The sequence below is a fragment of the Bradyrhizobium sp. CCBAU 51627 genome (genome assembly GCF_028128765.1).
Classification (GTDB): Bacteria; Pseudomonadota; Alphaproteobacteria; order Rhizobiales; family Xanthobacteraceae; genus Bradyrhizobium.
Genome location: NZ_LBJG01000003.1, coordinates 1 through 55,630, shown reverse-complemented (window position 1 = coordinate 55,630; position 55,630 = coordinate 1). Strand labels below are relative to the sequence as shown.

Sequence of the window (55,630 nt, the reverse complement as noted above, 5' to 3'; positions counted from 1 at the left end):
CGCGTGTGGGGTCAGGAAAAATCAACCTTAAAAATTAGGGTTAAGTGGCGCTTAAGCATTTGCTGCCATCGTCCGGCTCGTGAGTTTCCAGAACGTGAGGCGCTCGTATTTTGCCTCACCGGCCATAAGGACGATGCCAATGCGTAGCGTTAAGTCTCTCCTTGCCGCGGGTGCGGCATCCCTGATCTCGTCGATGGCGTTCGCCGCCGATATGCCGATCGCGGCGCCGCCACCCATGTACGCGCCGCCCGCTCCGCCCGCGGACTTCGGCGGCTGGTATCTGCGCGGCGACGTCGGCATGACGAATCAGAGCGCGAAGAGCATTGAGGGCGCTGTCGGGCCCGGGTTTACGAAGACGACCGAGGGACTCGGCTTCGACTCCTCGCCGCTGTTCGACCTCGGCGCCGGCTATCGCTTCAATAACTGGTTCCGCGCCGACGTGACCGGCCAATACCGGGGCAAGGCCACCCTGCATGGAGCCGACAACGTCATCGGGCCCGGTTTCGTGGGCTCCAACAATTACAGTGGCAGCAAGTCCGAGTGGGTCGTCATGGCCAACGCCTATGTCGATCTCGGCACGTGGTGGTGCATCACTCCGTTCATCGGTGCCGGTGTCGGCGGCTCCTACAACAAGATCAGCGGCTTCCGCGACGACGGCGTGTCGTACACCGCCGGAAATACGCCGCCCCTCGCCAACAGCGTCGCCTACTACGCCGACAACGGGAAGTGGAACTTCGCCTGGGCCGCTCACGCCGGTCTCGCTTACAAGGTCAATCCCGGGTTCACGGTCGAACTGGCCTACAGCTACATGAATCTCGGTGATGCGGCGCCCGGCAACTTCCGCCTGTTCGACAACAGCGCTTCCGGCCCGACCTCGATCAAGCTTAAGGATCTTACCTCGCACGACCTCAAGCTCGGCGTGCGCTGGGATCTCAACAGCCCGCCGGTCTACGCGCCGCCGCCGCTCGTCACCAAGGGCTGATCGCAAGCCTCATCGCTTAACGTCTCTTAACGGCGCGGGATCATCCCGCGCCGTTTTGCTTTGCATTTTTTTCATGGCGGGCGGCGACGAGAACGTCAGACGCAACCATTGGTTAAGGTTAACGGGCCATGATCAGGCTCGAGAGTTCGAGTTCGATGGAGCGTTGCAATGCGTAGGCTTTGGTTGGTGGCGGCGGTGTTCGGATCGATGTCCGCCGCACACGCGGCCGACATGCCGGATCTGCCCGTCCTGCGCGGCGGCTTCACCGACGGCCTGTCCAGGACCTCCCACAATTGGGACGGCGCCTATTTCGGCGTCCATGGCGGATACACGACCGATACGACCGACTTCAGCCAGAGCGTGGTCGGTCTGACCAACTTCATCTTCCGCGACAGCGTGCTTCAGCAGCCGACGGCAAGCTGGTCGCTCATGAACAAGACCACCACGCAGAGCACGAATTTTGGCGCCTTCGTCGGCCGCAACTGGCAATGGTACGATGCCATTCTCGGTCTCGAGGGCACTTATAGTTATTTCAACAACCTCTACACGCAGACCAGCGGCTCCAACCAACTCGACATCATCAATCCCGCCGGGGACGTTCACCCCGACAACGTGACTGATCATTGGAACGTAAAGTTGACCGGTACCGCCGCGGCACAAGTCAAGGACATGATCTCGCTCCGCGGCCGGGTGGGCTGGGATGGCGGCGATTTCATGCCATATGCATTCGCCGGCGCTGCCGTCGGCCGTATGGACGTATCGCGTACCGTGACAAGCGACGTGTCGTTGACCCAGGTGACGACGACGACGGTCGGTGGCGTCACGACGATCGTGACCAACGGACCGAACCCCGTTCCTGCGCAATCTCAGACGCAGAGCCAGCACCGGACCAATGCCTTTGCAGTGGGGTGGACCGCCGGCCTCGGCGTCGAATATTGCATATGGGAAGGCTTGTTTGCGCGCGTGGAATACGAATACGTGAAGTTCTCGCCCGTCATGAATACCTCGGTGACGCTGAACAATGCGCGTGTCGGGCTAGGCTACAAGTTCTGATGCCGCTTCGCTGCGCCGCAGTTGACAGGTTCGCCGTGCCCTGATGCTCTGTCGCCCGACAAGGGGCGGCGACGATGCAGATTTACGGCGACAGCAATTCGGGCAATTGTCTGAAGGTGAAGTGGGTCTGCGACCACCTCGCCTTGCCCTATCGCTGGATCGAGACCGACACCCGCAAGGGCGAGACGCGCACGCCGCAATTTCTGAGGATGAACGGCGCCGGCCAGGTGCCGACCATTGCTTTCGACGACGGCCGCACTTTGGCGCAGTCCAATGCCATCATCCGCTATCTCGCCCGTGACAGCGCGCTGATCCCGCACGACGCCTTTGCGGCTGCCAAGATGGATGAGTGGCTGTTCTGGGAGCAGTACAGCCACGAGCCCTATATCGCGGTATGCCGCTTTCTCATCGTCTATCTCGGCAAGGATGTCTCCGAGCTCGATCCTGACAAGGTCAAGCGCGGCTATGCGGCGCTCGACCGCATGGAGCAGCATCTTGCGACCAGTCGCTTCTTTGCAGGTGAGGCGGTTTCCCTCGCCGACGTCTCGCTGCTCGCCTATACCCGCGTTGCGCATGAAGGCGGCTTCGATCTCGGCCGCTATCCGGCCGTTCGCCGCTGGGTCGGCGAAGCCGAGGTCTTTCTCGGTCTGCCGCCGGCGCGCTGAGTCTGGAGTTTCCGAATGAACGTCAAATCCGTCTCCATTCGTCCCGCACGCCGCGAGGATGTGCCAGCGATCGTGGCGATGCTCGCCGACGATCATCTCGGCCGCGGGCGCGAGCGGATCGAGGATCCGCTTCCCGCCGTCTATTACCGGGCGTTCGAGCGGGTCGAGCGCGATCCCAATCTCGCGCTCGTGGTTGCCGAGAGCGAGGGCAGGGTGGTCGGCTGCCTGCAACTCGCGGTGCTGGCAGGCATCAGCTCGCAAGGCGGCATCCGTGGCCTGCTCGAGGACGTCCGCGTCGCCTCTGATTGTCGCAGCCGCGGCATCGGCGAGCAATTGGTGCAATGGGCCGTGACGGAAGCAAAAGCGCGCGGCTGCAACCTGGTCGAACTGCTGACGCATCAGACGAGAACGGATGCGCAGCGCTTTTATAAGCGGCTCGGATTCACAGCGAGTCATGTCGGGATGACTGTCCGCTTTTGAGGCAGCGCGGCGCGGCTGTTGCGCGATCAGCAAATTCGGATCGCGCATTCGTTCAACTTAAGAGCTGATAAACTACCCGTTCGTCGTTCACGTGGAACTAGGAACGAACGGTGCTACGCAGCGTCAGACACCCGGCTCGGGCGGTTCGGGGATTTTCGATGACAAGCTATTCCATGATCAAGGTCGGCAACGACTACGTTGTGCAGGCCAATGACAAGTGCATTTTGAAAGTCGGCAGCCGCCGCCGTGCCGCGCAATTGATCAGCGAGGCCACCGACTTGCTGAACGCACTCGCCGCGGTGGAAGCCCCGGATATCGCGCCGGAATTGCCTTCACTCCACCGTGAGCCGCCGGAAGTTTCTTGACTGGTCTGCCCGATTCCCGTATCAGCCGCGGCGGGACACCTCCCCCCAACGGGAGGCTTACTATCTGGAAGGGTAGATCATGACTGTAGCGAAGCCCGCTTCGCGGCCGACCGTGCCGCATTTCTCCTCCGGCCCCTGCGCCAAGCGCCCCGGCTGGAACGCCCAAAATCTCAAGGACGCAGCGCTCGGCCGTTCGCATCGCGCGAAGGTCGGCAAGACCAAGCTCAAGCTCGCGATCGATCTGACGCGCGAAGTGCTTGAAGTGCCCGCCGATTACCGCATCGGCATCGTGCCGGCCTCCGATACCGGCGCGGTCGAGATGGCGCTGTGGTCGCTGCTCGGCGCACGGCCGGTCACCACGCTCGCCTGGGAATCCTTTGGCGAAGGCTGGGTCAGCGACATCGTCAAGGAATTGAAGCTCAAGGACGTCACCAAGCTCAATGCGGCTTACGGTGAAATCCCCGATCTCTCCAAGGTCGATCCCAAGAGCGACGTCGTCTTCACATGGAACGGCACCACCTCCGGCGTGCGTGTTCCGAACGCCGACTGGATCAGCGCGACCCGTGAAGGTCTCACGATTTGCGACGCGACGTCTGCGGCCTTCGCGCAGCCGCTCGATTTTGCAAAACTCGACGTCGTCACCTTCTCCTGGCAGAAGGCGCTCGGCGGCGAGGCCGCGCACGGCATGCTGATCCTGTCGCCGCGCGCGGTGGAACGGCTCGAGACCTACAAGCCGGCCTGGCCGCTGCCGAAGATCTTCCGCATGACCAAGGGTGGCAAGCTCAACGAAGGCATCTTCGTCGGCGAAACCATCAACACGCCGTCGATGCTCTGCGTCGAGGATTATCTCGACGCGTTGAACTGGGCCAAGTCGATCGGCGGCCTCAAGGCTCTGATCGCGCGTGCCGACGCCAATACCAAGGTGCTGGCCGACTGGAAGGCGAAGACGCCCTGGATCGACTTCCTGGCCAAGGATGCCGCGATCCGCTCCAACACCTCGGTGTGCCTGAAGTTCACCGATCCCGCCATCACCTCGCTTTCGGACGACGCGCAGGCCGATTTCTCCAAGAGGCTGGTTGCTCTCGTCGAGAAGGAAGGCGCCGGCTACGACTTCGCCTACTACCGCGATGCGCCGGCGGGCCTGCGCATCTGGTGCGGCGCCACGGTGGAAGCAAAGGACGTCGAACTGCTGACGCAGTGGATCGACTGGGCATTTGCCGAGACCAAGGCCGCGCTCGCCAAGGCGGCCTGAGTTCTTACTCTCCCCTGGTAGGGGAGGGTCGACGCGCCGGCGAGCATGATCCGGAAAAGTGGTCTCCGGTTTTCCGACCAGATCATGCTCAAACAAGACGGTGCGGCGGGGTGGGGTGATCTCTCCACACGGCGCACCGGCGATTTTCTTTCCGCGGCTTCACCCCATCCCGGCGCTTCGCGCCGACCCTCCCCCTCCAGGGGAGGGTGTGAAGGACACATCCCCATGACCAAACCCAAAGTTCTCATTTCCGACGCACTCTCGCCCGCTGCCGTGCAGATCTTCAAGGATCGCGGCGTCGAAGTCGACTTCCAGCCCAATCTCGGCAAGGACAAGGACAAGCTCGCCGAGATCATCGGCAATTACGATGGCCTTGCGATCCGCTCCGCGACCAAGGCGACCGCCAAGATCCTGGAGAAGGCCACCAACCTCAAGGTGATCGGCCGCGCCGGCATCGGCGTCGACAATGTCGAGATTCCCGCGGCAACCGCCAAGGGCATCATCGTGATGAATACGCCGTTCGGCAATTCGATCACCACCGCCGAGCATGCGATCACGCTCATGCTGGCGCTGGCCCGCGAGATTCCGCAGGCCGACGCCTCGACCCAGGCCGGCAAGTGGGAGAAGAACCGCTTCATGGGCGTCGAGATCACCGGCAAGGTGCTCGGCGTCATCGGTTGCGGCAACATCGGCTCGATCGTCGCCGACCGCGCGCTTGGCCTGCGCATGAAGGTGATCGCGTTCGACCCGTTCCTGTCGCCGGAGCGCGCCAAGGACATCGGCGTCGAGAAGGTCGAGCTCGACGACCTGCTCAAGCGCGCCGATTTCATCACGCTGCATACGCCTCTGACCGAGAAGACCAGGAACATCATCGACGCGGCCGCGATCGCCAAGATGAAGAAGGGCGTGCGCCTGATCAATTGCGCGCGCGGCGGTCTCGTCGACGAGCAGGCCGTGGTCGATGCGCTCAATTCCAAGCACATCGCGGGCGCGGCCTTCGACGTGTTCGTCGAGGAGCCCGCGACATCGAACGTGCTGTTCGGCCATCCCAACGTGATCTGCACGCCGCATCTCGGCGCTTCCACCACGGAAGCGCAGGAGAACGTCGCGCTCCAGGTCGCCGAGCAGATGTCGGATTACCTCATCTCCGGCGCGATCTCCAACGCGATCAACTTCCCGTCCATCACCGCGGAAGAAGCGCCGAAGCTGAAACCGTTCATTGCGCTTGCCGAGAAGCTCGGCTCGTTCGCCGGCCAGCTCACCGAGACCGGCATCTCGAAGGTCACGATCACCTATGAGGGCCAGGTCGCCGAAATGAAGATCAAGGCCCTGACTTCCGCGGTGCTGTCTGGCCTGTTGCGGCCGATGCTGGGTGAGGTCAACGTCGTGTCCGCGCCCGTCGTCGCCAAGGAGCGCGGCATGGTAGTGGACGAGGTGACGCGCGCCGCGCAGAGTGACTATGAGAGCCTGATCACCGTCACGGTCACCACCGAACGCCAGGAGCGCTCGGTCTCCGGCACCGTCTATCACGACGGCAAGCCGCGGCTGGTCGACGTCAAGGGCATTCGCGTCGATGCCGAGTTCGGCAAGTCGATGATCTACGTCACCAACGAGGACAAGCCGGGCTTCATCGGCAAGTTCGCAAGCCTGCTCGGCGACGCCAAGCTCAATATCGCCACCTTCCATCTCGGCCGCGTCGCGCCCGGCAGCGATGCCATTGCGCTGGTCGAGGTCGACGGTGCGGTGCCGGCGGACCTGCTCGCCAAGGTGGCGACCCTGCCGCAGGTCAAGCAGGTCAAGGCGCTGACGTTCTGATCCTGCCACGGCGTCATGGCCGGGCTCGTCCCGGCCATCCACGCGCGCCCGCGTGTAGGCGGACGCGGATGCCCGGGACAAGCCGGGCATGACGAGTGGGTAGGCTTGTGACGTCCAAAGAAATTCCGACCCGCGGAACAACGCCGTCTCCTTCATCGGAGGCGGCGTTTTATTTTGCCGAGGTCTCCAAACTTTGTGTACCAATGGCGGCTAGGACGCCTCCGTACCAAGATTTGAAAGGGAGAAAACAATGCGTGAAGCTGTCATCGTTTCCTATGCGCGCACCGGCCTCGCGAAATCCGGCCGCGGCGGGTTCAACATCACGCCGCCGATGTCGCTCGCGGCGCACGCCATTCATCATGCGGTGGAGCGCGCCGGCGTCGAGAAGGATTATGTCGAGGACTGCTATCTCGGCAATTGCGCCCATGGCGCGCCGAACATCGGTCGCCAGGCGGCGCTGCTCGCCGGCCTGCCGAAATCGACCGCTGGCGTCTCGGTGAACCGCTTCTGCTCCTCGGGGCTGCAGACCATCGCCATGGCCGCGAACTCGATCCGCTCCGACGGCGCCGACTGCATCGTCGCGGGCGGCGTCGAGAGCATCTCGATTCCCGGCGGTCCTCTGCCCAAGGAAGCTGTCGATCCGGAGTTGCTGAAGACCGCGCCCGACATCTTCATGGCCATGATCGATACCGCCGACATTGTCGCGGAGCGCTACAAGCTCAGCCGCGAATACCAGGACGAATATTCGCTGGAATCGCAGCGCCGCATGGCGGCCGCGCAACAGGCCGGCAAGTTCAAGGACGAGATCGTCCCGATGAAGACCAGGATGAAGGTCGTCGACAAGGCGACCAAGGCCGAGAGCATCGTCGACTACGTCGTCGATCGCGACGAATGCAACCGGCCCGAGACCACGCTGGAAGGCTTGGCAAAACTCGAGCCGGTGAGGGGCCCGGGCAAATACGTCACCGCCGGCAATGCCAGCCAGCTCTCCGACGGCGCTGCCGCCGTGGTGCTGATGGAAGCCAAGGACGCCGAGAAGCGTGGCCTCAAGCCGCTCGGCCGCTTCGTCGCCTGGGCTGCCGCGGGCTGCGAGCCGGACGAGATGGGCATCGGCCCGATCTTCGCCGTGCCGAAGCTGCTGAAGCGTCATGGCCTGAAGATCGACGACATCGATCTCTGGGAGCTCAACGAGGCCTTCGCCAGCCAGTGCCTCTATTCGCGCGACAAGCTCGGCATCGACCCCGAGAAGTACAACGTCAATGGCGGTTCGATCGCGATCGGCCATCCCTTCGGCATGACCGGCGCGCGCCTCACCGGCCACCTGCTCCAGGAAGGTGCGCGGCGCAAGGCGAAGTGGGGCGTCGTGACCATGTGCATCGGCGGCGGTCAGGGCGGCGCCGGCCTGTTCGAGATCTACAGCTGAGGCGATCCGCGGTCTGACTTGCGAAGGGCATGGCGCAAGCCGTGCCCTTTTTGTTGGGGGACACGTCGCTCTCTCAATCCTTCGCTCCGTTGTTACGGGGAGAGATTGAGGCCCCTCACGCGCTCGCCGTGACCGCCGCGAACGTCACCTCGATCAGCGTGCCCTGGCCGGCGCTCTTGATGTTGAACCTGGCGCGGTTGGCTTCGACCAGCGCTTTCGTCAGCGACAGGCTGAGCGCCGAACTGTCCGCGGCGTCGCCCGGCGGCGGGGTGCGGAACGGCTCCATCGCGGCGGCGACTTCCGTTTCGCTGAGGCCGTGGCCGGTGTCGCGGATCCGCAAGGCCACCTCGCCGCGATCGTTGAGCGCGGTCGAGACGATGACCTGGCCGCCGGCGCTGGCGAGGCGGATCGAGTTCGAGATCAAATTCATCGTCACCTGCCGCAGCGCGCGCGCGTCCGCCGTCACCTGCGGCAGCGCATGCGCGAGCGAGGTGCGGATGATGATGCGCTCGCGATTGGCCTGCGGCTGCATCACCGCGACGCAGGCCTCGACGAGGTCGTTGAGATTCAAATTCGCAAAATTCAGATCGAGCTTGCCGGTTTCGATCCGCGACAGCTCCAGGAGATCGTCAATGATGGTGATCACGCGCTCGCCGGAGGCGCGGATGTCCTTCATGTATTCGCTGTAGCGCTCGTTGCCGAGCGCGCCGAAGCGTTCGGAGATCATCACCTCGGCAAAGCCAATGATGGCGTTGAGCGGCGTGCGGATCTCGTGGCTGATCCGCGCCAGCATGTCGGCTTTCGCGTTGGCTGCGCCGTCGACCAGGCGCCGCGCCTGCGTCAGCTCGCTCTCGCCCTTCTTCGTGTGCGAGAGGTCGCGGAACACGGCGAAGAAGTTCGGACCGTCCGGCCGCGTGCGGCCCATGATCATGGCGAGCGGCAGCACGCCGCCCTTCTTCTCGCGGCCGAGCACCTCGCGGCCGTGGTCGAGCAGGCTCGCGATGTCCTGGCTCCTGATGCTTTCGAGATAGTCCATGACGATCTGCTGGCTCTCGGGCGCGAACAGCGTCAGCAGATTCTGCTGCAGCAGCGCCTCGCCGTCATAGCCGAACAGTGCCTCGGCGCTGCGGTTGCAGGCGTGGATGTTGCCTTCGGCATCGAACATCACGATGCCCTCGGCGGTGGTGTCGAGGATCGCGGCGAGATCTTCCGCATCGGCATCGCCGGCTTCCGGCTCGGGCGCGAAGATGACGGGCTCGTCGACATCGGTCTCGGCGGCGACGGGCGGCGCGGCCACGGGCGCAACGACGACAGGCGCTACTTGCGGCAGCGCGCAGATCAGTGCATGGGCGCTCTCGCCGTTCCAGTCGATCGTGTGCAGGTGCGCGTCCGTCGTCGCCGGCGGCGCTTCCCCGTTGGCAAGGGCCGTGCTGATCGTCACCGGCGTGCCCGATTGCGAGGTGCTGCTGGCCGCGGAGACGCCCGGCTCGACATAGAGCGCATCGAGTCCGCCGGCTTCTTCCAGCGCGGCGAGGTCGGCATAGCCCATGCGCGCGAGGAAGGCGGGGTTGGCGTAGAGCAGGCGATCGAGCCGGTAGATCAGCAGGCCCGTCGGCATCAGATCGAGCAGCGTGCGGTCGCGTGCGCTGTTGCCGCGCGCGGGCGGCGCCGGCTCGTCCAGCCATTCGGCCGCTGCGGGCGGCGCCTCAAGCTCCGATATCTCGGGCTCTGTGATGACCGCTTCGTGCAGCATCGGCGATTCGGATGCGATCTCGTCCGCCGGCGGCTCGGCCGCGGCCATTTGCTCGCGCTCGCGTTCGAGCCGCTCGGACAATTGCCGCGCCAGCTCGTTGAACGCGCTGTTCTCGACCGGCGTCAGCGTCGGTGGCCTCTGGTCACCTTGTGACCTGGGGTCACCGGGGGCGCGGAAGGGCACGACATTCGGAGGCGTTTCCACTGGCGTTTCCGGATCGGTTGGGTGTGAATTCGCTTCGGTTGCTGGTGCGGGCGGTTCGGGTTCGGTTGCCGTTGGCGGTTCAGGCTCGGACGGCGGCGAGGGCTCGACCGGCGGCGCTTCGGGTTCGGGACCTGGCTCGACCGCCTCCGCGGAAAAGCCGTGCTGCGCGGTCGGCTCGGCGAGCATTTCGTACCGGCGGAGCGCATCGAGCCGGTTGAGCGCATCGAGATCGCGGCAAACGCCAAAGCCCTTGAAGCCGGCAAAGTTGCGCTCGGCGTCGTAGACCGGCAGGCCGGCAAGCTCGACTGGCAGATGCTCGCCGCCGTCGGCCGGCCAGTTCACGGTGATGCCGGCCCAGGTGTCGTGGCTGGCGAGTGCCTGCGCGACGCGCCCGTCGGGATCGAGCGAAAATTCCTCGGATATCTCGCGCCAGGGCCGGCCGAAGCGGGCCGCGGTGTGCGCGCCGATCAGGCGGATGAACTCGTCCGAGCCGAGCACAAAGCGTCCCTCCGCGTCCACCTGCCAGAGGAAGCGCAGCGGATGCAGGCGCGGTGTCTCCGCGTGGGGCTGCGGCTCGACCATGGTTGAGGTGATCGGCGCAGCTTGCGGCGGCACGATGGCTGCGGCCGGGTTTTCGACCGGCGTTTCCACTGCGGCTTCGGCGGCCGGTTCGGCTGTCGGCACAGGCGTCTCGGTCGGCGCCGGCGTCTCGGACGTTTCGGTCGGCGGCGGCGTCTCGGGGGTTTCGGCAAACGGATCGAACAGCGCGATGCCGGCATCATGCGCGCTCGCCGATGGCATCGCCTGTGGCGCCGGCTCGAGCGGTGCCTCAGGCGCAGCCTCCGGCACGCTTTCCGCTTCAGGCGCCGCCTGCGCCGCCGCGGGCTCGATCAGCGCGACCAGACCGACATCGCTGCCGACGCCGACCCGTTGCAGCACCATCTTGCCGATGCCGATAGGCATCTCGACGCGGCCTTTTGCCAGCGCATCGCTGCGCGCCTGTTCGAGCCCGGCATCACCGAGATCGCGAAAGCCGAGCAGGGAGCGCGCCGCCTCGCTGGCGCCGGCGAACATGCCGTCGGGTGCGAACGCCGCCATCGGCACCGCCGCACCGTCGACCAGGCGATGCAGCCGCTCGACCAGCGGCATGCTGCGCGCGGTCGCAGCCATCGCGGTGACGAGCACGCCTTCGCTGCCGTCGGCAAACGAGATTCGCGCGCAGGCGCAGGTCATCAGCGCACCGAGCCCTGCGCCGAAGCCGCGCAGCCGCTCCAGCCTGACCGCGCCGCTCGCCGACAGCCGCCGACCGAGCTGCGCGACCTGGCGGCGATGGCCGTCGGCCGGTCCGAACGTCTTTTGCGCGAGCGCTGCCGCGTTGGCCGCGCCGAAGAATTTTGCGCCGACCGGATTGGCCCACAGCACCCTCGCGCCGTCGGGCGACCAGAGCCAGGCGGGGAGAGGTGAGGTCGCATGCACGGACAGCCTGGGATCGCCGACGCCTCGCAACTGGAAATCCGAATTGGTCATCGGCAGGCTTTAGGTCTCGCTGTCACGCTTCACATCGGGCTTGCCTGGAATGGCAGCCTTAAGAAAGGGTTAGTATCGCCCGTGGGCGCGGGCAGGTCCACGGCCCCGGCCCATGAGGGTGTCCTAATGCCGCGATAACCTTAATGTGGCTGAACCCGCAAGCCGCCCGGTCGTTGCATCCGCAGGAATCCGCTGGGCGCGCCGGGCGTCATACCGCCAATACCGTCGTCGGCTAGTCTTCTGCGCGGGCCTGGGAACGGTCGAAATGACCGGCAAAACAACAGGACAGGCAAGGAAGAAGAAGGAGTGACAGCCCATGACCGATCAGTCCCACGACCGTTTCGAGCTTTCCCCTGAGATGCGGAACATGGCGGAATCGAGCTTCAAACAGGCGCGCGATGCCTTCGACAAACTGCTCGCCAACGCCGAGGCCGCCGCCGGCTCGCTCGAAGAGCGCGGCGCCTCCCTGCGTGCCGGCGCCAAGGACATCGGCGCCAGGGCGATCGCCTTTGCCGAGAGCAACGTGCAGGCCTCGCTCGACTACGCCCAGTCGCTGCTTCACGCCAAGGACCTGACCGAGGTGATGCGGCTGCACAGCGAATACGTCCAGGCCCAGATGCGCGCGCTCACCGAGCAGGCCAGCGAAATGGGCCAGCTCGTCAGCCGCACAGCGATCGACGCGACCAAGGCGAAGCATTAGCCCGGCCATCTTTTGAGGCACGATAGTCACCCGGAAAAAGGTGCGTTCCCTCCCCCCTTGTGGGGGAGGGCCAGGGAGAGGGGTAGCCCAGCAAACGGTGTCGCTTGCAGATGCACGGATCGCAGCAGCCCAACCGAAAGAATCCCCGCGTGGGCACCCCTCCCTGACCTCGAGAGCGAGCTTCGCTCGCCTCGGACCCCACAAGGGTGGAGGACAGAGTGGGGTGCTTTGGCTTGCGATGCGCGATCGCGCACCTGAAATGCCCCTCAACCCCTGGTTCCCTGGCCGGGGAACCTCATCCTCTCCGAGATTAAATTATCGCAACGCACCGCAGACTCGCATTGCGCTGCACAATGTTGACATGTTAGGCAGCGACAATGCTGGGCGCTGGACGAGACATCTCGTTTGTTTTGCGTATCCAGTCTTTCGTACCCGCCACCTCGTAACAAGAAATGGCCCCAGGTTGGGCCGGCGGGCGCGCCAGAAGGCTCACTCCATTTTTTCATTATCGTGAGGGACCAACCATGACAGGTGCGACTGATCCGTTTTCTGCCTCGATCATCCCGTTCGAGGTTCCCGAGCAGATGCGTGCGTTCGCCGAGAAGGGCGTGTCGCAGGCCCGCGAGACCTACGCCAAGTTCAAGGACGCCGCCGAAACCCACAACGGCACCGTCGAGGCCGTGTTCGCGTCGGCCAGCAAGGGCGTGAGCGACTACACCGCCAAGCTGATGGAGTTCGCCAAGGCCAACACCACGGCTCATCTCGACTTCGCCCAGGAGCTGCTCGGCACCAAATCGCCGGCCGACGCCTTCCAGCTCTGGACCGGCCACGCCAAGACCCAGCTCGAGACCTTCCAGGCCCAGGCCAAGGAGCTCGTCGAGCTGACCCAGCGCATCGCCACCGAGACCGCCGAGCCGATCAAGGCCGGCGCCTCGAAGCTCTATCCGCCCGCCGCCTGATCAAAACGGCGGATCGACCAAATCAAGAACCCGGGCCCAACGGCCCGGGTTTTTTCTTCACCTCTCCCGCTCGGCGGGAGAGGCCGGGAGAGGGCTCCCTTCTCTAGGGGACTCTCGCAGCATGCGGGCGAATTTGAGCGCAACAGCCCCAGGGCCGCGACGCTGAAACGTGATTTACCCAGGTTTTTCGCCCCTCTGCGGCCTTGCCAAAAACCCCCGTTGCACCTAGTTTCCGCCCCGTCCAGCCCCCTCGGCATCAGGCCCTTATCAGGGCGCCCAAGGCGCGGCTCGCAAGGATGCAGTTGTAGCTCAGTTGGTTAGAGCGCCTGTCTGTGGAACAGGAGGTCGGTGGTTCGAGCCCACCCAACTGTACCAGCGTTTCTCTGTTCGACCGCTGACTGGCTAAACCGCACGCCAGTGATCTGGCTTTTTCTTATCGTTCAGATGTCGAACCCTTGCGACGCGGGGCGAGTGACCATTCTTCTTTGCCCAATCGATCGCCTCCTTCTGCGTCTTGAACGAACCGAGGGCGTGATCCGCGTGGTCTTGCGTCGCTTTGATGAGCGGCATGCAGGCCCCGAAGATCACTTCGATCCGCCTCATAAAGCACGGGCTGTGCCTGACTGCGGCAGCTTCGAGGTGCGGTACGGCGATGGTCGGCCGAGCCGCTATTTTTACTGGGACGACCTGCCGAGCCGGCGCCTGCGGCCGGAGGTGCTGACGCGCGATGTGGCGCTGGAGCGGCGCGAGAGATTGCGCGGGCGGCTTGGGATGGGCTTGAGGCTGTACCGGAAGCGGCTCGCGAGATGGGCAAGGGAGTTTGATCAAATGCCATGGTCAGCGAATGATGCCGAAAGGCACACGCACAAGGCGACAACGTGGGAATTGAAGGAGCTTTGGGCAAAGATCGCCAACGATTGCCTGGAGCGAACCGGAGACGAAGGTCGCGCTATCCGAGAAGCGAACGCTGTAATCGCACGGCAGCTGAAAGCCGACCGCTAGCGGCCGGCATCACTTTGGCTGGTCGGCTGATTTGGTTTCGACTCAGCGCATCGATACCCGCCATGAAGCACGCCGCTGCCCGCCCCCTCGCCGATCCTGCCACCGTCGCCCGCAAGCTGGTCGAGATCGCCGCCGGCATCGAGCCAGTGCAGGACGGATACGAGCGCGACGGATGCGTGCACTGAGAGATCAGGCGAAGGCGTTGCAGCGCCCGTTAGCGGATGAATCGCTCAGGATCGTGATGCGCGGGTCGAGAAGGAAGAACACGCGGTGGCGTGGGACGACGCTACGGCACGCTGCAAAAGCTTGGTCACACTCTCAAAAGTAAAAGCCCCTGCATATGGCAGAGGCTTTTTTCGTCACTACCGCTGCTGACCGGGAGCGACACTCGACGCGCCTTGATTGGCGCCGCGAGTCTGCGGTGTCGGAAATGCCGTTTGCATCGCATGTCCCGGACTAAAGCCCGATGCACCATGATGCCCGCCACGCGTCTGCGGGCTTGGATAAGCCGCTTGCATCGCATGCCCCGGGGTGGTCGATACCCCATGGCCCGTAGCGGCTGCGCCGCCATGTCCCGCACTTGCGCCGCCATGGCCCGATCCCGCACCGGCGCCAACTCCTGCTCCGCCTACTCCCGCGCCTCCTCCGGCACCTGCTCCTCCGCCGCCTCCAGCACCTGCTCCCGCACCGCCGCCGCCGCCACCGCCACCACCACCGCCACCACCGCCTCCGCCCCCACCACCTCCGCCAGCGAACGACGGACCGGACGCTGCGATCAACAACGCTGGGATGGCGGCTACTGCAATAAGCTTGGCTAACTTCGTCACGATGATCTCCTCTTCATCTCTAATTCCGCGCCCAAGCAACCCGGTCCGTTCGTTCAAAATCGGGCGCACGAAGGGCGGACATGCGGCCGGATTGGGTCGAGATCGCCAGCGGTATCCGCATCTTCATCGAGCTGGTCAATGCGCAATTCCTCAAGATGGGCGGCAGCGGCGAGCGCGCAGGCATCGCGCTCGCCCGCGAGCGCGGCTGGATCGAGCTGCACGAGTCGGGGACGTTCCAGCGGGCTGAAAGGGGCAGATCTGCTGGCGGAATAGCATTCGGAAGGCTCATGCCTTCATAGGCCGCCCCTTACCACTGGGGTTCTGTGGTGGCACCCTGCCACTGGCAGCAGGGGAGCTGTGTCATGCATAGGTACATCGCTCGCAGCAACATCGATCACTACCTCGGTATTCTGAATGGCAGCGATCTCGCGTCGGAAAATCGAAGCCGCATCGTTCAAGCTGCTGATCGAGGAAGAAGACAAGCTAACCCATGATCAGCTCGAATTTGCAGAAAACGCGCGCCGCAGCGAGTCGGGATCGCATCCATCGGCAACGAAACTTGCGCGACAGTTTTGTTGAAGGATCATCAGAACGTGTGCACGCGACTCGCCTGCTGGCAAATTTTGAAGCCCTCCACCAGTTGCTAGACGACTCCTCCCACCAGATGGGGCAGCGGGTAAACTCCTCCACGCTCTAACGAGCCCTGAACGTCGGCTACGCTGACCGCGCTCGCCCGGGCTGCACGCGCTTCCAGTGGCACCGCACATTCGTGCTCCTTCAATCCTCACACCGCCCAATGAACATCCGGAACATCGGGTCGTCCTCGATCCGCTTCAGTCGAGCCGCGACGCGCCGCAAGTTCTGCGCGGAGTCGAGCCGCGACAACGTCGTCGATGGATGAGTCAATTGTTTGGCGCGCGCCTCAAGCTCCTCGGCGCGGGCGAACAGTTCTCGCGCGGTAAGCATAGACGGCAAGCGTCGATACTAGACGGTGCTCCTATAAATTTTGTCCGTGCGCATCCATCCGGCGTTCACACCACCGCCCTTCGCTCCAACTTTCTCCAGAGCGCTTGCGCCTGCGGATGCCATTGCCCGCCGCCCGTGTCCGGCGGATAGACGCTCTCGCCATCGTCCGGATCGATGATTGTAGGCCACTGCCACGGCTTGAGCTGCAGCTGATCGTGCAACTCGTTGTGCAGTTGCTGCTAGAGTTCGCCATCGCAGCCCTGCATCTGCTTGAACAGTTTGACCGCGCGCGGCGTGATCTGCCAGCGCGGCGGACGGTTGATCGGCGTACGGTTGGTAACCATGGTCCACCCGTGAGGAAGGCACGGACGCAGTGTCGGCTTTCTGGAGTTTAGCAGAATTGTTATGCTCAATCAGGGTATTGCTGCTTGTGACCCGCTGCGGACTTGTGTGGAGCCCTTAGGCGCGCGATCGGCGGCTCGCCGAGCACTCGATCACCATTCTGGGCCGCCCAATGTTGCTTTGGCCGCTCGTTGTTTGGGACCGAGGTCGAGTATTTCTCGGTAAGTACAGCGCGGGCAGCAGAGAGTGTCGAGGCAGTAGCGGCGGCTCCAATGAGCCAGAGGTCCAGAAGAGCGAGCGGTCACGCGCGGCAGCGCGGGACAAGACACGAAACATTCCGCAATGCCGTTCTGCCCAATGACGGCTGCAGGCGGTGAACTCAACTCGGAAAGCACGCCTGTGCCGTCAGAGTCATTGGCGAGAGATTGAGCACTTGCGGAAATTGAAATGCATAACTTGCGCTGACTTGATTGCCGCAGGCGGGGGTCGAATAGGTGAATGTTTGAGCCGGCAGAGTAAGGCCGAACGCCTGTTGAGCGGCATAACTCGTAACGGCGTTTCCGCTCGGGCAAAGCGTCGGGTTGACGGTAGCACAGCGCGCCGCCATTTCGGTCCCATGTTGAAGACCAAGCTGAGTCCAAAACAATAATCCGAACTCGATGATCCCAAATAGAAACAGAAAAAAGACGGGAGCAGTCAGAGCAAATTCCAGCGCAGATGTCGCTCGATTGTCTGCCCATATCGCTGCGATTCTCACTGTAGCCTCGTCGTGGATTGTGCACTGTAGGTGTAGGTAGCCGCGACAATCTGGTAGTTGATCAGCGTATAGTACGTCGCTTGTGCCGAAACGGTCGCATATGTTCCGGCCTGCGCGCCGCTTGCGCAGATTGTGCCGGCGCTCACGATGCTCACCCCCGCGCTTGTCGGGCAGCCGTAAAATTGAACCGGCCCAGGTGAGGCCGTGATGGCTGTAGAATTCGTTGCGCTCGTCACCGCGCTGGAAATGCCATTCGCATCGAAGCCGTGAATGATTGCGTATTGCGCGCCTGCTTGCGCCGCGTCCTCAACCTGCATCTTGCGATAGACCGCAAGCCCAATGTCAGTCACCGAAACGACCATGAGAGACAGTAATGGGACCATGATCCCGAATTCGATGGCCGCGACGCCACGGCAATCACGCGCAGCAGCGCTGATAGCTCCGGCTAGTACATCGAGCCGTCCGCTGCGACTCTTGAGAAATAGGGTTTCAATTAGCATCGTAGCTGACCTCATTCGATGAGCTGCGCCGTTTGCGAGCCTATCGTCGCGGTGCCGAGCGCAGAGCAATTGACCTGAAGATTCGATGTGCCACTGAACGTCATCGTGTCCGCAATGATCTTGGTGCAGGAAGTGCTCGCACCGTTGCCGCCACTGAAGCTGAGATTGGCCTTTGGCAGGTAGATCGCGCCGCCGAAATTTTGGGTGCCGCCGCCGGTCAGGTTGAAAGCGGTACCGACAGGCATGTTACGGTCGCCATACATGACGATGCCTCGCGTGGAGCCGCTAGTTGGTGCCGTCAGATCGATGATGGCGTTGCTGCCAATTGAGGCGGTACCCCAGTTGCTGCCCGATCCAGTAAAGACCAGGGTGACACCAGTGCCGGTGATCGTGGCATTGCCCGCAACGCTCAGGTTGGCGCCATCCAGGTAGTAGATCCCGGGACTGAGGTTCAGCGTTGCACCAGCATTGACCGTGATGCTGCCGCTATAGCACCCCGGACTGAGAGAGTTTGTCTTTCCATTGGCATTGACAGTAATTTTGGCGTTCGTGCAGCTCGGCTCCGGTGGAGGAGAGACGTTTGCATAGGGATCAACGATCGGCTGGACGTGGGTTTTGACGCCGTTCGTCGCGGTGATGTTGCTCGTACCGGAGACGTCGCCGACCACTCCGACCTGGTTGGCGGAGACCGATGCACTGCCGGCAACATTGAGCGATGGGCTGGCACTGGAATCGCTATATAGGTTGCACTTGATCAGGTTGAGCTGATTGCCTCCGCTCACATTGACGCCGGGGCTCGCACTTTTATTGAGTGCAAGCACGCAGCCCGTCCCGGAATTAGGCAGAGCGACGGCTCGCGCGGTGATCAGCACGGGATCTGAGCCAAACAATGCGGATAGCAGCCGCTGTTGCGGCTGACTCACGACTACCTCGATGGCTTGAGGGTTGGACGTATAGTTGCCGGTTGCCGGCGGGTTATTCACTGTAATCGTGACATTGTTTACTGTGTTCGCGTAGCCATAGTTTGCCGTCACGGCATTGGCTTCGGACAATAGATCGCCGCCGGCACTAACGGCTGTCGCAGCGCTTACGGCGCCCGAGTCAGCCGCGCTCTGCATGTCCTTATGTTTATAATACCACCATCCTACCTCGGTTCCCAATCCCGCCGTGCCGACCAAGACAGGCATTAGCAGAGCGGAAATAATCACATAGCTGCCCGACTGATTTCGAGCAAACTGTTGAAACAGCTCACTGCCGTAGTAGTTCGGGCGAGCGCCTTCTGACCGCCGCAGTGGAGCATCGAAGAAGCCGCAGCAAATACTCCAGAGGTCCATGTAACGCTCCCGGGTACTCCCACTTTTTCCCGAAGTGAGCTTCACGCCGGTCGATTTAAGGGTGGCTCAACGGTCACGATAAAACTTTAGCGAACCCCGCAAATAGGTGAGCATTCGAGCCAGTGCGCGCACATCACTAAATACTTTCGCTCCCCGCTCGCTTCTGCCCGCTCGCCTTGGCAAGAGTGCGAGAACTCCCGAGCCATGTCTGGACTTCTAGAGACGCATGCCCCTTTTCTTAAGCTGGGCCTTATGTCGCCTCTAAACTAGCGCATCTCGGCAGAAGGCTGCATTTACTGACCGCACAGAAGCTTCAAGTTCCGAAAGCGGAACGCTTCTTGCACCCGGGAAGATGTGGCAACAGATGACGTTATGGAGAACAAGCGAATCTTCCCACGCCGTCGCGTTTTTAAGGCTGGGCACATTGTGGTCGGTTCTTCGTCCATTACGGCCATTACGGTGACAGTGCTGGAAACTCGATTCTGTCGACCGCGCACAAACGCCGGCTAAGCGCAGTTTCATGCGTCTTCGCCGTGCTCCCCAACAATCCGCACCAACTCCACCTCCAGCCTCAACCCCGGCGCCTGTCTCGCAAACCCCGTGCACGCCGTCGACGACCCATCGACCGACCGCCCCGACACGACCACGTCGATCTCATCCAATCCGAACACGCCCGGTGGCCCCGGCGCCACGCGTCGAGCGGAAAGGCTGGCTTTGAAGTGCTCGCCCTGCTGCGTCCAGGTTCCCGCATAGGCAAACGTATCGTCGCCGCCGCCGAGTTTCCCATCGGGGGCGAACTCGACCACGCCGGCGCCGTCGCCGACCGGCGTCTTGAACCAAACGGAGTATTTGCCCGGGGTGATCACTGAGGCCCACCCTTATCGACCAGCATCCGGGCCAAGTTGAGCCAGATCAAAATGGCGATCACGTGACGGGCGCGTGGTCTGCGGCTTATGCAACCTCAGGCCAAACGCGCATCCAGTGCCCGGCGTCTTCCGATCTACCTCACCCCTGCCACCACCATCACCACCACCGGCAACGTCACCGCCGCCAGCAGCGTGCCCAGCGCCACCGCGCCCGACACCGGGTTCACCAGCCGCTGATATTGTGCGGCAAAGATGTAGGCGTTGGCGCCGGTCGGCATCGCCGCGAACAGCACGATGACGCCGCTCGCGACCGGCGGCAGGGCCAGCAGCTTCGCCAGCACGAACGCAGTGGCCGGCATGGCGAGCAGCTTGAGCGCGCACATCACGGCGACGCTTCCCGTCTCGCCCTTCACCTCGAAGCGGAACAGGTTGATGCCGAGTGCGATCAGCGCGGCCGGCGATCCCGCCTGCGCCAGCAACTCGATGGTCTTGTCGACGATAGGAGTGAGGCCGAGGCCGGTGAAGCGCCAGATGACGCCAAAGCCGATCCCCAGCATCAGCGGATTGCGCACGAGATCTGCGAGCACCGGACGGATGACCGCAAGCGGCGAGCCCGTCCGCTTGCGGTTGACCAGCTCCATCTGCAAAATGCCGCAGAGCCACAGCAGCGGCGTGTTCACCGACAGGATCAGCGACATGGGCCCGGCGGCCTCGTTGCCGAGCGCCGAGAGCACGAGCGGAATGCCGAGCATCACGATGTTGCCGTAGACCGAGCCGATCGCGAACACGACGCCGTCCTCTCTGGTGTCGCGCCGTTCGCGCAACAGCGTCGAGATCGCCAGCGCAGCGATCCAGGTCAGCGCCAGCGCGCCGTAATAGGCGCCCCACATTCGCCAGGCGCTGACATCGGGGAATTCCGACACGACGATGGTGCGGAACAACAGCGCGGGGATCGCGATGCTGAAGGCGAATTCGGAGATGCCCTTGTGCGCGCCCTCGGAGACGAAGCGAAACAGCACCGACGCGTAGCCGGCCGCGATCAGCGCAAACACCGGTGCGACGATCAAGATCGTGGCCATGCGCGCTAGGACCCCAGCTCGATGATCCTGCGCGCCATGCGCACATTGGCATAGTCGATCATCTTGCCATCCAGCGTCACGGCGCCCTGTCCCTGCGCTTCGGCCTGCGCCATGGCCTCCAGAATCCGCCGCGCCTGGGCCAGTTCGGCGTCGGACGGCATGAACGCGCGCAAGGTCGGTTCGATCTGGTCGGGATGGATGACCTGCTTGCCGTCAAAACCCATCGCGGCAGCCTTCTGTGCGGTGCTTTCGGTCAATCTGGCATCGCGGAACGCGCCGCACGGACCATCGATGGCGCGCAGGCCGAACGCACGCGCCGCCACCAGCATGCGCATCATCGGATAGGCGAACAGATCGAGCGGGGCGGAGGCGTAGCCGGTTTGCGCCGTTCCGGTCTGGCGGTAGCCATCCGGTGAGATGCCGACATCGGAGCAGCGCGCCCCGATCGAGGCGGCGAAATCTCCGACGCCGAGATGCAGGGCGCGGATGCTGTCGTGCGATGCGGCCAGCGCGTCGACATTGACGAGCCCCAGGGCCGTCTCGATCAGCAATTCCAGCGCGACAGGTGCGGGGCGATCCGGGCCCGCGGCCCGCAACCGATCGGCGATCGCGCAGATATCGCTCGCACGCTCCGCCTTCGGCAGTATCACCGCATCAAGCCTCGCAAGCGGCGCGAGCGTACGGATTTCCCGATCGATGAAGGGGCTGTCGATCGCATTGAGCCTGACGGCAACGGTCCTGGTGCCCCAATCGAGCGCGGACAGCGACCGCACCGCTTGGTCCAGTGCGGCGGCCTTCTCGGACGGCGGCACGGCGTCCTCGAGATCCATGAAGACCGCGTCGGCCGCCGAGGCGGCGGCCTTCTCGACAAGACGGGCGCGATGCGCGGGGACGGCCAGGTAAGCCCGCGCCGGTCGACGAAGGACCATGGTCAGCGCTCCTGCGTCAGGCCGAGTTCGGCGAGGATCGGTTCATTGTGCTGCCCGACATCGGGAACGGGGTCCATCCGCGGGGTGAGGCCCGGAATGGTGAGGGCGGGCAGGAAGCTCATCACGGGGCCGCAAGGCGAGCCGACCGTCTGCACGCGGGATCGTGCGTGGAGCTGTTCGTGCGCGAGGAACGCCTCGACCGAATTCAAATGCGCGTTGGCGATCGACGCCGCATCGAGCAGCCGCAGCACCTCGTCGCCGGTCAGGGAAGCAAAGCGCCGCTCGATATGGGCCTGCAGCGCGTCGCGGTTCTGCATTCGCAGCGGGTTGGTGCGGAAGCGCAGGTCGTCGGCGAGGCCATCGTCGCCGAGAACGATCCGGCATAGCGCGCGCCATTCCCGGTCGTTCTGGATGCCGAAGAAGATCGTGCTGCCGTCGCCGACGCGGAACGGGCCATAGGGCGCGATGGTGGCGTGCCTTGCTCCGGTCCGCGGCAGCGGCCGTCCCGTGCTGCGCGTGTAGAAGGCGGGATAGCTCATCCAGTCGGTAATGGAGTCGAACAGCGAAGCCTGGAAGGCGGTGCCCTTGCCGGTCCGCTCGCGGCGATAAAGCGCCATCAGCACGCCGTTGAGGATGTACATGCCGGTGGCGATATCGACCACGGAAAGTCCGACCTTGGCGGGCTCGGCCTCGGTGCCGTTCACGGCAAGCACGCCGGCCTCGCACTGCACCAGCAGGTCGTAGGCCTTCTTGTCGCTGTAGGGGCCACCGCTGCCATAACCCGACACGTCGCAGGCGATGATGTCAGGGTATTTGCGGAGCAGCGCGGCGGCATCGAGGCCGAGCCGCTCTGCCGCGCCGGGCGCGAGGTTCTGGATGAAGACGTCGGCCCGCGGCAGCAAGGCGTCGAGCACCTTGCGGCCCGCCTCGCTCTTGATGTCGATGGCCAGACTTTCCTTCGACCGGTTGGTCCAGACGAACTGGCTCGACATGCCGTTCATGACATGGTCGTAGTCGCGGCAGAAATCGCCAGGGCCCGGCCGCTCGATCTTGATGACCCGCGCTCCCCAGTCCGCAAGGTGCCGGCTGGCGAGAGGCGCCGCAATCGCTTGCTCCAGCGAGACCACCGTCACTCCCGACAGCGGCAGCTCCGCCCCATTCCCCTCCATGCGATCGCCTCCACTCCCGCTGATTCTTCCTGACCCGGCGCAGCAGACGAGCCGACCACCCACGCGTCGTTGATGCTGACATGATGCTCCTGTTTTGCCCGACGAGTCAAACCGGATTTCGATAAATCCTAAGTTTTTCGATTGGCGAGCGATTGTCGAGACTTGGCTACTGTGCATGGGGTTGTTTTCGTATTTTTGGGGCCGCGAAGGAGGTGCGCCCCCTCTCCCGCTTGCTTGCGGGGGAGGGTCGGGGAGGGGTCTCGCCGCAATGGGACACTCCCGATGCAGACGCCATCCGCGTGTCCAGCGAGTCGCCGTCCCTGTTGCCGAGACCGCACAGCTGCCGACCTTTCGCCTCCGCCCTCGTTGCCAACGAACGCCCGTTCACCCACACTCCACCCGACTCGACATTTTGGGGGGATCGATGCCGGTATCTCGCGTCACGACATCCTTGGCCGCCGCAAGCCTCTCGCTCGCGCTCGCCGTTCTGGTCCTCCCGGGCGCGGCCTTTGCCTACACGCCCGAGGAGCAGCAGGCCTGCACGCCGGATGCGATGCGGCTGTGCGGAGAGTTCGTTCCCAACGTCGATGCCATCACCGCCTGCATGATCCAGAAGAAGGCGCAGCTGTCGCCGCAATGCGCGGTGTTCTTCCGCCGCGGACCGGAGTCGGGCGAGGCCCGTGCCGGTGCGCCGACCAACATCAAGCCGGTCGTCGCCAAGAAGACCAAGCCGAAGGCCAGGAAGAAAAAGACCGGCGACGGCTAGCCGCGTTCCCTTCGTGAAACCTCCGCGCGCCTCATCCGTCGAAATGACGGAGGGGGCACACCAGCCCAGGACAGCCCCAGGACAGCCACCGGACTCGTTTTGTTCGCGCCGCTCGCGCAACGCTTGCACCGGTTGCGCGGCGCTGCGATGGAAAAGGCTACCGAAAGGATTTGCGCGGCGAGGTTGTAGTCATTTTCCGCGTGACTGCTTCAAGGCGTGCGCAATGCCTGTACGGACAGTAATTCATGACGATTTGTGTCTGTCGTCGCGCGAGGCAGTGTGACTCAAATGCGCCACGTCTTGCTATTTCGTGGCCGCGAGGAACCTTCCGACAAATTTTTCTTTCCCGAATCAGCTTGGTGATTCATTTTCGTGGCCTGGGGTCAATCTGGAGGCCAGAGGTATGAACGTTATTGTTTTTGCATCGCGTAAAGGCGGCTCGGGCAAAAGTACCCTGGCTGCACATCTCGCCGCGCAGATCAAGGCGAGCAAGCAGGTGATGCTGGTGGACGCCGATCCGCAGGGCTCGCTCACGCTGTGGCACAAGCTGCGTGGCACCAACGAGCCGCCGATCAAGGCGGCCGTGAACTCGGTCAGCGGCATCGTCTCCGCGGCCAAGCGCGACGGTTACGAGTGGGTGCTGATCGACACGCCGCCGAATCTGTCGGCCGTCGTCGACGACGCGATCAAGAATGCCACCATGGTGGTGATCCCCGCCCGTCCCGGCGTGTTCGACGTCAACGCGGTGCAGGAAACCATTCAGATGTGCCGGGCGGCGCGCAAGCCCTACGCGGTCGTGCTCAACGGTGCGCCGGCCAAGCGCGACGAAGCCGAAAGCCCGATCGTGACCATCGCCCGCGAGGCGCTGGCCAAGTTTCGCGCTCCGGTGTGGGGCGGTCAGATCACCAATCGTTCGGATTTGTTGATGGCACTCAGCCACGGCGAAGGCGCGCGTGAATATCAGGCCGAGAGCCGTGCGGCCCAGGAAATTGCAAGACTGTGGGCGGCGATCGAGCGTTCAGTGAAAGCAATTCGCGGCACGGCGTCGGCTTCCGGCGCAATGCACAAGCAGGCGGCATAATTTCATTCAATCATTCCCCGGACGACAAACGCGCGGCGTCCCGCGCGTTTTGCGTTTTCGGGGACTGACAGTTACGCCACCATCAGCATGTAGAACACGATGACCGGCGACAGCGTCAGGATCACCGACCAGATGCCGACGGCCCAGATGATGTCTTCGGTGGAAAAGCCCTGCGGCTCGGCGTCGTCAAGGCTGTACTGCGTGGCGCCGTCATGCGACGCCATATCATTCTGATTGTTCATGATCGCCCCCGCGATTTCTTCGCTGATGCGGATGAACAATAGGCAGGATGTTTTAAGATTCCGGCTCGCAACGCCGCTCGCATTTTGAGCGCATTTGCGATCCCGGCTTAACTATCCCGTCAGCCGGCGAGCCAGACCCGAAACAGCAGCGCCGGCATCAGGCCGAGCATCACGGCCCAGAAGCCGAACGACGACACCAGCAGGATTCCCTGCCAAAGGTCGGCAGGCGCGAAGGTTTCCGCAGCGGTCGGGCGAGCGCGTTGTCCCATGGTCCTTCCCCCATTTGATGGACGTCGAGGCGAAACGATACGCGCCATTGCGTAAACGAGACGTGGATGCGCCATGCGGCGACAGCGAAGTCCGTTCGCGCCATGTTAACCAAGGCGACGCTCTCGCTGCCTCTCCCCGTCGCGGGGAGAGGCAGCGTCGAGCGTTACGCCGCGACCTTCATCCGCCGTTCGATCCAGCGATCGAGCGTGGCGGCGAGCTCGCTGCTCACCTCCACCATCGGAAGGCGCACCTCGGGGCTGTCGATCAGGCCGGTCCGCCACAGCCAGTACTTCGCCGGTGCCGGGCTCGGCTCGGTGAACAGCAGTCGGGTCAGGTCCGCGACCTCCTGCCAGCGCGCCTCCGCCGCAGCGGCATTGCCTCGCCTCAGCTCGGCATGGACGGCCGCGAAAGTCGCGGTCTCGAGATGGGCGGAGAGCAGGATGCCGCCATCGGCGCCGTCGCTGAGCGCCTCGAAGTAATTGGCGTCCTCGCCGGTGAGCACGGCAAAGCCCTTCGGCCGGTCGCGCAGCAGCGCGATCGATTGCTCGCGGCTGGCGCCGCAATCCTTCAAGCCGATGACGTTGGGATGGTCGGCGAGCCGCAGCATGGTTTGGTTGGTGATGACGACGGCGCATCGATAGGGAATGTTGTAAAGCGCGAGCGGCCAGGCGGCGTGATCGGCCAGCGCCTCGAAATGGGCGAGGACGCCCCGCTGCGCCGGTCGCACGTAATAGGGGCTCGCGATCAAATAGAAGTCGATCGGCCAGTCCGCGGTCTCGTCGAGCCGATCCTTCAGCCGTGAGGTGTCCGCACCCGATAGCCCGAGCCCGATCGGAACGTTGCGGCGGCCGGCTGCGATCTCGTCGCGGACGATGGCGACGAGGCGCTCGAGTTCGGCATCGCGCAGCGTCATGCCTTCGCCGGAGGTCGCCCCCAGGATGAAGCCGTCGATCGCTTGCGTGCAGTAGTGCCGCGTCAGCCGCCGCAGCGACGCCTCGTCGAGGTCGCCATCGCGAAACGGTGTCACCAGGGGCAGCCAGAGTCCGTGCAAATGGGTTCGCAAGTCAGTCATGTTCCTGTCTCCTTCTCAAGGATGAACCTGAGACGGAGGGCACATGAAAAAACCCCGTCCAGGTGGCGGGGTTTTCGGGATTGGCTCGCGATGACGAAGTCAGCTCAGCGCGCAAGAATCCGCGGTCCCCGGATGGGGGCCTTTTTTCGAGACGATGGCGCACGACTTCGTGATCATGTGGAAATGATGCGGGGTATACCCGAAACTGTCAATACACGCGGAGGGCGAAAGCGAATTTGGAGAGAAAAAAAGCCGGACCCGAGGGCCCGGCTTAGGTATTGGCCACGTGAGGCCGACACAATCACCTTCCAAGAGGGATTACTGAACTCCCGCGCCACTGGAGGAGGGGGACAAATGCGCAACGCGAAGGCTCAGCGTGCAAGCAGTATGAGCTTGACCCGCGCCATGCAGCAACAGCCGAGGCCGCATGTCAGACATGCGGAAATCAGGACGGCCAGCGCTGCGCCTTGCTCACCACGAAGTCGCGGAACACTTGCACGCGCGCGACCGTCTTCAGCTCCTCGGGATAGACAAAATACGTGTCGAGCTGGATCGAATCCGATTCACCGAACAGTTGCACGAGCTTGCTCTGCTCTTCGACGAGATAGTCCGGCAGCGCCGCGATGCCGAGGCCCTGCTGGCAGGCGCGCACGAGACCGAGGATGTTGTTGACCTTGAAATAGGCCTCGCGCGGGCCCGAGCCGTTGCGACCTGCTTCGACCAGCCAGTTGCGGTTCTGCAAATGCGGCGCGAAGTTGCCGTCGGAGAGCGAGATGATGCGATGGGCATCGAGCTCCTCCAGCGTGCGCGGCGTGCCGAAGCGCTTGATGTATTCCGGCGAGCAATAGGCGTGGAATCCCATCGCGAACAGCTTGCGCTGGATCAGATCCGGCTGCGTCGGCTTGCGGGTGCGGATCGCAACGTCGGCCTCGCGCATCGACAGATCCAGCTCCTCGTCGGTGACGATCAGCGAGATCCGGATCTCCGGATAGAGCGCAGTGAATTCGCCGAGGCGCGGGATCAGCCAGTTGATGCCGACGCCGGGCGTGGTGGTGATCTTGAGGTCGCCACTCGGTCGCTCGCGGCTGTCGGTCAGCTTGGCGCGCGCCGCCTGCAGCTGCATGAACACGTCATGCGCCGTGCGGAACAAGAGGTCGCCCTGTTCGGTGAGGATCAGGCCGCGGGCGTGGCGGTGGAACAGCGAGACCGAAAGCTCCTGCTCCAGCGCCGAAACCTGGCGCGACACCGCCGATTGCGACAGGCCGAGCTGCTCTCCCGCATGCGTGAAGCTGCCCGCTTCCGCCGCCGCGTGAAACACCTTCAGCTTGTCCCAGTCCATGTCCGTAAATCCGTCGCGTGTTCGAGGCATGATCGTTATTCCGCTGCCGCGCGCTCGCTGGCGCGCAGGGCCAAGAAACGTTCGGCCTCGAGGGCGGCCATGCAGCCGAGGCCTGCGGCCGTCACGGCCTGGCGGTAGGTTTCGTCAGCAACGTCGCCGGCGGCGAACAACCCGGGTATGGAGGTTGCGGTCGAATTCGGGGCGACCTCGACATAGCCCGACGGTTTCAGCTTGATCTGGTCCTTCACGAGCTCGGTCGCCGGCGCATGGCCGATGGCGATGAAGACGCCGTCGGTCTTCAAATCCGTCAGCGCGCCGGTCTTGACGTTCTTCAGCCTGATATGGGTGACCTTGTTCGGGTTCTCGGTGCCGCAGATCTCGTCGACGGCGGAGTCCCAGACCACCTTGATCTTCGGGTGCTTGAACAGACGCTCCTGCAGGATGCGCTCGGCGCGGAAGTGGTCGCGGCGATGCACGATGGTGACCTGCGAGGCATGGTTGGTCAGGTAGAGGGCTTCCTCGACCGCGGTATTGCCGCCGCCGACCACCACGACCTCCTTGTTGCGGTAGAAGAAGCCGTCGCAGGTGGCACAGGCCGACACGCCGCCGCCCTGGAATTTCACTTCCGACGGCAACCCGAGCCAGCGCGCTTGCGCACCAGTCGCGAGGATCACGGTGTCCGCGAGGTAGACATCGCCCGAGTCGCAGGTGAGGCGGAACGGCCGCTGCGAGGTCTCCAGCTTGGTGACGAGGTCGGTGACGATCCTGGTGCCGACATGGACGGCCTGCTTCTCCATCTGTTCCATCAGCCAGGGGCCCTGGATCACGTCGGCGAAGCCGGGATAGTTCTCGACGTCGGTGGTGATGGTGAGCTGGCCGCCCGCTTGAATGCCCTGGATCAGGATCGGCTCGAGCATCGCGCGCGCGGCGTAGATCGCCGCGGTGTAGCCGGCGGGCCCGGAGCCAATAATGACGACCTTTGCATGAACAGGAGCGGACATTTCGATGGACGCCTTTCACGGGGGATTTGCAGCGCGGGCGCGGAACGTGCCGGGAGGCCTCGCGGAGGCGCTGAAATGTCAGAGCTAATCTAAGCCTTCTGGTGAGCCATGCAAGAATTGCATTCCCAATCAGCGGATTTTTCCAACAAGGAACAAAAGTCGGTCGAGCTGAACACGCAATAAAATTGCGCACGCGGGCTGGACTGGATATGAGGATTGCACCAGACCCACCCAATACCGCCGTCAAGGCCAGGAGTTCCAATCACGTGTCGCGGAACCTAGACGAGATCGACCTCAAAATTCTCGCCGAGATCCAGGCCGACGGCCGAATCACCAATGTCGAACTCGCCAAAAGGGTCGGGATTTCGCCGCCGCCCTGCCTGCGCCGGGTCCGGGCGCTGGAGGAGGAGGGCTATATCCACGGCTACCGTGGGCTGTTGGATGCGCGAAAGCTTGGCTTCGACGTCACGGTGTTCGCCGCAGTGCATCTCTCCAGCCAGGCTGAAGCCGATTTGCGCGCCTTCGAGGAGTTCGTCCGCGCCGAGCCTTTGGTGCGCGAATGCTGGATGCTGTCGGGCGAAGTCGATTTCATCCTGAAATGCGTCGCCCCCGACATGGCGACCTTCCAGGATTTTGTGACGCACCTGACCGCGGCTCCTCATGTGCGCAACGTGCGGACGTCATTGGTGCTGCACAATTCGAAATACGAGGCGGCGGTGCCGCTGGAGGTGAAGGGGCGGCGATAATCGCCAGTTCGTCGTCCTGGGGCACGCGGCGCAACGCGAGAGCGCGAGCACTCACATTCCTAGCGACGAAGAGACGCAGAAAGGCCGCGCAATGCGCGGCCTTTCCAGACGCAGGCGTGGCAACGGCAAACCCTATCGCCACTCTACCTTGGTAATCTCATACGCTTTGGCGCCGCCGGGGGCGTTGACCTCCACGGTCGAACCCTTCTTCTTGCCGATCAGCGCGCGCGCCAGCGGCGAGGTAATGGAGATGCGGCCCTTCTTGGCGTCGGCCTCGACTTCGCCGACGATCTGCCACACCGTCTTCTTCTCGGTGTCCTCGTCGACCAGCGTCACGGTGGCGCCGAACTTGATGGTGTCGCCGGACAGCTTGGAGATGTCGATAATGTCGGCGCGCGCCAGCTTGTCCTCGAGTTCGGCGATGCGGCCTTCATTGTGGGACTGCTCTTCCTTCGCGGCATGGTATTCCGCGTTTTCCGACAGGTCTCCGTGCGAGCGTGCCTCGGCGATATGCTCGATGATGCGCGGACGGTCCTCGGACTGGCGCTTCTTCAATTCTTCCCCGAGTGCGGCAAAGCCGCTCGCAGTCATCGGAACCTTTTCCATCTCTTCTCTCGTCCTTCGGCCGCGCGCCCCGACCGGGGCGCGGCGACCTTGATTCGTCAGGATATCCGGGGCTGAAAACGCCGCCGCCGGCGTTATGTGGGTCTGGCGCCGGAACAGAACAACCGCATGGCCGGACAGTTCCTCCGGCCATTGTGGCTTCATTGCCAATCACTTAGCGCAAGGCGTCACCCTCGGGGCTGGCCTCCCGCGCGCGATCAGGTTTCCGAAAAGTAGCTCTGCAGGGTCCGAACCTCAAGGTCCCCGCCCAGATAGGCGCGGATACCCTGCGCGGCCGCCACGGCCCCGGAAAGAGTGGTGTAATACGGCACTTTATGCAAGAGGGCCGCGCGTCGCAGCGAGCGGCTGTCGGCAAGCGCCTGCGGGCCTTCGGTGGTGTTGAGAACGAGCTGGACGTCGCCATTGGTGATGGCGTCGACGATATGCGGCCGTCCCTCCAGCACCTTGTTGACCTTCTCCGCCGGGATGCCCTGATCGGTCAAGAAGCGCGCCGTACCCGAGGTCGCCAGCACCTTGAAGCCAAGCGAATGCAGCTGACGCACGGCTTCGGCAATTCGGACCTTGTCACTCTCGCGCACCGAGACGAACACTGTGCCCTTGCGCGGTACTCGCGTGCCGCCGCCGAGCTGGCTCTTTGCAAAAGCCACCGCGAAGGAGCGGTCGATGCCCATGACCTCGCCGGTCGAGCGCATCTCCGGTCCAAGCACCGTGTCGACGCCGGGGAAGCGGGCGAACGGGAAGACCGATTCCTTCACGCCGACATGTTTGAAGTCGCTCTTCTTCAACTTGAAGTCGGCGAGCTTCTCGCCGGCCATGATGCGCGCGGCGATCTTGGCGACCGGCGTGCCGATCACCTTGGCGACGAACGGGACCGTGCGCGAGGCGCGCGGATTGACTTCGAGCACGTAGATCTCGCCGTCCTTGATCGCGTATTGCACGTTCATCAGGCCGACGACGTCGAGGCCGAGCGCGAGCTCGCGGGTCTGTCGCTCCAGCTCCTCGATCATCGCAGGCTCAAGCGAGTACGGCGGCAACGAGCAGGCGGAGTCGCCGGAATGGATGCCGGCTTCCTCGATGTGCTCCATGATGCCGACGATGAAGGTGTCCTTGCCATCGCAGAGGCAGTCGACATCGATCTCGGTCGCGTCGGACAGGTAGCGGTCGAACAGCAGCGGGTTCTTGCCCAGCACAGTGTTGATCTGCCCGGTCTTGTCGTTGGGGTAACGCGCCTTGACGTCGGCCGGCACCAGCTCGGGCAGCGTGCCGAGCAGGTAGTCGTTGAGCTGGTTCTCCTCGCGGATGATCTGCATCGCGCGGCCGCCGAGCACGTAGGACGGGCGCACCACCAGCGGCAGGCCGAGATCGGCGGAGACGAGCCTCGCCTGTTCGACGGAATAGGCGATGCCGTTCTTCGGCTGCTTCAGGCGGAGCTTGTCGAGCACGCGCTTGAAGCGGTCGCGGTCTTCTGCAAGGTCGATGGCGTCGGGCGAGGTGCCGAGGATCGGCACTTCGGCGGCTTCCAGCGCCCGGGCAAGCTTGAGCGGCGTCTGGCCGCCGAACTGCACGATCACGCCGTGCAGCGTGCCGTTGCTGCGCTCCGTCGCGATGATCTCCAGCACGTCCTCGGAAGTGAGCGGCTCGAAATAGAGCCGGTCGGCAGTGTCGTAGTCGGTCGATACCGTTTCCGGATTGCAGTTGACCATGATGGATTCATAGCCGGCGTCATGCAGCGCGAAGCAGGCATGACAGCAGCAATAGTCGAACTCGATGCCCTGGCCGATCCGGTTCGGGCCGCCGCCGAGGATGATGACCTTCTTCTTGTCCGACGGCGTGCTCTCGTCGGCGGCAGTGTCGGCAAACGGCGATTCATAGGTCGAGTACATGTAGGCGGTGGGCGAGGCGAATTCCGCCGCGCAGGTGTCGATGCGCTTGTAGACCGGACGGACGCCGAGCGAGTGACGCCTGGCGGTGACTTGGGCCTCCGTCGTCTGGGCGAGCACTGCAAGGCGCGCGTCCGAGAAGCCCATGGTCTTGAGCGTGCGCATGCCGAAGGCATTGCCGGGCAGTCCGTGCTTCCTGACCTTCTCCTCCATCTCGACGATGCCGCGCATCTCGCCGAGGAACCACGGATCGATCTTGCAGGAGTTGAAGATGTCCTCGTTCGACCAGCCGAGCCGCATGGCTTGCGCGACCTGGAGGATGCGGTTCGGCGTCGGCGTGCCGAGCGCGGCGCGGATCGCGTTCTTGTCGTCGTCGCGGCCGAGACCTTCGATCTCGATCTCGTCGAGGCCGGTCAGCCCGGTCTCGAGCCCCCGCAGCGCCTTCTGCAGGCTCTCCTGGAAGGTGCGGCCGATCGCCATGACCTCGCCAACCGACTTCATCGAGGTCGTCAGCGTGGAGGAGGCGCCGGGGAATTTCTCGAAGGCGAAACGCGGGATCTTGGTCACCACGTAATCGATGGTCGGCTCGAACGAGGCCGGCGTCGCGCCGCCGGTGATGTCGTTGGCGATTTCATCGAGCGTGTAGCCGATCGCGAGCTTGGCGGCGACCTTGGCGATCGGGAAACCCGTCGCCTTCGAGGCAAGCGCCGACGAGCGCGACACGCGCGGGTTCATCTCGATCACGACCATGCGGCCGTCCTCGGGATTGACGCCGAACTGCACGTTGGAGCCGCCGGTCTCGACGCCGATCTCGCGCAGCACCGCCAGCGAGGCGTCGCGCATGATCTGGTATTCCTTGTCGGTCAGCGTCAGCGCCGGGGCGACCGTGATGGAATCACCGGTGTGCACGCCCATCGGGTCGAGGTTCTCGATCGAGCAGACGATGATGCAATTGTCTTTCTTGTCGCGCACCACCTCCATCTCGTACTCCTTCCAGCCGAGCACGGATTCTTCGATCAGCACTTCGTTGGTGGGAGACGCGTCAAGGCCGCGCTCGATGATGTCGAGGAACTCTTCCTTATTGTAGGCGATGCCGCCGCCGGTGCCGCCCATGGTGAAGGAGGGGCGGATGATCGCGGGCAGGCCGATCTCGGACAGCGCCATCATGGCCTGGCCGAAGGCGTATTCCTGGTAGCGCTTGCGGCGGTCGCTCTCGCCGAGCGCCCATTGCCGGTCGAGCTCTTCGAGCGCCGCGCCCGAGAGCTTCTCGCGTTCGGCGTGGTACTTGTCGCGGAAGGACTTCTTCAGTTCGGAGGCATTGGCGAGGCGTGACTTCGGCGTCTCCAGCCCGATCTTGGTCATGGCCTCGCGGAACAGCTGGCGATCCTCGGCCTTGTCGATCGCATCGGCGGTCGCGCCGATCATCTCGACGTCGAACTTCTCCAGCGTGCCCTGCCGGCGCAGCGACAGCGCGCAGTTCAGCGCGGTCTGTCCGCCCATGGTCGGCAGCAGCGCAAATCCGCCGGGAATGACGTGACGTTCCTTCTCGATGATCTTGGCGACGATCTCGGGCGTGATCGGCTCGATATAGGTCGCATCGGCCAATTCCGGGTCGGTCATGATCGTGGCCGGGTTGGAATTGACGAGGACGATGCGATAGCCCTCCTCCTTCAGCGTCTTGACCGCCTGCGTGCCCGAATAGTCGAATTCGCAGGCCTGGCCGATCACGATGGGACCGGCGCCGATGATAAGGATGGTCGAGATGTCGGTTCGTTTAGGCATCACCGCTCGCGGGCTGGAATCCGGGCACAAAAAAAGGGCGCGCTTGCCGCGCGTCCCCTTGTGCGAGAGCGCGGGGTCTTCCCTCGCGCGCGGGTGGGTCTTAGACCAGTTTTCGGGGCGGCGAAACCCCGAAAAACGCCCATCAACCGGCAATTTTGACGGGTTTCGGCCGTGTCTGCCAGCCGCGGGCGAGATGCACCAGAAGTGAGGCCGCGACGCTCGTTCCGCCGATCCAGCCGAGGTCGTTCGGGGAGAGCGTGGCCAGCACGGCCCCGCCCAGCGCGCCGCCGATGGCGAAGCCCAGATACATCGCGGAGGCATTGAGCGAGAGCGCGATCATCGAGGCCTGCGGCTCGATCCTGATGATGCTGGCGATCTGAGCCGGATAAAACGCCCACCCCGAGAGGCCCCAGAGGAAGATTGCGCCGAGCACCGCATAATGCGCCTGGTTCGGCATCAGCTTCAGGACCAGCGAATGCAGGATCAGGGCGCTCGCCATGCCGGCGAGCCCGAGGGCTGCGGTCGCGACTGTGCCGAGCCGGTCCGCCAGGATGCCGCCGAGCATGTTCCCGATCGCAGCCGCGCCGCCGAACACCAGCAGCGCAAGGCTGATCTGCGAGGCATCGAAGCCGAGACCCCGCAGCGGGACCGCGAAATAGGTGAACGCGGTGAAGCCGCCCAGTGCCCATAGAATCGTGATCACAAGCGCGATCAGGACATTGCGGTGGCGCGCCATGGCAAGCCTTTCGCTCAGCGAGGCCGTATTGCGCGGCAGGCCGCGGGGCAGGCCAAACAGGAGACCGGCGAGCGCGATAGCGCCGATCACGGCAACCATGGCGAAGGTCGCACGCCAGCCGAACAGGCTGCCGACCAGATTGCCCAGGGGAACGCCGATGACGGTCGCGACCGTGAGGCCCGAGGTGACCAGCGCCACCGCGCGGCCGCGCCGCTCCGGCGAGGCGACTGCCACGGAGACCGCGAGTGCCGTCGGCATGCAAAGGCCGGAGCCCAGCGCCATCAGCATCCGTGAGGCCAGCAGCAGGGCGTAGTTGGACGCGACCATCGCCGCGAGGTTTCCGGCAATGAAAGTCGACAGCGCCAGCGCCAGAACGGTGCGGCGGTCGATGTTGTTCAGCGTCACGGCCAGGATCGGCGAGCCCATTGCATAGGTGAGGGCATAAGCGGTGACCAACTGGCCGGCGGCCGAGATCGAAATCGAGAGGTCGTTGGCGATCGCCGGCAGCAGCCCGGCAATGACAAAGCCTTCCGTGCCGATCGCGAAGGCCCCCAGGGCCAGCCAAAATACGCTCATGGGACGAAATCCTTATGTTCAATGTTTATTGAACTATCGAAGATGGCCATAGGAGTCAATTAGTTCAAGAACTATTGAACATATTGGCGGTACCGCTATAATGTTCGGATCATGAGTCGTACGCCTCCTCACCCAACCCGCGAGCAGATCGAGCTGCCCCTGGTTCTGGATTGTCTGAGCGATCCGATCCGTCTCGCGATCGTCTATCAGCTCGCGCAGCAGGAACGCGTCAGCAGCGAGCTGTGCTGCGGTGACTTCAACGGGCTCGCCGGCAAGTCGAACCTCACCTATCACTTTGCGAAGCTGCGCGATTGCGGGCTGATGCAGACGCGCGTGGCGGGTACCAACCGCTTCATGCGGCTGCGCCGCGAGGATCTGGAGGCCCGCTTTCCGGGCTTGCTCGATGCGGTGCTGAAGTCAGCGGCTAAGGATACGGAGCGGCTGCAGCTGTTGCCGGCGTGCAACGTGCTCGAGGCGGATTGAGTGTGAGGCGCCTCTATGTCGCGTGCCCGTCTTCGCCCTTCGGGCTTCGCCGAGGCAGCCTTCGCCACGATGGGGCTTGCCTAGCCGAAGCTGGCGAAGCCAGCGGAGGCTGGAGGCCCGGCCTGGATTTGAACCAGGATGAAGAGCAATGCACTGCTCTCGCGTAGACGCTTCCGCCACCGGGCCGCAGCGATCATGTCCGATCGGGATGCGACAAGCCACCTCAGGCAGTCGTTATGCTTAACGAACCAGCGGCGGCCGCGCGATGAAGGTCATGCGCCAGCGATTGTGCCCGATATTGGTGTCGGCACGCTGGCTGGCGAAGCCTGCCGCCTTCAGCTTGGCCGTCATCTCGTCCTCGCTGTAGCGCTGGAGCCCGATGCGCGTGCGCAGATGGCGGTAGTCTGACAACGCGGTGCTGATCAATCCGATCAGTGCGTCCTTGAAGAAGCCGTTGCGCAGCCCGAAGGAGAGCAGTGCCGCCACGTCCCTGAACATGCCGACCTGCGGCTGGAGGATGTCGCCGAGCACCAGCTTGCCGGACGGCTTCAAGATCCGCCTGATATTGAGGAGCGCGGCATCCAGCTCTTCCGCCGACATATATTGCGCGACCGAGTTCATCACGACGAGGTCGATGGACTGGTCCTGCATCTTGCGGACGTCGTCGAGCGAGCGGACGCGGATCTTGGTATTGGGTGCAAACCGCGCGATCAGCCGGCCGCGCACGCCGGGCGCCGGCTCGGCCAGGATCAGCTGGCCACAGGCGGACGCCACCTGGCCGGCCGAGAGCGCTTCGCCGCAGGCATAGTCGAGCACTGTCGCATCGGGCGAGGTGATGTAGCCGATAATGTCCCGCGCGATGATCCGGAAGTGCAAGTCGCGATGCAGCTTGCTGACATAGATCGTATGCGTCGAGTCGTAATAATCGATCCAATCGTCCATGGTCATCCCGCCCAGCGGTTCCGATCGGGGAACGGCATTGCCCGCCTTGCGTTAGGGGTGCGACGGCCCGCCGTCAATGTCCGCGTCCTAACAGGAAGGTTTCCCGTGAGCAAAGCCCCAAGCAAGGTCTCGCCCGATCTCGACACCCCCACCGATCTGCAGCCCCAGGCGGTCAACAAGGTTTCCGAAGCGCTCAACGTGCTTCTGGCCGACTCGTTCGCGCTGTACCTCAAGACCAAGAATTTCCACTGGCACATCAGCGGTCGGCATTTCCGCGACTATCATCTGTTGCTGGACGAGCATTCCGAGCAGATTTTCGCCACCACCGACCAGCTTGCCGAACGCGTCCGAAAGATCGGCGGCACCACGCTGAAGTCGATCGGCCAGGTCGCAAAGCTCCAGACCATCAAGGACAACAACGAGGACTACGTTCCGCCGCGCGAGATGCTGCGTGAGCTGATGCAGGACAACAAGCATGTTGCCAGCGCGATGCGCAAGGCGCACGAAGTCTGCGACGAGGCCGGCGACGTCGCCAGCGCCAGCATCCTCGAAGTCTTTATCGACGAGACCGAGCGCCGCGCCTGGTTCCTGTTCGAAGCGACGCGGCAGGAAGGCGGCAACGAGGCGTAGTTGACCGGCGAGATCCATCCACGACGTCGTCCCGGCGAAGGCCGGGACTCACGGCCGCCACAACCGCATCAGTGCCCCGTGCGTGCCCGTCACCGGATCGGCCGGCGGCAACGCAACCTTCGGAATGGTCTTCAACGCCTTGGCGTGGTTCTCCGGCGTCGGGCGTGTGATCTCCATCTTCGCGCCCGGCGGATAAGCGCCGATCACACAGAAATCATCGCTCGCCTTGATGCACTGATGCCCGGTGCCGGCCGGCAGGACCGCGACATCGCCGGCCTTGATCTCCAGCTCCTGGCCGTGATCGCCGCCGAAGCGAACGCGGGCATGGCCGCGTGCGACGCCGAGCACCTCGTGCACGGTCGCGTGGTAGTGCAGATAGTCGTAGACGCCATTGCGCCACGTGCCGCCCCAATTGTTCGTCTCGAACAGGTTTTCGATGGTCTCTTCCGGCTGCTTCGGATCGAGGGTCAGCGCCCCCTGATAGACTAGGAAGGGGAGGATGCTGTTCGGCACGAGCCCGTCATCCTCGAAGACGATGGCGAGCGGTTCGGCATAGTTGCGGACAACGGACATGGGTGGACTCCGGCAGCAACAGACTTTGACAATCAAAACGGCGCGAGCGCCCTTGTTCCTGAGTCCAGACCCGGCTTGACGAAGATCAAGGCGCAGGCGGCCATCTAGAGGCAGGCAACTCAAGGGAAAAGGGATGGAACGCCATGTATGCTTCTGATGTTGCGCAGCGTCATTTTTCAGCGGCCATGGACGAGGCGGAGACCAGCGGCCTTGGGCACGAAGCCGTGTGCCGCGCCTTGCTCAACCTCGTGATCTCGAAATATCTCGAGACGAGGTCCGTCGCCGACATCCAGGCAGAACTGCGCTTCATCGCCGAGAACTGCGATCCCGACACGGACTTCATGTTCATGCGTCCGTAATGGCGCCATACCCGGCGGCCACGTCCGCCGGCGTCCTTGAGTCTTACGCGCTCTTCTTCTGTCGCATCAGATCGGCGAAGCGCTGGAACAGATAGTGCGAGTCGCGCGGGCCCGGCGATGCCTCGGGGTGGTACTGCACCGAGAACACCGGCTTGCCGTCGAGCTGGATGCCGCAATTGGAGCCGTCGAACAGCGAGACGTGGGTCTGCGTCGCGCCATCAGGCAACGTCGTCTCGTCCACCGCAAAGCCGTGGTTCATCGAGGTGATCTCGACCTTGCCGGTGGTCGCGTCCTTGACGGGATGATTGGCGCCGTGATGGCCCTGATGCATCTTCTTCGTCTTGGCGCCGACGGCGAGGCCGAGCATCTGGTGGCCGAGGCAGATGCCGAAGGTCGGCGTACCCGACTTGATCACGTCCTGGATCACAGGCACCGCGTATTTGCCAGTCGCGGCCGGATCGCCCGGACCGTTGGACAGGAAGACGCCATCCGGTTTCATCGCGAGGATGTCTTCGGACGGGGTCGTCGCCGGCACCACCGTCACCTTGCAGCCGACGCCGGCGAGCAGGCGCAGAATGTTGCGCTTGATGCCGTAGTCGATCGCAACGACGTTGAACTCAGGCCTGTCCTGGCGGCCAAAACCCTTGTCCCACAGCCAGGGCGTCTCGTCCCAGGTGAAGCGCTGGCCGGAGGTGACCATCGGCACGAGGTCCATACCCTCGAGGCCGGGCCATTCGCGCGCCTCTTCCTTCAGACCATGCAGGTCGAACTCGCCGTCTTTGGCGTGCGCGATCACGGCATTGGGCATGCCCTTGCTGCGGATCAGCGCGGTCAGCGCGCGTGTGTCGATGCCCGAGAGGCCGATGATGCCGCGCGCCTTGAGCCAGGCGTCGAGATGCCTGGTGGCGCGGTAGTTCGAGGGATCGGTGATCGCCGTGCGCAGGATCACGCCGCGCGCACCTGGCGTTGCGGCCATGTTCACCGTCTCGATGTCTTCCTCGTTGGTACCGACATTGCCGATATGCGGGAAGGTGAAGGTGATGAGCTGGCCGGCGTAGGAGGGATCGGTGAGGATCTCCTCATAGCCGGTCATCGCGGTGTTGAAGCAGACCTCGCCGACGGCCTGGCCTTCGGCGCCGAGACCGAAGCCTTCGAGCACCGTGCCATCGGCAAGCACGAGGAGCGCGGTCGGTTTGTGGTCCGGCCAGGCGGGATCGTTTTCATGTTGTGTCATGAGCCCGCTTCATAAGCCCCCGACGGGCGCCCGTCAAAGCGGGAAACGCCGGATTCACATGCGTTTTTGCATATTTGACAGGTCTCTTCAGGGATTTAGGGTGAGTCCTGAAATTTTGCGCCGTTTTGGCCGTCAGGCGGGAAACAATGAACCCACCCGTGACGGGTCCGCACTGGCCTCTTTCCAGCGAACGGCTTAGACCAAGACTACAGATTGAGAGGATGACGACCATGTTGCGCGACGACATCAACAATGCGGTCAAGGAGGCCATGAAGGCCAAGGACGAGCGCAAGCTGTCCACGCTGCGCATGGTCAACTCGACCATCAAGAACGCCGACATCGACGCGCGCGGCAACGGCAAGCCGCCGCTGTCGGATGCCGATCTGCTCGCCGTGCTGCAGAAGATGATCAAGCAGCGGCAGGAAGCGGTCGAGCTCTACGACAAGGGCGGCCGCGCCGAGCTTGCCGCGCAGGAGCGCGAGGAGATCGCGGTGATCTCGGCCTATCTGCCGAAGCAGATGTCGGAGGACGAGGTGAAGAAGGCGATCGCGGACGCGATCGGCGAGACCGGCGCTGCCGGCATGAAGGACATGGGCAAGGTGATCGCGGTGCTGCGCGCGAAATACGCGGGACAGATGGATTTCGGCAAGGCCTCTGGTCTCGTGAAAGCCGCGCTGTCGGGCTAGCCGTCGTTCCGGGGCGGCGCGTCAGCGCCGAGCTCTGATGCGGAGTTGCGCAAAGAGAATCCATCGCGCTGCTGAGTCCGTGCTTAATGGATTCCGGGCTCGCGCTCCGGAATGGCAAGAAGGAAGGGGAGGCGGTGCGCGGAGCCATGCTGACCGAAGCCAGGACCTACGACGAGCTCTACGCCAACTTCCGCTGGGATATCCCGGCGCGCTTCAACATCGCGGAGTCCTGCTGCGATCGGCACGCCGACGGCACCAACAGGCTCGCGCTGACCTATGTCGACGAGAACGGTGTCACGTCCCGCACCTCCTTCGACGAAGTTGCGGACGCATCGCGCCGCTTCGCCAATGTGCTGAAAGCGGATGGGCTTGCGCGCAGCGACCGCGTCGCGGTGTTCCTGTCGCAGTCGCTGGAACTGCCGGTCGCGCACATGGCGGCGTTTCGTTCCGGCATGATCTCGATTCCACTGTTTGCGCTGTTTGGCGAGGACGCGCTGGAATTTCGTCTGTCGAACTCGCAGGCCAAGGCTGTTGTCACCGACCAAGGCGGCTGGGAGAAGCTGGCCAGGATCCGGGACCGGCTGCCGGATCTGAAGAACGTCTACATCGTCGGCGAACGCCCGCCCGCGGGCACGACGTCGTTCTGGAATGCGATCAGAAGCGCATCGGCTGACTTCACCCGCGTCGACACCTCCGCCGATGATCCTGCGCTGATCATCTACACCTCCGGCACCACAGGCAATCCCAAGGGCGCGCTGCATGCGCACCGCGTGGTGCTCGGTCATCTCCCCAATGTCGAGATGTGCCACAATTTCCTGCCGCGGCCCGGAGATCTGATGTGGACGCCGGCGGACTGGGCCTGGATCGGCGGTCTTATCAACGGCCTGCTTGCGTTCTGGTATCACGGCATTCCGCTGGTCGGCCATCGCGCGCGAAAATTCGAGCCGCAGGCGGCGATGCAGATGATGGCCGACCTCGGTGTCCGCAACGTGTTCCTGCCGCCGACCGCGCTGAAGTTGATGCGACAGGCGGGCGTCAAACATCCCGGCGTCAAGCTGCGCAGCATTTTCACCGGCGGTGAATCGCTCGGCGGCGAGCTGCTCGGCTGGGTGCGCGAGACCTTCGGCATCGACGCCCATGAAGTGTTCGGCCAGACCGAGTGCAATCTCGTGATCGGCAGCAACTCCAATCTGTTTCCGATCCGGCCCGGTTCGATGGGCAAGGCGACGCCGGGCTTCGATGTCCGCATCATCAACGACAGAGGCGAGGAACAGCCGCGGGGGCAGCGCGGCATCATCGGCGTGCGCCAGCCATGCCCCGTCACCATGCTCGAATATTGGCGCAATCCCGAGGCGACGGCGAGGAAATACGCCGGCGAATTCCTGCTCACCGGCGATCTCGGCGTGCAGGACGAGGACGGCTATTTCTGGTACGTCAGCCGCGAGGACGACGTCATCACCACCGCGGGCTATCGCGTCGGCCCATCCGAGATCGAGCACACGCTGATGAAGCATCCATCGGTGGCGATGGCGGCCGTGGTCGGCATTCCCGATCCGATCCGTACCGAATCGATCAAGGCCTGGATCGTGTTGCGTCCGGGGTTTGCGGCGGGCGATGCGCTCGCGCGAGAAATCCAGGAGTTCGTGAAAGTGCAGCTCGCAGCGCACGAATATCCGCGCCTGGTCGAATTCGCCGAGACCCTGCCGATGACGGCGACGGGCAAGGTGCTCCGGCGCGAGCTGCGGGCGAGAGGTTAGCTTCCGACTATGCCGAAGACGTCCCAAGCCGCGGGGCTTCACCGCGCCTCCCTTGCGAAGCTCGATGATCTCGATGCGGCGCTGGAGCTCATGTATTACGGCTGGCGCGGCATGACACTGGAAGCCGATGAATATCTCGCAAGGCAGGGCCTGTCCCGCTCGCACCATCGCATCCTCTATGTGGTGGCGCGCCGGCCCGATATCGCCATCGGATCCCTGATCGAGGTCCTCGGCATTTCCAAGCAAGCCCTCAACCGGCCACTCGGCCTCCTGCTGGAGCGCAAGCTGCTGACGTCGCAACGTTCGCCGGAGCAGCATCGCTCCAAGCTGTTGCGCCTGACGGCTGCGGGGCAACGGATCGAGCAAACGGCGTCGGGGCACGAGCGCAAGGTCATGCGCGAGGCATTCGACCGCGTTGGGGCGCGAGGCGCGGCGGCCTGGATGGCGGTGATGGAAACAATCGCGGACAACCACTGATCATCTCTAAGGTCAATAATATTGACATGAATGGCGGGCCTTGTCATTTTGCTCACGAGCCGGAAGAGGCTTGTGACGGGAATGACCATGCACCTTTCGGATTTCGTCCTGCTGCTTAACGCGCTCTGGTTCGGAGGCGCCTTCATCCAGTTCAGCATCGCGCAAGCCAATACGCTGAAGATCCTCTTGCCGCGCGAGGAGCGCAGCAATCCGATCGCGCCGACGCTGGCGGCCAGCGTGGCGTTTCTGGGCGGAATGAATCTGCCGATCGGGCTGTTGTCGTTCTATCTTCTGGTCGCGCGTCCGTCGTTCTTCCAGCCGATCGAGGCGCAGCTTGCGCTATTCCTGTTCTTTGCCGCCTGCCACTTCAGTCAGTTCGCCTACAACCTTCCGGTGCTGATGCGGGGAGGACGTGTCGGCGTGGCGTACTGGCCCGTGCTGAAGGGGCCGATGCTCAGGATCTTCGTCATCGATGCGGCGCTGTTCACGGCCAATCTCTGCATCGCGATCTTGCTCGTGTCGCACTCCTGACGAACGCGGTGCTTCAGTTGAACGATGGCGGTATCTGCTGACCGCCCAACTCTTCCGTGCAAGGATTGCGAGGGCGAGTTAACATCGAACCCAATAACGCGCGGCGAGGACCGCGCGAGGGAGGGAGCAGATGTCGATTTCGGGCAAGGTCGATCCTGTGGTGCGTCCCATTGCGGCGACCGACATCGCCGAAGCGGTGGTCGAGGGCCTGCGCGATTTCCAGGCGCTGCCGTTCTATGGCATTGCCTTCGGTGCGCTCTACGCGGCCGGCGGTATCACCATCATGCTCTGTCTCACCGCGTTCGGCATGGTCTATCTCGTCTATCCGCTGGCCGCGGGCTTCGCGCTGATCGGGCCATTCGTTGCGATCGGCCTTTATGAGGTAAGCCGCCGCCGCGAGCGCGGCGAGCCGGTATCGTTTGGCGCGATCTGGTCGGCGATACGTTCGCGCAGCGAGATCGGCTGGATGGCTTTCGTCACGCTGTTCGTCTTCGTGATCTGGATGTACCAGGTGCGGCTTCTGATCGCGCTGCTGCTCGGCCTGCATGCCTCGTTCTCGAGCCTGCAGGAATTCATCACCGTTGTGCTGACGACCAATGAGGGACTGATGTTCCTCGCCATCGGCAATGCGGTCGGCGCCGTCTTGTCGCTGATTCTGTTCTCGCTGACCGTGGTGTCGTTTCCGCTGCTGCTCGACCGCGAGGTCGATTTCGTCACGGCCATGGTGACGAGCGTGCGCGCGGTAGTGACGAGCCCGTTGCCGATGATCTGCTGGGCAGGTGTCATCGTGATGCTGCTGATCGTGTCCGCGCTGCCGTATTTTCTCGGGCTGATCGTGACGCTGCCGGTGCTCGGGCATGCGACGTGGCACCTTTATCGGCGGCTGGTGGTGCCGGTGCCGTAGGGTGGGCAAAGCGAAGCGTGCCCGCGGCTTCTGTTGCGGTGTTGGATCGGTGGTGGGCACGGACCAAGTGCGCCTTTGCCCACCCAACGATACTGTGGTTATGGGTCCCAGGCTCGCGCTTCGCGTGCCCGGGACGACGACAGTGCCTACGGCGTCTTGATGCCCATGGCCTTCAGCGCATCCAGCATGCGCTGCGGCGGCCCCAGCTTGACCACCAATGGCTTGCCGGTTTCGAGCACGCTCTTGAGGCTCGACAGGATCGCTGGCCAACCCGAGCGGCCGCCGGCCAGGATGTCATCGCTGAGCTCGCGGTCGTGGCCTTCGCTCATCGTGAGCCTGACCGCATCGCCGACCTGCTCGATGTCGTAGGTGACGAGAGTCGGCCCCAGCTTCTCGATCAACTCGGGCCAGTTGACGTTGAACGTCACCGCGAGCTTGTGCGGCGGGTCGTAGGCGAGCACCTCGCCGCTGATGTGCAACGCGCCGTCGGGCGTACGCACGATGAAGGCGCCGCCCAGGCGGGGCTCGACTTCGACGGCATTGCCGAAGAAGTATTGCCTGCTGAACCCCGCGGAGGTCAGCGCCTCCCACACCTTTTCCGGCGTGGAGGCGATGTAGATGGTGTAGACCGTCAGCGGTTTGAACTGATCGAGTTTCATTTTGCGTCGAACCCCTTGTTGAGCGCCGTGCGCGGGATAGCGAGCAGCTTGCCGCTCTCCAGCAGGCTCTTGAGCTGGGACAGGATCGCCGGCCAACCATTGGAAACCGCGCCGAGATATTTTCCGCCTTCGATGAAGCCGTCATGCAGCACGGTCAAACGCACCACCGGGCCGAACGGTTCGATGGTGAAGACCACGCGCGAGATCGGCTCGCCGCGCAGCTCTTCGTATTTGTGGTGCTTGAAGCTGTAGGACAGGCGCCGCGGCGGATCGGCCTCCAGGATTTCGCCGGAGTCGGTGACCTCGCCGTCGAGCGCGAGCGCGAAGGGCGCGCCGACCTTCCAGTCTGAGCGCACCTCGGCGCCGAACCAGTATTGCCTGGTGAACTCGCTCGACGTCAGCGCCTGCCACAGCTTTTCCGGCGTGGTCTCGATATAGGTGACGTAGACGAATTGCGGCTTACTCATCACGCTTCTCCAATTGTCGTTTCAATTCGCTCAGTGCGGCGAGCTTGCCGCGCTCGAATTTCCTGATCCAGCGCTCGCCGATCTGGTGGATCGGCACCGGGTTGAGATAGTGCAGCTTCTCGCGGCCATGCCTGATGGTCGTGACCAGATTGGCCTCTTCGAGAATGACAAGGTGCTTCGTCACCGCCTGGCGCGTCATCGCGAGACCCTCGCAGAGCTCGTTCAGCGTCTGGCCGTTCTTGGCGTGAAGCCTGTCCAGCAGCGACCGTCGCGACGCATCGGCAAGCGCTTTGAAGACCTCATCCATGAAGATGATAATAGGCAACCAAATGGTTGCATGTCAAGATGGTGTCTTGGGCGCATCCGAGTGGCTGTGCTAGCCTTGACGCTCAGCCAACGCAGATTGGTTCCGGGAGGACTTTGATGTTCCGTTGCGTCCTGATTGCTGCCGCCTTCGTCCTTTTCGCCGGCAGCACTTCCGTCCATGCCCAGAAGCAGACGATCGGCGCGCCGCCCGAGGCGTCCAACATGAAGCTGGTGGGCAGCAACGATCTGCAGGCGCGCAGTGCCTATCAGCCGACCATCCACCACCAGGGCGACCGCTGGATCGCCTATATCGGCCATCACGGCGGCACCGACGACGTGCCTGCTCCCGTCAATCCGATGACCGGCCAAGCGGAGCCGAATGGGACGTCGATCGTCGACGTCACCGATCCCGCGCATCCCAAATATCTCAGGCATCTGCCGGGGCAGGAGGGCAAATATGAAGCCGGCGGCGCGCAAATGGTACGGGTCTGCGATGGCAAGACCTTGCCGAAGGGCGATCCCAATGCGGTCTACATGCTGCGCACCTTCGGCAGTCAGGCGCATGAGATCTGGAACGTTGCAGATCCCGCCAATCCCGTGCTGCTCACCCGCATCGGCGGCTTGAAGGATACGCACAAGAGCTGGTGGGAATGCGACACCGGCATCGCCTATCTCGTTTCGGGCGCACCGGATTGGCGCACGCGACGCATGACGCAGGTCTACGACCTCTCTGACCCCGCCCATCCGCAGAAGATCCGCGACTTCGGCCTTCCCGGCCAGGAGCCGGGATCGACCGGCGCAGTGCCGACCGAATTGCACGGGCCGATCTCGACGGGACCCAATGGCAATCGCGTCTATTTCGGCTACGGCACCGACAAGGGCGGCATCCTGCAGATCGTCGATCGCGAGAAGCTCCTGCACGGGCCGAAGGAACCGACACCGGACAATCTGCGCTATCCCGAAATCTCGCGGCTGCCGATGTCGGCGTTCAACGGTGCGCACACCACCTTCCCGATGCTCGACATGCCCGTGGCGGAGTTCGCCGAGGACAAGGACGGCAAGACGCGCGACATCGTCATGATCGTCGACGAGGCCATCCTGAACGAATGCGGCGAGGCGCGGCAGATGGTGTGGTTCGCCGACGTCACCACCGAGACGCGGCCGATGATGATCTCGAGCTACACGGTCCCGGAGGCAAGCGGGCAGTTCTGCCAGCGCGGCGGCCGCTTCGGTTCGCATTCGTCGAACGAGAGCATGGCGCCGGTCTACTACAAGAAGATGGCCTTCATCGCCTTCTTCAATGCCGGCGTGCGCGCGCTAGACATCCGCGACCCCTACCATCCCAAGGAGGTCGGCTATTTCATTCCCGCCATCACGCAGGCGACCGACAAGCGCTGCATTCCGGTCGAGGGCGGCGAGCGCTGCAAGGTCGCCATCCAGACCAACAATGTCGAGACCGACGAGCGCGGCTATATCTACATCGTCGATCGCGCCAACACCGGCCTGCACATTCTCGAACTGACCGGGCCCGCACGCGCGGTCGCCGGCCTGCCGAAGAACTGACGATGCGGCGCGCGGCGACAACAGCGGTGGCGGTGATCGCGTTCGGCGCGACCGGCGTCGGCGCATATCAGCTTGCGCCGCAGCCTGCGGCGACGCCAGCGCATTGGCGCGAGCTCGCCTGGCCGTTTCCGCGCGACGGCTGGCCTGCAGGGCGTGCATTTCGCTGCGAGGGCGGTGCTTGTGACGGCGCCGAGCTCTACCTCCGCGCCAAACGCGGCTTCTGCAATTGCGACAGCGGCGTCGCCGATGACGACGAGGTCGATCGTGTCGCCGATATCGATCTGATCACCCCGCGTTTCGCGGCGGTTGCGCCGGGCGAGGTGGTGCGCGTCGGTGAGATGCGCGGCCGTGCGCGGCGCTATGATCTCGCGACATATGACGGCGCCGGGCCCGCTGCGGTGGGCATCGCGCTCTCGCGGCGCTGCGACCTTTTCGTCGCGGCGGCGCGAGGGCGAGGCGATGCCAGCGCGATGGCGCATGCGGCGCTCGTGTTCCTGGCGACGCCGGAGATCAAATCGTGGGCGATGGCGGCGCTGGACGGGAAGTAAGGGCCATGCATAAATAGCCGCAAACGCCGGAGCTTTGAGTCCTCCCCATGATGTCCATGCAAGCCTATCTCGCCTTCGTTGCCGCCTGCATTGCGCTCGCGTTGCTGCCGGGGCCGATCGTTACGCTCGTCATCGCCAACGGCCTGCGCCACGGCACGCGCGCGGCGCTGACCAATGTCGCCGGCGCGCAGGCGGGTCTTGCCATCGTCATCGGCATCGTCGCGATCGGCCTCACGTCGCTGATGTCGACCATGGGCTACTGGTTCGACTGGATCCGCTTTGCCGGCGCGGCCTACCTGGTCTGGCTCGGCATCAAGTTGATCCGGGCACCGATCGAAGGCGTCAAGGTCGACGAGCCGCCGGCCCCGCCGCGCGGCGGGTTCTTCCTGCAGGGCTTCCTGGTGCTGCTGTCGAACCCGAAGGTGCTGGTGTTCTTCGCCGCCTTCATTCCGCAGTTCATGGATATGAGCCGGCCCCACGTTCCGCAAGTCGCGCTGCTCGGCGCCACCTTCATGGTCACCGCCGTGATGACGGACGCGCTCTACGCGATCGCCGCCGGCCGCGCCCGAAAGTTCTTCTCGGCCCGGCGCACCCGGCTGATGTCGCGTATCTCAGGCGGCTTCATGATCGGCGGCGGCATCTGGCTGGCGCTGACCCGGGCGAAATGACTCCCGGTTGAACCCTGATGTCACGCTATCAGGACGGCGCGGCCGCCACCCGCAGTTCGACCTCGATCTCCGCAAAGATCCGCGCCAGCCGCTCCGCCCATTGCCGCTGGCCGGATTGATCGGCGATCAGGTCCTGGCGGATCTCGATGCCGGTGTTGACGAGACCGCGCGCCTCGCCGTGGACGGGGATGGTGTAGTCGCTGAGATCGCTGACCGCATAGGGCTCGTTGTCGCCGACCACGAGATCGCCTTCGGCGTGCAGGCGTCGAAGCAGCAGCTCAGGCAGCACCTTGTCCTTGTTATACAGTGCGCCGATGTGCCAGGGCCGCGCGACGCCGGCATAAACAGGCGTGAAGCTGTGCAGCGACACCAGCACCGTCGCCCGCTTTGCGCGAATGCGGCTGTCGATCACAGCATCGATGCGGTGATGATAGGGCTCGAAGATCTCGCGCCGCCGTGCCGCGCGCTCGCTCTCCGAGATGTTCTCGTTGCGCGGAATCGTAGTCGCCTCCGATATTGCGGGGATCGAGCTCGCGACCTCAGGTGGACGGTTGCAGTCGATCACGAGCCGCGAGTAGCGCTGTGCGATGAGATGCGCGCCAAGCATCTTTGCGAGCTGCTCGGCGACGCCGGCGATGCCGATGTCCCAGGCGATGTGACGCGTGAGCTCACTCTCGGCAACGCCGAGATCGCCGAGCGCGCGCGGCAGGATGCGGCCGTAATGGTCCGATGTGAGCAGGAAGGGCGATGTGCCCTCTGCATTCACCTCATGCACGGGCGGAATATCGCCCTCGCCGAGCAATTGATCGGTCATCCCGGCCGTGCGCAGGTCCATTCTGATTGCCTCTGAAATGATAATCTGTCTAAACGGAGTAACCGCATTACACCGACGCCGCAACGCTCGAACAACATGACCTCCGATCGTCTCTTCGTATATGGCACCCTGATGCGCGGCTTCGATCATCCGATGGCGCGGCTATTGGCGCAGCATGCGGATTTTCTGGGTGAGGCGAGCTGCCGCGGCCGGCTCGTTCTCGTGAAGCACTATCCGGGATTGCTGCTGTCGGAGGCGGCATCGGACGTCGTTCACGGCGAGCTCTTCCGCTTGCGTGCGGGTGACGAGCTGCTGCGCGAGCTCGACATGTACGAGGCGTGCGGCGAAGGCTTTCCGGAGCCGACCGAATATCTGCGCCGGCTGATCGACGTAACAGGCGCTGACGGCACGACGTCGCCGGCCTGGACCTATGTCTACAACTGGCCTGTCACAGATCTGCCGCACATCGAGTCCGGCCGCTTCCTCGAGCATTAGGGCATGATCCGGAAAAGTGCGAAGCGGTTTCCCGACGAGATCATGCTTCACACAATAATCTAGAGCGCGGTTTCGCCGCGCTTTAGGCCGACAGCGCTTCCTTCACCACGCGAATGTCGACCTCGCGCTCGACATAGGTCCATTCCTCGGTTTGCCGGAGCATGCCGACCAGTTCCTCGAACAGCGAGGCGTGGGCGGGCGCGAACTCGAACCAGGTCAGGAAATCGAAGGGCTCGCCGAGATCGCGGCAGTGATAGAGCTGGCGCGCGATGGCGGGCAGGAAACGAAGACTGCTCGCGATGTGGTGCGACTTGTCTTCAAAGATCTTGCGCCGCTCTTCCTGGGTCAGATCCCACCAGACTTGCGACTTGCGGATCGGGATCAGCGCCGCGCTGGTCGCCTCCAGCCGGCCGAGGCCGGCCTGCACCGCGACAAGCTGCTGCTGCTCGGGCCGATCGGTGTAGCGCAAGCTGCTGGTCACGCCGACCAGGCGCCAGGCATTGCGTGAGGGTATCAGCGGCAGCGCGACGGCGTCGCCGTCGGTCACCGACAGGGCCGGCATGAAGGGCAGGGGCTCGCCCGTGACCTGCGATAGCGAGGTCACGCGCCAGCCCCCGCTCTGACCACCTCGAAAGGTCCTGAACATGGCCTATCGAAGCGTGGAACCGAGTGGGGTTCAAGTGGGCTCTTCGTCATCATTCCGGGGCGCTATCCGCTTCATATGAAGCAGATCCGTCTGCGAAAGCTTATAAGCCATCTTGTGATTGCGCAGACTTCGCTCGTCTGTGGACAAGGTGGATATTGACGGAACATTGCGTGAACGAATAGTTTACAGTTGCGGTAGTAGACTGATTCGCAGTGTGAAGAGGTTTCCCGTCGATCCGACACAGCTTGTTAGAGTGACTCTGAGTCATGCGCTTCCCGCCTAGCTTCTTGGACGAGCTCAAGGCGCGTCTTCCCATTTCAGACGTGGTTGGTCGTCGTGTGAAGCTTAGGAAGGCCGGGCGTGAATGGAAGGGATTATCGCCCTTCCAGCAGGAGAAGACTCCGTCGTTCACTGTGAACGATCAGAAGCAATTCTATCACGATTTTTCGACGGGTAAGCACGGCAACATCTTCGACTTCGTGATGGAGACAGAAGGTGTCTCCTTTCCGGAAGCTGTGGAACGCCTCGCTTCTTTGGCGGGCCTTTCATTGCCACGTACCTCTCGGGAGGAGGAGCAACGGGAACAACGCCAAAAGTCGCTCTACGATGTGGTGGAGCTAGCTGCCAAGTATTTTGAACAAAACCTCGCTTCGAATGTCGGAGCCCAAGCTCGCGGCTATCTTTCGGATCGTGGCATATCTCCCTCGACCACTATTGAATTCCGCCTTGGCTACGCGACCCCGAACCGGTTTGGTTTGAAGGAATATCTTGGTTCGAAGGGCGTTTCAGTCGGAGATATGATCGAAACTGGATTGCTTATTGCCGGCGACGATATCCCGGTTCCCTACGATCGATTTCGCGACCGTGTGATCATTCCCATCCACGATCAGCGGGGCAGAGTTATTGGGTTTGGTGGACGCGCTCTGAAGAGTGATGTCCAACCGAAGTACTTGAACTCCCCCGAAACTTCGATTTTCCATAAGGGGTCAGTCGTCTTTAACTTTCATCGCGCTCGTGAGCCTGCATACAAAGATGGCTCGGTTGTCGCGGTCGAAGGCTACATGGATGCCATTGCCATTTATCAGGCTGGTATCAGGGGTGTGGTGGCCACGATGGGAACTGCCTTCACGGAAGAGCAAATTTCCTCTCTCTGGAGATTGTCCTCCGAGCCTGTCGTCTGTTTTGATGCGGATCGCGCCGGTGTTGCAGCCGCGCACCGCTCGATTGAACGCATTATCCCTATGTTGACCGTGGGAAGATCGTTTCGGTTTGCCTTCATGGTCGAGGAAAAGGATCCAGACGATTTAATTCGGGAGCGAGGGGTCGAAGCTTTTAAGGGGGTGTTGAGCAACTCCCGTCCCATTTGGGACGTGCTCTGGGCGCGTGAGACGGAGAATGTTAACGTCAAGAATCCAGATACCCAAGCGCTCTTGGAGCAAACGCTTATGAAGCTGATTAGGACAATAAAAGATCCTACAGTTCAGAACGCTTACGTTCGTACCTGCCGCTTACAACTAGCCAGTTTGTTTTGGCGATCAGGCAAACGGCAGCCTGGGCAGGAAAGCAAACTTTCTCGTGATCATCTTCGAATATCGGGGGAGGGGGAGCGGCTCGGTGTACAGAAGATATTGCTTGGGATGCTCGTGAACTACCCAAACTATTTGGAAGCTAAGGAGGATAGAATATCGGCGCTTCGTTTCGAACCGCGTCTAGAAAAGTTCTGTGGGGCTCTCCATCAGCTGCTCATTGAGTACGGTACCTTAGAAGTCCATGACGTGTATCTCTACCTTCCGAAGGAATTCTATGAGGACCTAGAGGATATCCATGGATCGGCAGTCGATGGGAAAAGGCTTGGGCACAGCTTGTTCGCTCGCTTCCCTGTCCTCGACCGCGATCCGCTCCCAAGCTTCGTAGAGCGATGCATCGACCATTTCATTTCTGTGATCCACCTCTATGAGATCAGGGAAGACATCAGGGAGACCGAACCGAAAGCTGCCGACTCTGATGAGGCGATGAATCGGCTTGTGGAGTTGGTGAGGCTGCGGGAAGATCTTCGCGTTGAGATTTATTCGGAAGGGATCAGTCTGGCCGAGGAAGCCGAATCGACTACTCGTATTTGGTCTGCGGGAAAGACTCACTTCCCGGTGCCCGCTGCCGCCTAATGGACTGCGAGCGAATCGGGGTCCCTTGCCCCTGAATCGATTCGGGGGCCAAGGTTTTGGCGGCGGCCGCCGAGGCGGCCTGCCCGGGCTCACCCCGCTACCGTCGGGCCCCTACCAGGCGGCGAGCCCCCAGCTTGCGGCGAGCCCGATCATGCGCGGGCAGAGGAGCGCCATTTCCCGCCGGGAAGCGCTGATCCTGCAATGCCTGATCAACCATCCCTGGCTGCTGCATGATCACCTCGAGGAGGTCGCCGCCCTGGAGATCGCCCATCCCGAGGCCCACAAGCTCCGGGCCGCGATCATCGCCGCTTTCGCCAACGACCATCACCATTCTCCGGACCCCGGCGAGCTTGCCGAGAAGATGCGCGACGACCTCGACAGGAGCGGATTTTCTCAGGTTCTTCAACGGGTTGAAGGCGCCATCACCACCGCGGCGGTGTGGGGCGCCCGCGAGGGCGCGGCGCGGGACGATGTTCTTGCCACTTGGCACCAGCTCGTTGCCTTGCATCGGCAATGGCATTCACTACTTAGAGAGCTGAAAGACGCCGAGCTGGCCTTGGGGGAGGACCCCAGCGAGGCCAATTTGGCGTGGCTGCGCGACGTCAAGGCTCGGATAGGAGAGGTCGACGGCACCGAGGCCCTGATCGAGGGTTTTGGCGAGCTGTCGGGCCGGCTCCAGAAGAGCGTGTGATGAAAGAATCATGCGGACGGCCGTGGCCGGAACCGCTAAAAGACTCGCCAAATCCAAGGTTTGGCGGCAAAAACAGGGTTAATCGAGGCTTAACGGTCTTGTAGCACTTTGGCCCCCGCGGCCGCAGGCAGAACAGACGCGTCAGGAATAAATCCGCGCAACAGCTGTTGGCACTTCACCTGCATCCGCCGCGACAAAGAGGCTCACGAAGCGTTAGGCAAATCCGGCGAGAGAAAGGTCGGGGTGGCGAGATATTGTGCGCGCCGCCCTTTCCGTGTCGAGATCTGACGAAGCGAGAGCGTCGAACAACAGGTTCAAGTGGATTCACGCGGGCAGGCCGATGTGCCCCGCCGCATGAAGCGCGTTTAGGAGCAATGGATGGCCACCAAGGCAAAGACGCTGCAGGCGAAGGACAAGGAAAAAGACGACAAGGCAGCGGACGCGCCGGAGAAGGACTCCCAGGACGCGCCCTCTCCCTTGCTCGATCTGTCCGACGCGGCAGTGAAGAAGATGATCAAGCAGGCCAAGAAGCGCGGCTTCGTGACCTTCGATCAGCTCAATGAAGTTTTGCCGTCCGACCAGACCTCGCCGGAGCAGATCGAGGACATCATGTCCATGCTCTCGGACATGGGCATCAACGTCACCGAAGCCGACGATAGCGAAGGCGAGGAGGAGAAGGACGAGGGCGACGACGAGACCGATAACGAGCTCGTCGAGGTCACCCAGAAGGCCGTCACCGAGGTCAAGAAGAGCGAGCCGGGCGAGCGCACCGACGATCCCGTGCGGATGTATCTGCGCGAGATGGGCACCGTCGAGCTGCTCTCCCGCGAAGGCGAAATCGCCATCGCCAAGCGCATCGAGGCCGGCCGCGAGGCGATGATCGCAGGGCTGTGCGAAAGCCCGCTGACTTTCCAGGCCATCATCATCTGGCGCGACGAGCTCAACGAAGGCAAGATCTTCCTTCGCGACATCATCGATCTCGAAGCCACCTATGCCGGTCCCGATGCCAAGGGCGGCATGAACACCGCGATGATCGCAGGTCCCGCCGGCGAGAACGGTGAAGCGGTGGCCGAAGGCGGCCAGCCGGCAGCAGCAGTCGCGCCCGCGCATGTCGCCCCGCCGGCAGCTCCGCCGTCGCCGACCCCGTTCCGCGCCGCGCCCGCCGCCGGTGCTGGCGAGGAGAAGGATCCGGGCGAGGCCGCCGCCGAAGCCGACATGGACGAGGACGACGAGTTCGAGAACCAGATGTCGCTCGCCGCCATCGAGGCCGAGCTCAAGCCCAAGGTCGTCGAGATCTTCGACAAGATCGCCGAGAGCTACAAGAAGCTGCGCAAGCTTCAGGAGCAGGACATCCAGAACCAGCTCGAGAGCACCTCGCATGGTCCCTCGCTCTCGCCGCACCAGGAGCGCAAGTATCGCAAGCTCAAGGACGAGATCATCGTCGAGGTGAAGTCGCTGCGCCTGAACCAGGCGCGTATCGACTCGCTCGTCGAGCAGCTCTACGACATCAACAAGCGCCTCGTCTCGCATGAGGGCCGCCTGATGCGCCTCGCCGACAGCCACGGCGTCGCGCGCGAGGATTTCCTGCGCAACTACACCGGCTCGGAGCTCGATCCGCGCTGGCTCAACCGTGTCTCGAAACTCTCCGCCAAGGGCTGGAAGAACTTCGTCCATCACGAGAAGGACCGCATCAAGGACCTCCGCCACGAGGTGCATCAGCTTGCCGCGCTGACCGGCCTCGAGATCGTCGAGTTCCGCAAGATCGTGCACTCTGTACAGAAGGGCGAGCGCGAGGCACGCCAGGCCAAGAAGGAGATGGTGGAAGCCAACCTCCGTCTCGTGATCTCGATTGCGAAAAAGTACACCAACCGCGGCCTGCAATTCCTCGACCTGATCCAGGAAGGCAATATCGGCCTGATGAAGGCCGTCGATAAGTTCGAGTACCGCCGCGGCTACAAGTTCTCGACCTACGCGACGTGGTGGATCCGGCAGGCGATCACGCGCAGCATTGCGGACCAGGCCCGCACCATCCGCATCCCCGTGCACATGATCGAGACGATCAACAAGATCGTGCGCACCTCCAGGCAGATGCTCAACGAGATCGGCCGCGAGCCGACCCCGGAAGAACTCGCCGAGAAGCTCGGCATGCCGCTCGAGAAGGTCCGCAAGGTCCTCAAGATCGCCAAGGAGCCGTTGTCTCTGGAGACGCCCGTCGGTGACGAAGAGGATTCACACCTCGGCGATTTCATCGAGGACAAGAACGCCATCCTCCCCATCGACGCCGCGATCCAGTCGAATCTGCGCGAAACCACCACGCGCGTGCTGGCCTCGCTCACCCCGCGCGAAGAACGCGTCCTGCGCATGCGCTTCGGCATCGGCATGAACACCGACCACACGCTGGAAGAAGTCGGCCAGCAGTTCAGCGTCACCCGCGAACGTATCCGCCAGATCGAGGCGAAGGCGCTGCGGAAGCTGAAGCATCCGTCACGGTCGAGGAAGCTGCGGAGCTTCTTGGACAATTGATTGCGGACTTCGTTCACTAGCAACGGCGGGCCAAAGCCCGCCGTTTTTGTTTGTGTGCCGAGTATGAACGACAGCTTGGAGGTGGAAGTCCTCTATCCAGCCTGATGGTGGCGAAGGATTAGCCAAGCGCAAGGGCGTTACCGCGAGGTGGGGTCTGAAGAAAGCGTGGAGCAAAGCCGCGGTCCGATGGACAAGAACCGGATAACGAGGCCTACCCGGCCGGACGAGCGGGCAAATGAACGCGAAGTCCAGGACCATCAAGGGTCGGGGTGGTAAATCCGGCGGGCGTGCGGTGAAGGCGGTCGGTCTTACCTCGGGAGATCTGCACTGTGTCTCGGCAACGGGAGTGAGGTCATCGCAAGGCGACCTGACCGCAGCGCAGAAGTCAGCCGAGGGCATAGTAGGCGGCAGCGCGCCGCCGAAGGCCCGAACGGTGGAAGAGGCTAGT

Annotated in this window: 56 protein-coding genes, 2 tRNA genes and 1 pseudogene; 34 read left to right on the top strand and 25 right to left on the bottom strand. The window is 63.3% G+C overall.

The annotated features are described in order from the left end of the window. The first annotated feature begins 139 nt into the window (after positions 1–139). From XH88_RS01655 to XH88_RS01620, 8 genes are all read left to right on the top strand, one after another. Positions 140–982, top strand: a complete 843-nt coding sequence (locus tag XH88_RS01655; RefSeq protein ID WP_271613675.1) for an outer membrane protein — start codon at positions 140–142, stop codon at positions 980–982. A gap of 168 nt (positions 983–1,150) precedes the next feature. After that, positions 1,151–2,035, top strand: a complete 885-nt coding sequence (locus tag XH88_RS01650) for an outer membrane protein (protein WP_271613674.1) — start codon at positions 1,151–1,153, stop codon at positions 2,033–2,035. Positions 2,036–2,109: 74 nt separating this feature from the next. Then, the gene (locus tag XH88_RS01645; RefSeq protein WP_271613673.1) at positions 2,110–2,700 is read left to right on the top strand and encodes a glutathione S-transferase family protein; all 591 of its coding nucleotides are present in this window, start codon (positions 2,110–2,112) and stop codon (positions 2,698–2,700) included. Positions 2,701–2,715: 15 nt separating this feature from the next. Beyond that, positions 2,716–3,180 carry a GNAT family N-acetyltransferase gene (locus XH88_RS01640; protein ID WP_271613672.1) on the top strand — a complete coding sequence of 155 codons (465 nt, stop codon included), beginning with the start codon at positions 2,716–2,718 and terminating at the stop codon, positions 3,178–3,180. Between the two features lie 158 nt (positions 3,181–3,338). Next, positions 3,339–3,545 carry a hypothetical protein gene (locus XH88_RS01635; protein ID WP_271613671.1) on the top strand — a complete coding sequence of 69 codons (207 nt, stop codon included), beginning with the start codon at positions 3,339–3,341 and terminating at the stop codon, positions 3,543–3,545. Between the two features lie 79 nt (positions 3,546–3,624). Next, complete coding sequence (locus tag XH88_RS01630) at positions 3,625–4,797, top strand: phosphoserine transaminase (protein WP_271613670.1); 1,173 nt, start codon at positions 3,625–3,627, stop codon at positions 4,795–4,797. A gap of 225 nt (positions 4,798–5,022) precedes the next feature. Next, positions 5,023–6,612 (top strand): phosphoglycerate dehydrogenase, encoded by a 1,590-nt coding sequence (serA, locus tag XH88_RS01625; protein ID WP_271613669.1) that lies wholly within the window; start codon positions 5,023–5,025, stop codon positions 6,610–6,612. 250 nt (positions 6,613–6,862) lie between these two features. Further along, a complete protein-coding gene (locus XH88_RS01620) occupies positions 6,863–8,035 on the top strand; it encodes a thiolase family protein (protein WP_271613668.1) in 1,173 nt (390 codons plus the stop codon). Positions 8,036–8,150: 115 nt separating this feature from the next. On the opposite strand, the gene XH88_RS01615 is transcribed toward XH88_RS01620, so the two are convergent. Beyond that, complete coding sequence (locus XH88_RS01615; RefSeq protein ID WP_271613667.1) at positions 8,151–11,519, bottom strand: PAS domain-containing sensor histidine kinase; 3,369 nt, start codon at positions 11,517–11,519, stop codon at positions 8,151–8,153. Between the two features lie 316 nt (positions 11,520–11,835). On the opposite strand from XH88_RS01615, the gene XH88_RS01610 reads away from it, so the two are divergent. The 7 genes from XH88_RS01610 (at position 11,836) to XH88_RS01580 (ending at position 15,586) form a co-directional block, all read left to right on the top strand. Then, positions 11,836–12,219: a phasin family protein gene (locus XH88_RS01610; protein WP_271613666.1), complete on the top strand. Its 384-nt coding sequence runs from the start codon at positions 11,836–11,838 to the stop codon at positions 12,217–12,219. Positions 12,220–12,743: 524 nt separating this feature from the next. After that, positions 12,744–13,178, top strand: coding sequence for a phasin (locus XH88_RS01605; RefSeq protein WP_271613665.1), 435 nt, complete (start codon positions 12,744–12,746; stop codon positions 13,176–13,178). 298 nt (positions 13,179–13,476) lie between these two features. Further along, positions 13,477–13,553, top strand: a tRNA-His gene (locus XH88_RS01600). 96 nt (positions 13,554–13,649) lie between these two features. Beyond that, complete coding sequence (locus XH88_RS01595) at positions 13,650–14,180, top strand: hypothetical protein (protein ID WP_271613664.1); 531 nt, start codon at positions 13,650–13,652, stop codon at positions 14,178–14,180. A 62-nt stretch (positions 14,181–14,242) separates the two neighbouring features. Further along, on the top strand, positions 14,243–14,365 hold the full coding sequence (locus tag XH88_RS01590) for a hypothetical protein (protein ID WP_271613663.1): 123 nt from the start codon (positions 14,243–14,245) through the stop codon (positions 14,363–14,365). A gap of 722 nt (positions 14,366–15,087) precedes the next feature. Then, the gene (locus tag XH88_RS01585) at positions 15,088–15,306 is read left to right on the top strand and encodes a hypothetical protein (protein WP_271613662.1); all 219 of its coding nucleotides are present in this window, start codon (positions 15,088–15,090) and stop codon (positions 15,304–15,306) included. A 115-nt stretch (positions 15,307–15,421) separates the two neighbouring features. Further along, positions 15,422–15,586, top strand: coding sequence for a hypothetical protein (locus XH88_RS01580; RefSeq protein ID WP_271613661.1), 165 nt, complete (start codon positions 15,422–15,424; stop codon positions 15,584–15,586). Between the two features lie 1,108 nt (positions 15,587–16,694). On the opposite strand, the gene XH88_RS01575 is transcribed toward XH88_RS01580, so the two are convergent. From XH88_RS01575 to XH88_RS01545, 7 genes are all read right to left on the bottom strand, one after another. Further along, the gene (locus XH88_RS01575; RefSeq protein ID WP_271613660.1) at positions 16,695–17,072 is read right to left on the bottom strand and encodes a TadE/TadG family type IV pilus assembly protein; all 378 of its coding nucleotides are present in this window, start codon (positions 17,070–17,072) and stop codon (positions 16,695–16,697) included. Next, positions 17,069–17,572 carry a TadE/TadG family type IV pilus assembly protein gene (locus tag XH88_RS01570; protein WP_271613659.1) on the bottom strand — a complete coding sequence of 168 codons (504 nt, stop codon included), beginning with the start codon at positions 17,570–17,572 and terminating at the stop codon, positions 17,069–17,071. Before XH88_RS01570 ends, XH88_RS01575 begins: the two co-directional genes overlap by 4 nt. Positions 17,573–17,583: 11 nt before the next feature. Then, positions 17,584–18,906 (bottom strand): pilus assembly protein TadG-related protein, encoded by a 1,323-nt coding sequence (locus XH88_RS01565; protein ID WP_271613658.1) that lies wholly within the window; start codon positions 18,904–18,906, stop codon positions 17,584–17,586. A gap of 518 nt (positions 18,907–19,424) precedes the next feature. Then, positions 19,425–19,772, bottom strand: a complete 348-nt coding sequence (locus XH88_RS01560; RefSeq protein ID WP_271613657.1) for a hypothetical protein — start codon at positions 19,770–19,772, stop codon at positions 19,425–19,427. Positions 19,773–19,906: 134 nt separating this feature from the next. Then, positions 19,907–20,851 carry an AEC family transporter gene (locus XH88_RS01555; RefSeq protein ID WP_271613656.1) on the bottom strand — a complete coding sequence of 315 codons (945 nt, stop codon included), beginning with the start codon at positions 20,849–20,851 and terminating at the stop codon, positions 19,907–19,909. A 5-nt stretch (positions 20,852–20,856) separates the two neighbouring features. Further along, on the bottom strand, positions 20,857–21,780 hold the full coding sequence (locus XH88_RS01550) for an HpcH/HpaI aldolase/citrate lyase family protein (RefSeq protein WP_271613655.1): 924 nt from the start codon (positions 21,778–21,780) through the stop codon (positions 20,857–20,859). A 2-nt stretch (positions 21,781–21,782) separates the two neighbouring features. After that, positions 21,783–22,949 (bottom strand): CaiB/BaiF CoA transferase family protein, encoded by a 1,167-nt coding sequence (locus XH88_RS01545; RefSeq protein ID WP_271613654.1) that lies wholly within the window; start codon positions 22,947–22,949, stop codon positions 21,783–21,785. 424 nt (positions 22,950–23,373) lie between these two features. Between XH88_RS01545 and XH88_RS01540 the strand changes: the two genes are divergently transcribed. Next, on the top strand, positions 23,374–23,715 hold the full coding sequence (locus XH88_RS01540) for a hypothetical protein (protein WP_271613653.1): 342 nt from the start codon (positions 23,374–23,376) through the stop codon (positions 23,713–23,715). 403 nt (positions 23,716–24,118) lie between these two features. Next, a complete protein-coding gene (locus XH88_RS01535) occupies positions 24,119–24,796 on the top strand; it encodes a ParA family protein (RefSeq protein WP_025032179.1) in 678 nt (225 codons plus the stop codon). 71 nt (positions 24,797–24,867) lie between these two features. Here the strand turns inward: XH88_RS01535 and XH88_RS01530 are convergent, their stop codons facing one another. The 5 genes from XH88_RS01530 to trxB form a co-directional block, all read right to left on the bottom strand. Continuing rightward, the gene (locus tag XH88_RS01530; RefSeq protein WP_271613652.1) at positions 24,868–25,038 is read right to left on the bottom strand and encodes a hypothetical protein; all 171 of its coding nucleotides are present in this window, start codon (positions 25,036–25,038) and stop codon (positions 24,868–24,870) included. 119 nt (positions 25,039–25,157) lie between these two features. Then, positions 25,158–25,307 carry a hypothetical protein gene (locus XH88_RS01525; protein ID WP_271613651.1) on the bottom strand — a complete coding sequence of 50 codons (150 nt, stop codon included), beginning with the start codon at positions 25,305–25,307 and terminating at the stop codon, positions 25,158–25,160. Between the two features lie 164 nt (positions 25,308–25,471). After that, entirely contained in the window at positions 25,472–26,380 is a 909-nt protein-coding gene (locus XH88_RS01520) for a 4-hydroxy-tetrahydrodipicolinate synthase family protein (protein WP_271613650.1), read from the bottom strand. 445 nt (positions 26,381–26,825) lie between these two features. Then, complete coding sequence (locus XH88_RS01515; protein WP_164938875.1) at positions 26,826–27,749, bottom strand: LysR family transcriptional regulator; 924 nt, start codon at positions 27,747–27,749, stop codon at positions 26,826–26,828. Between the two features lie 5 nt (positions 27,750–27,754). After that, positions 27,755–28,720, bottom strand: a complete 966-nt coding sequence (gene trxB, locus XH88_RS01510; RefSeq protein WP_271613649.1) for a thioredoxin-disulfide reductase — start codon at positions 28,718–28,720, stop codon at positions 27,755–27,757. Between the two features lie 266 nt (positions 28,721–28,986). Here trxB and XH88_RS01505 point away from each other — a divergent pair, with 266 nt between their 5' ends. Then, the gene (locus XH88_RS01505) at positions 28,987–29,466 is read left to right on the top strand and encodes an Lrp/AsnC family transcriptional regulator (RefSeq protein ID WP_122401062.1); all 480 of its coding nucleotides are present in this window, start codon (positions 28,987–28,989) and stop codon (positions 29,464–29,466) included. Positions 29,467–29,598: 132 nt separating this feature from the next. On the opposite strand, the gene greA is transcribed toward XH88_RS01505, so the two are convergent. From greA to XH88_RS01490, 3 genes are all read right to left on the bottom strand, one after another. After that, positions 29,599–30,072 carry a transcription elongation factor GreA gene (greA, locus tag XH88_RS01500; RefSeq protein WP_018318257.1) on the bottom strand — a complete coding sequence of 158 codons (474 nt, stop codon included), beginning with the start codon at positions 30,070–30,072 and terminating at the stop codon, positions 29,599–29,601. A 215-nt stretch (positions 30,073–30,287) separates the two neighbouring features. Beyond that, entirely contained in the window at positions 30,288–33,752 is a 3,465-nt protein-coding gene (gene carB, locus XH88_RS01495) for a carbamoyl-phosphate synthase large subunit (RefSeq protein ID WP_271613648.1), read from the bottom strand. Positions 33,753–33,894: 142 nt separating this feature from the next. Further along, positions 33,895–35,064, bottom strand: coding sequence for an MFS transporter (locus XH88_RS01490; RefSeq protein ID WP_271613647.1), 1,170 nt, complete (start codon positions 35,062–35,064; stop codon positions 33,895–33,897). A gap of 111 nt (positions 35,065–35,175) precedes the next feature. Between XH88_RS01490 and XH88_RS01485 the strand changes: the two genes are divergently transcribed. Beyond that, positions 35,176–35,547 (top strand): ArsR/SmtB family transcription factor, encoded by a 372-nt coding sequence (locus tag XH88_RS01485; protein WP_271613646.1) that lies wholly within the window; start codon positions 35,176–35,178, stop codon positions 35,545–35,547. Between the two features lie 110 nt (positions 35,548–35,657). On the opposite strand, the gene XH88_RS01480 is transcribed toward XH88_RS01485, so the two are convergent. Both XH88_RS01480 and XH88_RS01475 read right to left on the bottom strand, forming a co-directional pair. Next, positions 35,658–35,733, bottom strand: a tRNA-Ala gene (locus XH88_RS01480). Positions 35,734–35,787: 54 nt separating this feature from the next. After that, on the bottom strand, positions 35,788–36,489 hold the full coding sequence (locus XH88_RS01475; protein WP_271613645.1) for a class I SAM-dependent methyltransferase: 702 nt from the start codon (positions 36,487–36,489) through the stop codon (positions 35,788–35,790). A gap of 105 nt (positions 36,490–36,594) precedes the next feature. Here XH88_RS01475 and XH88_RS01470 point away from each other — a divergent pair, with 105 nt between their 5' ends. Next, complete coding sequence (locus XH88_RS01470; RefSeq protein ID WP_271613644.1) at positions 36,595–37,119, top strand: Dps family protein; 525 nt, start codon at positions 36,595–36,597, stop codon at positions 37,117–37,119. Between the two features lie 48 nt (positions 37,120–37,167). Here the strand turns inward: XH88_RS01470 and XH88_RS01465 are convergent, their stop codons facing one another. Next, entirely contained in the window at positions 37,168–37,692 is a 525-nt protein-coding gene (locus tag XH88_RS01465; protein WP_271613643.1) for a cupin domain-containing protein, read from the bottom strand. 143 nt (positions 37,693–37,835) lie between these two features. Between XH88_RS01465 and XH88_RS01460 the strand changes: the two genes are divergently transcribed. After that, positions 37,836–38,051 (top strand): hypothetical protein, encoded by a 216-nt coding sequence (locus XH88_RS01460; protein ID WP_271613642.1) that lies wholly within the window; start codon positions 37,836–37,838, stop codon positions 38,049–38,051. A 43-nt stretch (positions 38,052–38,094) separates the two neighbouring features. Here the strand turns inward: XH88_RS01460 and carA are convergent, their stop codons facing one another. Next, complete coding sequence (carA, locus tag XH88_RS01455) at positions 38,095–39,285, bottom strand: glutamine-hydrolyzing carbamoyl-phosphate synthase small subunit (protein ID WP_271613641.1); 1,191 nt, start codon at positions 39,283–39,285, stop codon at positions 38,095–38,097. Between the two features lie 230 nt (positions 39,286–39,515). On the opposite strand from carA, the gene XH88_RS01450 reads away from it, so the two are divergent. The 5 genes from XH88_RS01450 to XH88_RS01430 all read left to right on the top strand — a co-directional run bounded on the left by XH88_RS01450 (position 39,516) and on the right by XH88_RS01430 (position 43,640). Next, positions 39,516–39,971 carry a GatB/YqeY domain-containing protein gene (locus tag XH88_RS01450; RefSeq protein WP_271613640.1) on the top strand — a complete coding sequence of 152 codons (456 nt, stop codon included), beginning with the start codon at positions 39,516–39,518 and terminating at the stop codon, positions 39,969–39,971. Between the two features lie 146 nt (positions 39,972–40,117). Beyond that, positions 40,118–41,728, top strand: coding sequence for an acyl-CoA synthetase (locus tag XH88_RS01445; protein ID WP_271613698.1), 1,611 nt, complete (start codon positions 40,118–40,120; stop codon positions 41,726–41,728). Positions 41,729–41,737: 9 nt separating this feature from the next. Beyond that, positions 41,738–42,205 carry a MarR family winged helix-turn-helix transcriptional regulator gene (locus tag XH88_RS01440; protein ID WP_271613639.1) on the top strand — a complete coding sequence of 156 codons (468 nt, stop codon included), beginning with the start codon at positions 41,738–41,740 and terminating at the stop codon, positions 42,203–42,205. 87 nt (positions 42,206–42,292) lie between these two features. After that, positions 42,293–42,736 (top strand): hypothetical protein, encoded by a 444-nt coding sequence (locus XH88_RS01435; protein ID WP_271613697.1) that lies wholly within the window; start codon positions 42,293–42,295, stop codon positions 42,734–42,736. 130 nt (positions 42,737–42,866) lie between these two features. After that, positions 42,867–43,640, top strand: a complete 774-nt coding sequence (locus tag XH88_RS01430) for a DUF2189 domain-containing protein (protein WP_271613638.1) — start codon at positions 42,867–42,869, stop codon at positions 43,638–43,640. A 146-nt stretch (positions 43,641–43,786) separates the two neighbouring features. On the opposite strand, the gene XH88_RS01425 is transcribed toward XH88_RS01430, so the two are convergent. Genes XH88_RS01425 through XH88_RS01415 form a run of 3 tightly spaced genes read right to left on the bottom strand, consistent with a single transcriptional unit; the run spans position 43,787 to position 45,073 of the window. Continuing rightward, positions 43,787–44,299: an SRPBCC family protein gene (locus XH88_RS01425; protein WP_271613637.1), complete on the bottom strand. Its 513-nt coding sequence runs from the start codon at positions 44,297–44,299 to the stop codon at positions 43,787–43,789. Beyond that, positions 44,296–44,766 (bottom strand): SRPBCC family protein, encoded by a 471-nt coding sequence (locus XH88_RS01420; RefSeq protein WP_271613636.1) that lies wholly within the window; start codon positions 44,764–44,766, stop codon positions 44,296–44,298. The genes XH88_RS01425 and XH88_RS01420 overlap by 4 nt, the downstream gene beginning before the upstream one ends. Beyond that, a complete protein-coding gene (locus XH88_RS01415) occupies positions 44,759–45,073 on the bottom strand; it encodes an ArsR/SmtB family transcription factor (protein WP_208084769.1) in 315 nt (104 codons plus the stop codon). Before XH88_RS01415 ends, XH88_RS01420 begins: the two co-directional genes overlap by 8 nt. Before the next feature lie 116 nt (positions 45,074–45,189). Here XH88_RS01415 and XH88_RS01410 point away from each other — a divergent pair, with 116 nt between their 5' ends. The 3 genes from XH88_RS01410 to XH88_RS01400 are packed head-to-tail and all read left to right on the top strand — an operon-like array spanning position 45,190 to position 47,851. Next, positions 45,190–46,635 carry an LVIVD repeat-containing protein gene (locus XH88_RS01410; protein WP_271613635.1) on the top strand — a complete coding sequence of 482 codons (1,446 nt, stop codon included), beginning with the start codon at positions 45,190–45,192 and terminating at the stop codon, positions 46,633–46,635. Between the two features lie 2 nt (positions 46,636–46,637). Next, the gene (locus XH88_RS01405; RefSeq protein WP_271613634.1) at positions 46,638–47,183 is read left to right on the top strand and encodes a hypothetical protein; all 546 of its coding nucleotides are present in this window, start codon (positions 46,638–46,640) and stop codon (positions 47,181–47,183) included. A 47-nt stretch (positions 47,184–47,230) separates the two neighbouring features. Next, positions 47,231–47,851, top strand: coding sequence for a LysE family translocator (locus XH88_RS01400; protein ID WP_271613633.1), 621 nt, complete (start codon positions 47,231–47,233; stop codon positions 47,849–47,851). A 28-nt stretch (positions 47,852–47,879) separates the two neighbouring features. Here the strand turns inward: XH88_RS01400 and XH88_RS01395 are convergent, their stop codons facing one another. Further along, positions 47,880–48,686 carry an N-formylglutamate amidohydrolase gene (locus tag XH88_RS01395; protein WP_271613632.1) on the bottom strand — a complete coding sequence of 269 codons (807 nt, stop codon included), beginning with the start codon at positions 48,684–48,686 and terminating at the stop codon, positions 47,880–47,882. A 75-nt stretch (positions 48,687–48,761) separates the two neighbouring features. Here XH88_RS01395 and XH88_RS01390 point away from each other — a divergent pair, with 75 nt between their 5' ends. Then, positions 48,762–49,160, top strand: a complete 399-nt coding sequence (locus XH88_RS01390) for a gamma-glutamylcyclotransferase family protein (protein WP_271613631.1) — start codon at positions 48,762–48,764, stop codon at positions 49,158–49,160. Positions 49,161–49,242: 82 nt separating this feature from the next. On the opposite strand, the gene XH88_RS01385 is transcribed toward XH88_RS01390, so the two are convergent. After that, on the bottom strand, positions 49,243–49,806 hold the full coding sequence (locus XH88_RS01385; RefSeq protein ID WP_271613630.1) for a chlorite dismutase family protein: 564 nt from the start codon (positions 49,804–49,806) through the stop codon (positions 49,243–49,245). 266 nt (positions 49,807–50,072) lie between these two features. On the opposite strand from XH88_RS01385, the gene dnaG reads away from it, so the two are divergent. The 4 genes and pseudogenes from dnaG to XH88_RS01365 form a co-directional block, all read left to right on the top strand. Beyond that, a complete protein-coding gene (gene dnaG, locus XH88_RS01380) occupies positions 50,073–51,968 on the top strand; it encodes a DNA primase (protein WP_271613629.1) in 1,896 nt (631 codons plus the stop codon). A gap of 34 nt (positions 51,969–52,002) precedes the next feature. Beyond that, positions 52,003–52,659 (top strand): annotated as a pseudogene (locus XH88_RS01375) (DNA primase); the annotation flags it as partial. A gap of 378 nt (positions 52,660–53,037) precedes the next feature. After that, the gene (rpoD, locus tag XH88_RS01370; protein WP_271613628.1) at positions 53,038–55,182 is read left to right on the top strand and encodes an RNA polymerase sigma factor RpoD; all 2,145 of its coding nucleotides are present in this window, start codon (positions 53,038–53,040) and stop codon (positions 55,180–55,182) included. 235 nt (positions 55,183–55,417) lie between these two features. Next, a partial coding sequence (locus tag XH88_RS01365; protein WP_271613627.1) for a hypothetical protein occupies positions 55,418–55,630 on the top strand: 213 nt, incomplete at its 3' end.

Excerpts from the sequence above, each read along its gene's own strand:
- XH88_RS01655 (WP_271613675.1), top strand. The coding sequence starts at position 140 with ATGCGTAGCGTTAAGTCTCTCCTTGCCGCGGGTGCGGCATCCCTGATC.
- XH88_RS01650 (WP_271613674.1), top strand. The coding sequence starts at position 1,151 with ATGCGTAGGCTTTGGTTGGTGGCGGCGGTGTTCGGATCGATGTCCGCC.
- XH88_RS01645 (WP_271613673.1), top strand. The coding sequence starts at position 2,110 with ATGCAGATTTACGGCGACAGCAATTCGGGCAATTGTCTGAAGGTGAAG.
- XH88_RS01640 (WP_271613672.1), top strand. The coding sequence starts at position 2,716 with ATGAACGTCAAATCCGTCTCCATTCGTCCCGCACGCCGCGAGGATGTG.
- XH88_RS01635 (WP_271613671.1), top strand. The coding sequence starts at position 3,339 with ATGACAAGCTATTCCATGATCAAGGTCGGCAACGACTACGTTGTGCAG.
- XH88_RS01630 (WP_271613670.1), top strand. The coding sequence starts at position 3,625 with ATGACTGTAGCGAAGCCCGCTTCGCGGCCGACCGTGCCGCATTTCTCC.
- serA (WP_271613669.1), top strand. The coding sequence starts at position 5,023 with ATGACCAAACCCAAAGTTCTCATTTCCGACGCACTCTCGCCCGCTGCC.
- XH88_RS01620 (WP_271613668.1), top strand. The coding sequence starts at position 6,863 with ATGCGTGAAGCTGTCATCGTTTCCTATGCGCGCACCGGCCTCGCGAAA.
- XH88_RS01615 (WP_271613667.1), bottom strand. The coding sequence starts at position 11,519 with ATGACCAATTCGGATTTCCAGTTGCGAGGCGTCGGCGATCCCAGGCTG.
- XH88_RS01610 (WP_271613666.1), top strand. The coding sequence starts at position 11,836 with ATGACCGATCAGTCCCACGACCGTTTCGAGCTTTCCCCTGAGATGCGG.
- XH88_RS01605 (WP_271613665.1), top strand. The coding sequence starts at position 12,744 with ATGACAGGTGCGACTGATCCGTTTTCTGCCTCGATCATCCCGTTCGAG.
- XH88_RS01590 (WP_271613663.1), top strand. The coding sequence starts at position 14,243 with ATGAAGCACGCCGCTGCCCGCCCCCTCGCCGATCCTGCCACCGTCGCC.
- XH88_RS01585 (WP_271613662.1), top strand. The coding sequence starts at position 15,088 with ATGCGGCCGGATTGGGTCGAGATCGCCAGCGGTATCCGCATCTTCATC.
- XH88_RS01580 (WP_271613661.1), top strand. The coding sequence starts at position 15,422 with ATGGCAGCGATCTCGCGTCGGAAAATCGAAGCCGCATCGTTCAAGCTG.
- XH88_RS01570 (WP_271613659.1), bottom strand. The coding sequence starts at position 17,572 with ATGCTAATTGAAACCCTATTTCTCAAGAGTCGCAGCGGACGGCTCGAT.
- XH88_RS01565 (WP_271613658.1), bottom strand. The coding sequence starts at position 18,906 with ATGGACCTCTGGAGTATTTGCTGCGGCTTCTTCGATGCTCCACTGCGG.
- XH88_RS01555 (WP_271613656.1), bottom strand. The coding sequence starts at position 20,851 with ATGGCCACGATCTTGATCGTCGCACCGGTGTTTGCGCTGATCGCGGCC.
- XH88_RS01550 (WP_271613655.1), bottom strand. The coding sequence starts at position 21,780 with ATGGTCCTTCGTCGACCGGCGCGGGCTTACCTGGCCGTCCCCGCGCAT.
- XH88_RS01545 (WP_271613654.1), bottom strand. The coding sequence starts at position 22,949 with ATGGAGGGGAATGGGGCGGAGCTGCCGCTGTCGGGAGTGACGGTGGTC.
- XH88_RS01540 (WP_271613653.1), top strand. The coding sequence starts at position 23,374 with ATGCCGGTATCTCGCGTCACGACATCCTTGGCCGCCGCAAGCCTCTCG.
- XH88_RS01535 (WP_025032179.1), top strand. The coding sequence starts at position 24,119 with ATGAACGTTATTGTTTTTGCATCGCGTAAAGGCGGCTCGGGCAAAAGT.
- XH88_RS01530 (WP_271613652.1), bottom strand. The coding sequence starts at position 25,038 with ATGAACAATCAGAATGATATGGCGTCGCATGACGGCGCCACGCAGTAC.
- XH88_RS01525 (WP_271613651.1), bottom strand. The coding sequence starts at position 25,307 with ATGGGACAACGCGCTCGCCCGACCGCTGCGGAAACCTTCGCGCCTGCC.
- XH88_RS01520 (WP_271613650.1), bottom strand. The coding sequence starts at position 26,380 with ATGACTGACTTGCGAACCCATTTGCACGGACTCTGGCTGCCCCTGGTG.
- XH88_RS01515 (WP_164938875.1), bottom strand. The coding sequence starts at position 27,749 with ATGCCTCGAACACGCGACGGATTTACGGACATGGACTGGGACAAGCTG.
- trxB (WP_271613649.1), bottom strand. The coding sequence starts at position 28,720 with ATGTCCGCTCCTGTTCATGCAAAGGTCGTCATTATTGGCTCCGGGCCC.
- greA (WP_018318257.1), bottom strand. The coding sequence starts at position 30,072 with ATGGAAAAGGTTCCGATGACTGCGAGCGGCTTTGCCGCACTCGGGGAA.
- carB (WP_271613648.1), bottom strand. The coding sequence starts at position 33,752 with ATGCCTAAACGAACCGACATCTCGACCATCCTTATCATCGGCGCCGGT.
- XH88_RS01490 (WP_271613647.1), bottom strand. The coding sequence starts at position 35,064 with ATGAGCGTATTTTGGCTGGCCCTGGGGGCCTTCGCGATCGGCACGGAA.
- XH88_RS01485 (WP_271613646.1), top strand. The coding sequence starts at position 35,176 with ATGAGTCGTACGCCTCCTCACCCAACCCGCGAGCAGATCGAGCTGCCC.
- XH88_RS01475 (WP_271613645.1), bottom strand. The coding sequence starts at position 36,489 with ATGGACGATTGGATCGATTATTACGACTCGACGCATACGATCTATGTC.
- XH88_RS01465 (WP_271613643.1), bottom strand. The coding sequence starts at position 37,692 with ATGTCCGTTGTCCGCAACTATGCCGAACCGCTCGCCATCGTCTTCGAG.
- XH88_RS01460 (WP_271613642.1), top strand. The coding sequence starts at position 37,836 with ATGTATGCTTCTGATGTTGCGCAGCGTCATTTTTCAGCGGCCATGGAC.
- carA (WP_271613641.1), bottom strand. The coding sequence starts at position 39,285 with ATGACACAACATGAAAACGATCCCGCCTGGCCGGACCACAAACCGACC.
- XH88_RS01450 (WP_271613640.1), top strand. The coding sequence starts at position 39,516 with ATGTTGCGCGACGACATCAACAATGCGGTCAAGGAGGCCATGAAGGCC.
- XH88_RS01445 (WP_271613698.1), top strand. The coding sequence starts at position 40,118 with ATGCTGACCGAAGCCAGGACCTACGACGAGCTCTACGCCAACTTCCGC.
- XH88_RS01440 (WP_271613639.1), top strand. The coding sequence starts at position 41,738 with ATGCCGAAGACGTCCCAAGCCGCGGGGCTTCACCGCGCCTCCCTTGCG.
- XH88_RS01435 (WP_271613697.1), top strand. The coding sequence starts at position 42,293 with ATGCACCTTTCGGATTTCGTCCTGCTGCTTAACGCGCTCTGGTTCGGA.
- XH88_RS01430 (WP_271613638.1), top strand. The coding sequence starts at position 42,867 with ATGTCGATTTCGGGCAAGGTCGATCCTGTGGTGCGTCCCATTGCGGCG.
- XH88_RS01425 (WP_271613637.1), bottom strand. The coding sequence starts at position 44,299 with ATGAAACTCGATCAGTTCAAACCGCTGACGGTCTACACCATCTACATC.
- XH88_RS01420 (WP_271613636.1), bottom strand. The coding sequence starts at position 44,766 with ATGAGTAAGCCGCAATTCGTCTACGTCACCTATATCGAGACCACGCCG.
- XH88_RS01415 (WP_208084769.1), bottom strand. The coding sequence starts at position 45,073 with ATGGATGAGGTCTTCAAAGCGCTTGCCGATGCGTCGCGACGGTCGCTG.
- XH88_RS01410 (WP_271613635.1), top strand. The coding sequence starts at position 45,190 with ATGTTCCGTTGCGTCCTGATTGCTGCCGCCTTCGTCCTTTTCGCCGGC.
- XH88_RS01405 (WP_271613634.1), top strand. The coding sequence starts at position 46,638 with ATGCGGCGCGCGGCGACAACAGCGGTGGCGGTGATCGCGTTCGGCGCG.
- XH88_RS01400 (WP_271613633.1), top strand. The coding sequence starts at position 47,231 with ATGATGTCCATGCAAGCCTATCTCGCCTTCGTTGCCGCCTGCATTGCG.
- XH88_RS01395 (WP_271613632.1), bottom strand. The coding sequence starts at position 48,686 with ATGGACCTGCGCACGGCCGGGATGACCGATCAATTGCTCGGCGAGGGC.
- XH88_RS01390 (WP_271613631.1), top strand. The coding sequence starts at position 48,762 with ATGACCTCCGATCGTCTCTTCGTATATGGCACCCTGATGCGCGGCTTC.
- XH88_RS01385 (WP_271613630.1), bottom strand. The coding sequence starts at position 49,806 with ATGTTCAGGACCTTTCGAGGTGGTCAGAGCGGGGGCTGGCGCGTGACC.
- dnaG (WP_271613629.1), top strand. The coding sequence starts at position 50,073 with ATGCGCTTCCCGCCTAGCTTCTTGGACGAGCTCAAGGCGCGTCTTCCC.
- rpoD (WP_271613628.1), top strand. The coding sequence starts at position 53,038 with ATGGCCACCAAGGCAAAGACGCTGCAGGCGAAGGACAAGGAAAAAGAC.